We start from the raw sequence: 57671 nt of genomic DNA on the forward strand, positions 1-57671 counted from the left end.
TTCAGGAGCGCTGCTTGCAGCGGCCTCGCGAGGCGAGGCCCAAGGATGGGCTGAGTAACGAGCGCAGCCAACACACCTGTATCTTGAAAGATGACGGGTATACATATGTTACTAGTTTAGCGGGGATTTACCGGATAAAAATGGAGGAAATATGAAAATATTGTCAAGGTTTGGGGGGATTTGTGTTTTAGTTGATTAAGTATTTGATCATTGATTTGGTTGAGAGTCGATTTGGTGATTAGTGATCGGGTTCGGTTGTTAAAGCACCGAACTCACTTATCCCCCGATGAACCAACCGCCAAAGGGTGCGGGCGCGCACCCTTGTGGAATCCCGCGCTTCGCACGTATCGCCTGCCCACTCCGTGGGTTCCCTCATACATCATTTCGCTAACGGACCGGGCCGATTCGCATCCATGCTCAAGCGGCCCTCGCTCGGCATCCATGCCTCGCGTCCTACCTTCATTCTTCACTCGGCGGCTCAAATGTGCTTTTAACATCAAGGTCAAAACCATAGTTTTGATTTTGATGTTGAGCGCAATCAGGAATATTACCGACAAAGACGATGGCCCGAGTGAGCCGCCATGGACAAATCTGCCGGGAGCAGATTTGAACGCTGCGAGCAGCGGCCCCGAAGGGGTGAGTCCCAAGGACGGGACGAATTACCCCGGCGAAAAGCGCGCTGGAGCAGGACGCGACTCGCGCTGGCTCGATGAGGCCAATGGCTGCCGGAGGGGACTGCGAATAGCAGTAATGTTTCGCGCAAGCCGCAGGTGCAGGAGGGCCGGCTAGCCCTCCTGCTCGGTTGAGGCGACTGGGATTAAGTAATCACTGAATGACTATCAACCGAAACAATGCTCCGGTGCTCTAACAACCGAACCAGATCACTTAATCAACATCAACATCAACATCAATATAAAAATATCACCGATAAAGTGTCTGTGCCCAACGCGCCAACCCGGCGGTGACGGAGCCAAAATCATTGCCCCCCACCAGTGGGATACCCGGCAATTGCTGCTGTAAGGCGGCACGCAGTAATGGCGAGCGGGCACTGCCGCCAGTCAGGTAAATCACATCGGGCGTGATGTGGCTGGTGGCTAGCGCCAGGCTGACTTGCTCTTGAATGCGTTGCAGGGGTTGGGCGATAGCTTCAGCAAGCTGCTGCTGGCTGATAGTTTGCCCTAATTCCGGCTGAACAAAATCCAGTGCTGCGGCGACTTGTTGTTGCTCGGACAGCGCAATCTTGCTCTCTTCTGCGGCGCGTACCAGGCGGTAACTTAAACGTTGTTGATAGACTTTCAACAAGCGCTGAACTTGCTGTGGGTTAGCCGCATCACGGATTAAATCTCGCAAGAAACGGCCATTCACGGTGCTATAGAAATCACTCTGGGCGGGAACATCGTTGGTGGCAACCGCGTTCCAGTAGGGCAATGACGGCATCGCAATGCCTTTTTCGGTCTCGCCTCCCATACCAAACAGCGGCATCAGTTGCTTAAATGCCAACATGATATCAAGGTCATTCCCCCCGACACGGCAACCGCTGTGACCCAGCAGACTTTGCTGGCGGTCGGCCAAACCTTGCCATTTTGGCCCCATTAATAGCACCGAGCAGTCCGTGGTTCCCCCGCCGATATCCACCACTAAAACGGTTTTTTCACTGGTCAGTGTGGCTTCAAAATCCAGCCCCGCAGCCACCGGCTCAAACTGGAAGGCGATATCGCGAAAACCCGCGCGTTGCGCGGCACGCAGCAAAATCCCCTCGGCTTGTCGGTTGGCTTCTTCACCGCCGGAACCTTGGAAGTTAACTGGGCGGCCAATCACCGTCTGGCTAATTTCTGATGACAATACCGCTTCCGCCTGGCGTTTGATGTGGAACATCATGGCGCAGACTAAATCCTCAAACAGCGCCAACTGTTGCGGTTTCAACCCATTGGCACCCAAGAAAGATTTAGGCGATTTTACAAAGTAAACTTCTTCGGGATCTTCAATATAGTGAGCCAGTGCAGACAAGCCGAACATCAAGCTGTCGGCGGCCACCGGAATATCTTCTTCGCGATTGAACGCCATGGCCCGGCGTAATAGTTGCTGATTTTCGTCACTGCCTGTTGGCACCTGCCAATGGCGGTGCAGGCACTCACTTACGGCTTCCCGCGTCGGGGCGCACAGCATCGAGGGCAAATAAACGTCATTATTTTCCAGCACTAGCAATTCGGGCGCATCGTCCCGCATCACGGCAACCGAGCAGTTTGCTGTGCCGTAGTCAAATCCAATGAACATAATTGCCCCCAGGCCAAATAAAGGGCGCGACTTTACCCCAGAGTGAGCGGCGGGGCAATCGTCAAGTCAGGTTATCGCGCTATTTTATCGCGAAATATCCACTGTTAAGCACCTCTGACAAAGGTTGCGTGCGGCCAATCGTTTCGCCATCGACTAAATCAACACCGATATCAATTAACTTACTGAGGGTCGGCGGTAATTCTGCCGGGCCAGCCAGTGTGGCGATATTCGCCCGTTGTGCTGTGCCGTTAATGATGGATATCAGAACCTCATCCATTTGATTTGTATGAATATTGGAAATTAAATTGCTGTTAAATTTCAGATAATCAATGGTATGCGCCGCTAATAATTCAAAATCATTCAGGTTATGGCCAAACTCTTTCACAATAAGTTTACAGCCTAGTAGTTGCAGTTTGGCGAGGAAATTACCAATCGCAAACGGATATTGCAGCAATGTGGCTTCATCGACCATCCAATAGAGACTTTGTGGTGGCAAGGGGGTCTGTGGTAGCAATGTGAGCAGTGACTGGCGGAAATCTTCTTTGAGCAGAGCCACTTCCGACAGCGGGATAGCCAGTGCCAGCCCTTTACGCTGTAGTGCTGGGGCGTGCTCCACTAACAGTTGCTCGCAGACCCAATGGTCGATTTCCGGCTGCAAATTATACAATACCGCCGCTTCCTCAAAGGCAGACTGGCTAACGGCAATATCTTGTGGCCGATTAATCTCGAAACTGACCTGATAGAAGCAGACCGATAGCGGCGTTTTCGGTGGCGCTGTCGGGGTCATCTGTAGCGATAATTGATTTTCACGGAGAATACTTTCGACATCTTCTCGGCTGAGTAGCCCGTGCTGGCGGGCTAGCAGCTGTTTTTGTCGTGGCTGGTAGAGATAAACCTGACCGCGCCCACTGTGCTTGGCGGTATAACAGGCGATGTCAGCTTGCGCCATAATCTCACTGCGCTGACTGTTGTTGCTGCTGATTTGCGTGACGCCAGCACTGGCACCAATACGGTACAGTTTATCTTCCCAGTAGAAATGATAGTCATTGATCATGGATACCAGACTTTGGGTAATGGCTTTGGCGTGAGATAGGGTGCAATTAAGCATCAGTAAACCGAATTCATCGCCCCCCAGTCGTGCGACACAGTCACTATTGCGTAAATGTTGACGCATTAACTGACTAAGTTCTTTGAGCAGTGCATCTCCAGCTGGGTGCCCGGCGGTGTCGTTAACAGCTTTAAAATAATCCAGATCCAAGAAAGCCAGCGCGTGTTGTTGGTTAGAATCGACACTTTTCTGGATAGCCGCTTTTAATTTATTGTCGAAATTAGCGCGGTTTGGCAAGCCGGTGAGATTATCATGTGACGCGCTGTGGCTGAGTTTGCGTATCATTGCGCGCGATTCGCCGACATCCTGGAACACCAAAACTACCCCAACAATAGTGCCTTCCAGCGTTTTCAGTGGGGCGACAGACTCCTGAATGTCGTAATAATGTCCGTCGCGATGATGTAATACCATCGACTCATTCAGCGAGGAGTAAGGGCGATGGGTGAGACAATGTTCTATTGGATTATCAATTTCCGGCCCATCAACGCCGTCGGTTAGCTTAATAATATGATGCACGGGCTGACCCAGCGCGATGGTATTAGCCCAACCGGTCATTTTCTCCGCGACCGGGTTCATAAAGGTGATATTCATATCCTGATCAGTACAGACCACCGCCTCGCCGATGGAGTCCAGAGTGATATGCAGCCGCTCTTTTTCTTCATGCAGCGCTTCGGTCAGATTTCTGATTTCGGTCATATCCAGCGTGGTGCCCATCAGGCGCAGAATATCGCCATTTTTGTCGCAAATCATATTGGCCTGATTGCGTAAATGAACAATATCGCCATTCGGTAACAATAATCTGAATTCGAGCCGGTAGGGCTTGCGTTGATTGAGTGCAGCGCTGTATTCACGATTAACGCGGTTAATATCATCAGGGTGAATGTATTGCTGCCAAACATCATTATCAACTGGGGTGTTGAGCGGGACATGATAAAGCTCATACATTCGCTTATCCCAACTGATCTGCTGCTTTCTGATATCCAATTCCCAGATACCAATTCCGCCGGCCTCGTTCGCCAGCGTAATGCGCTCCATCAGGCGGCGGTTAACGATTTCGCTCTTTTTCAGGTCATTAATATCTTCGACCTGTGAAATGTAATAAAGCGGCTGTTGCTCATGGTCGCGTACCACGCTCACCACCAACAGCGCCCACACCACCTCGCCATCACTGCGGATATAGCGTTTTTCCATCGAATAACTGGGAATGCGACCATGGTATAGATCCTCGAGCAATTTCAAGTCGGCGGAGAGATCTTCCGGGTGAGTTATTTGCTGAAAATTCAGGGTGAGCAAGGTTTCTTGGCGGTAACCCAATAATTTGCACAGCGCTTGATTGACCTGCATCCATTTACCTTCCGGCGACACCAATGCCATGCCGATGGCCGAGTATTCCATGGCATTACGAAAGCGGTTTTCACTTTCAATAATATGTTTTTTTTCCATGCGAAAGGCGTGCATCACCATGGCCATGGCGTGCGGAGGAATCAGCACCATCAATAATGGAATAAAAGAAAATGCCTGAACGGATAGTTTGGCGTCCGCCTGAAGGGTAAATAGGTTGAAGTTGATCATCATTGCAATCAGCAATGTGGCCAGAAAACAGAGAGTAAAAGTCTCAAAACGGGGTAAGCGGATAGATGTCCAGATCAGCGCCATAATAACGAAAGTAAAAGGATAAGGCATATAAATCAGGCTGATATAACAAGCGGTCAGCGAGACTATCATTATCCACGTCATATCAAACAGCGCTTTGGTTTTGGTCGCGAGATTGAAATAACCCCGGCGATAAAGCAGGCCAACCGGGCCTAAAGCCAACATGCCGATAGCTTCGGACATAAACCACACTGTCAGCACTTGGGTAAAGCTGCCGTTTTGCGGCGCTAAATACCAAGCTGCTGCTAATCCGCTGATTAGAGGAACCAAAATCACAGCACAAAGGGCGAATTTGAGCCAACTAAAAAGGTTATTAAGGGGGTCTTTGGGTTGCAAAAGTTTACGCAGTAACCACGCGCCAGCAGCCGACTCCGCGAGGTTGATGAATGTCAGTGGCAGGGGGAACCCACTGATGCCATATAAAATAAAATTAGCGGCAACAATACATATTCCGGCGGCTAATAATTGCCACGACCAATAGCGTGTTGGGAGGTGGAATAACGCTACGACCAATACGGCGGTCGGGAACCATAACGGAGCCAGGTTTTCTGATTGCTCAGAAAGGCGGATACAAAAAAGTGCGAGCAAAAACACCACTATGCTGATGATAGTAATGTGAATAATCGCTTTATTGTCAGGAGCTGGTTTTTCGGCTGCACTGAGATCCATATAGCGCCTTATTTTGCTCGCAAGAATTTTGATTATGATAGGGGAAACCCATCACATAAAAATATACTGTATTTGAAACGCGGTCATATTCAATAGTTTAGTATAGCTGAGCATGGATAGATGTGATTTGTTTACTCCATGCTCAATTAATTATTTTTTTATTATCATAATCATTAAACTAAGAATAGGGTGGCAAGTCCCAGAAAAATGAAAAAGCCGCCAGTATCGGTGATGGCTGTGATCATGACACTGGAACCGATAGCCGGATCACGGCCTAAACGGGCCATAGTCATCGGGATAATGACCCCCATTAGCGCGGCCATTAACAAGTTAAGGATCATTGCCAACGTCATCACGCCACCCATGGCCGGATCGCCATAGAGCAGATAAGTGACAAACCCCATAATCCCGCCCCAGATCAAACCATTGATTAGCGCCACACCCAATTCTCTGAACATCAGGAAAGTCACATTACCCTGCTGAATATGGTGCAATGCCAAGGCGCGGACAATCATGGTGATGGTTTGGTTACCGGTGTTACCGCCAATACCTGCGACGATTGGCATTAATGCCGCCAATGCGACTAATTGCGAGATAGTATCTTCAAATAACCCGATGACCCTTGAGGCCACAAACGCGGTGCAGAGATTGATTGCCAGCCATGACCAACGGGTTCGAACCGCACGGCCTACCGGGGAGAACACGTCTTCTTCCGGACTCAAACCGCCCATGCGCCTTAACGTGGTGTCACTCTCTTCATTGACGACGTCGACTATCTCTTCGATGGTCAGCCGGCCCATTAGTTTGCCTTTGGCATCAATTACCGCGGCGCTGATTAAGTCATAACGTTCAAAGGCACCCGCAGCATCTTCCGCTTTTTGCTCCGGCTGGAAAGTGGTCGGGTTGCTCTCCATCACTTGGAATACTTTCGTATCCGGTGAGTTGAGGAGGATCGCGGTCAGAGGCAGTTCACCGAGTAAGGTATTCTTGCGATCAATAACGAAGATTTTATCCGTGGCATCGGGAATGTTTTTCCGATAGCGCAAATAGCGGTGTACCGTGCCGAGGGTGACATCAGCTCGCACCGTCACCAGTTCGAAATCCATCATTTGGCCGACAGTATCGCGACCATATTGGATAACTTCCCGCACTCTGGCCCGTTGGTCAGGGTCAAGTGAGGTGAGTAAGCGGCCCATTAAGTTACGCGGCAGATATTCGGCCAGATAAGCCTGTTCATCGACATGCAAGGTGCGCATCGCTTTTAACAGATCTTTATCGCTCATCTCTTTGATAAGCGTGTCCCACACTGTCTCAGAGACTTCGACCAGCGTTTGTCCGCGTTTCTCGTTTTTGACTAACCGCCACAATGCCAAACGCTCATCATTGGGTAAGGCTTCGAGTAAGTCGGCAAGGTCAGCTGCGTGTAAATCGTCGAGCAGCGTTTTGATTTCTAATGTTTTTTCAGCAAGTTTCTCATCACTGATCTTTTCGCGGTCTTCCTGACGGCCAAGAATACCATCGACCAAGTCTTTATTATTCAGTAATAGAGAAAGTATTCGATTGCGGATTTCTGCCAGTTTTTTCGCATTATTTTTAGTGCTTTTTTTTGCCGCGGCAGAAAACGAAACCGGAATGATTGGTACTGGCATAATGTGTGATGTCCGTGTATATGAAACGAGCGTATGAGTACGAAAGTTTAGGGACTGAGGTCAGTTTCATGGGGGCCAGGGAGTTCACCGTCCACGGACTGCTCGATCCGTTGTGCTTCACGCCGCTCTTGATGATGAGAAATAGAAGCGATCCCTGCAAACAATAAGCGACCAAATAGAATGAGAAAGCTCACCAGTAAGATAATTTTTGTTAGTGGTGTCGATGGCCTTCTTTTCATCATTTTTACCCTTCTTTCTTGAAATAGCAGCTTATTGGTATCAGCAAAAGTTAGCTGCCTTCACGCACCCGAATCACTGACTTGTTGTTGATTCTGTATAAATAAGCTCATCGGGATTCAATCTGATCATGCTTTGGGCGCTTCAGAATCGGCTTCTTCCGAGGGTTCTTCTTCAATGAAAAGCTTCCAGCCCACCACGTCATCCCAATAAGCCTGCTCACGTTCAAAATCTAGTTGTACCAGGTTATTTTGTGCCAGATAACCTGCAGGGAAACGCAATGTCCAGTGGCTGTCATCAGTTATCAGCCGCAGAGTTTCCGGGGTGGTGGTCGATTGACGCTGATTATTCAATAAAGTGCTTAACCGTAATAATTGAATTAGCGGCAAATAATATTTTTTCTTGAATAAATTCAAGCGCGGCAACTCATCAAGCTTAATCCCTTTTCGATGCATACGCACCAAAGTTGCCAATAGCAATTGCTGCTCCTGATTGAAGCCCGGCAAGTTGGTATTTTGCAAGATATAGGCAGAATGGCGATGCATCCCGCTGTGATTAATACTCAGCCCGACCTCATGTAGCATTGCCGCCCACTTTAGCAATGCTTCAAGTTGCGGTTGTACCAGCTTGGTGTTTTGCGCCAACCATTGGGTATAAAGCTGCTCAGTGGTTTCCAGCACCCGGCGCGCTTGTTCCCGGTCAATATTATAGTGTTCTGCTAAACTTTTAGCCGTGCGCTGACGGATATCTTGATGGCGGAAGCGGCCTTCCATCTCATACAGCACGCCTTCACGCAGCGCACCGTCGGATAAACGTAACTCTTTGACTGCCAATGCATCAAACACACCACACAAAATAGCTAAACCGGGCACAAATACCGACTGGCGATCTTCCGATAACCCCGGCAGGCTCAATGCTGAGAAGTGTTTGTATTGCAGCACTTGCTCAACCAGCATTTCGAGGCGCTCTGGGGTGATCAAACCGTCTTTCTCGCCCATTTCCACCAAGACTTCATAAGTGGCTTTTATGGTGCCGGATGCTCCCAGAGCATATTGCCAACCTTGAATTCGGTATTGCCAGGCGAGGTTTTCCAACTTTTGCGCGGCAGCCAGACGGGCACGTTTGAAGTTAGTCTTACTGATTTCGCCGTGTGGGAAAAACTGTTGAGCAAAACTGACACACCCCATACGGCGGCTTTCTACCAGCAGAGGTTCGAAATCTTCGCCAATAACCAACTCGGTTGAACCACCACCGATATCAATCACCAGTTTGCGGCCTTTTTCCGGCTGAGTATGTTCGACTCCCATGAAAATCAGACGCGCTTCTTCCTGACCCGAAATGATTTCGATCGGATAAGGAATAACCTCGGCGGCGCGTTTGAGGAAAGTCTCTGCATTCGCGGCTTGTCGCAGTGAATGCGTACCCACGATACAGACGTTGTCTGGCGAGAAACCTTGCAAACGTTCTGCAAACAGGGCCAGACAAGCCAGACCCCGTTCAATAGCTTCTTCGCTGAGCATATTATTGCTATCCAGACCATCAGCCAGATGCACGCGCTGCTTTAGGCGGCCTAAAACCTGCAATGCGCCGTTAACGACACGGGCAATAACCATATGAAAACTGTTAGAACCCAGATCGATAGCCGCAATTTCTTGCGGTTTTATGGTAGTTGAATTATTGGTTAGCGGCATAGTTTTAGCTCGATACGTCTGGTTGTTCCAGCGCTTTTAAATAATCATAGATGGCAATCTGTGCACGTACTTTGCGCCTATTTCCACGCGGTACATAACGATTACTCAGTTCTTTATCAATATAACGGGCTTTTACCGTGTCGTTGAATAACAGCTCTAAAATATCCAGCACCCGCTGTTTTAACCTCGGGTCCAGTAATGAAACTGCGACTTCAATACGATAATCAATGTTACGGGTCATCCAGTCAGCGGAAGAGAGATAGACCAGTTTGTCGCCTTTATTCTCAAAAACGTACACTCGGTCATGCTCTAAGAAGCGGTCAACAATACTGGTGACTTGAATATTATCGCTGATCCCCGGCATATTTGGGATTAAAGAACACATCCCACGTATTAATAAGCGGATCTTCACCCCCGCACTGGAGGCGCTATATAACCTATCTACCAAGCCTTTATCCACTAAATTATTTATCTTCAGGGTGATACCGGCGCTTTCGCCCGCCTGAGCATTAATAATTTCCTGGTCGATCAGTTGATACAGCATCAAGCGCGAGTTCTGTGGTGACACCATCAAATTATCGAATTTGACCGGGCGGTAAGGATTTTCAATAAAGTTAAATACCCGCCGCACTTCATTGGTAATCCGTGCATCGGCCGTCAGCAAGGAATAATCAGTATAAATTCGAGCTGTTTTCTCATTAAAGTTGCCGGTACCAATATGGGCATAACGCACGATTTCCTCGCCTTCAAGACGGGAGATTAGGAATAACTTGGCATGAATTTTTAGTCCCGGTGCGGAGAAAATAACGTGTACACCGGCGGCCGTTAAGCTTTTGGCCCAGTGAATATTGGCTTCTTCATCGAAACGCGCTTGTAATTCCACCACCACCGTCACTTTCTTGCCATTATGGGCCGCATGGATCATCGACTCAATAATGCGCGAATCTTTCGCGACGCGATAAATATTGATTTTAATGGCTAAAACGCTGGGGTCGAATGATGCCTGACGCAGCAATTCCAATACATGTTCGAAAGTATGATAAGGGTAATACAGCAGCACATCTTGTTCGCGAATAGCATCAAAACCATTGCGGAATTTATCAAACCAAATATGGCGCAGGCGCGGTAAGGGTTTATTCACCAGATTGCTTTTGCCCACATTCGGGAAGCTGATAAAGTCTTTGAAATTATGATAACGGCCACCGGCAATAACCGAGTCATCATTAGAAATACCCAGCTTATTGCGCAGTAATTCCACCATTTCATCCGGCATATCGCGTTGATAAACAAAGCGTACTGGCTCAGCCGTTAGGCGCTGTTTTAAGCTTGATGACATCAATTCCAACAAACTGGATTCCATTTCAGTGACCAAATCATATTCTGCATCGCGGGTCATTTTCATGGAATAGGCATTCAGTGCGTCGTAATCAAAGAAGCCTTTAAAAATCTCATCGAGACAATACCTAAGAATATTATCAAGCAATATCATTGGTTTGCGACGGCGTGGGGCTTCTGGTGGTAAGTTAACGAAGCGCGGCACTTTATCTGAGGGAATTTCTAACAGGGCATAAGCAATATCCTGACCGCGAATGATTTCTACCGCCAGATAGGTGTAATCGTCTTTTAAAAATTGCACCAGATTGGTGTCGTGGTTAATCAGAATCGGCGTGATGTGTTGGCGCAAATGCTGTTTAAAATATTGCTTTAACCAGACTTGCTGGTTTTCGGAAATTTGCCGCTCATTAATCAGGAAGATTTGATTACGTGCCATTTCCAGCAAGAGATCATTATAAAGCCCGTCAAATTCTTGATCCGCTTTCACTACTTTGCTTTGGATTTTTTTAAGCAAATGGCGGGAAGTCACGGCAGAGCCTTGCTCCTCGCTAATCAGAATGCGCCGCTTCAGATCGGCGAAACGGACTTTATAAAATTCATCGAGATTGTTGGAGTAAATGCCAAGAAAACGCATCCGCTCGATAAGTGGATTGCTCTTATCCGCCGCTTCCTGCAATACCCGCTCATTAAAAGATAACCAACTGAGTTCTTTTTCGGTGTAGAGCTTTTCCTGACCCATTGCAACTCCAGTAAGATTATTGTGGGAGTATCTAGTGTCCTTAATCATTATTGCGAAAGTTTGACAAGAAAGTCCAACAGATATCATTAGTTAACTTTGTTCGTTAATAACGCCAACATAGTCATGCAAACGCCACAAAACTGACATAAGATGCACGGTCATCCGGCGCTATATCTATTAAAGATGGGCGCTTGGATTGACAAAATAGACGAAAAACACTGAAAGGGCATGGGGCAACAGCAGATTATGCAGCAAGCGGGCGTGGTAACAACATCAGGGAGAGATAAGCGCCGGGCTGTCATTGAACGTCTGGTGCGGATGTTAGTGACGGGCAGTGGCCTGTTGGTTTTGCTGACATTAATGCTGATTTTTGTTTATTTATTGTACGCCGCGTTACCTCTGTTTAAGCCAGCTTCAATCAATTTAGATAATCAGTTTGCTGTGGTTCGCACAGCACCCACTCTTGCTCTGGGGGTAGATGCCCAAGGGAAGGTTGGGTATCGCATTGATGATAAAGGAAAAGGCTATTTCATCCGGCTAAATCCGCAGGGGGAATCTCCCGCCGGGAGCCTTATCAGTGAGCAACAGTTATCACCGCCGCCGGTGTCAATCAGTCGCGCTGTGGGTGGGCAACCTTTGTATGGCATTGGTCTGAGTAATGGCCGTTTTATGCTACTGCAACCCGATTTTTCAGCAACACCACCCCGTTGGCAATTCCCTCTGGGTGAACAGCCGCGTTTTCTGGATTTGAAAGGCCAAAATCTGCGGCATTTGGTGTTGGCTGAACCGCAACCTCAGCACTTTTCTCTGGCCGCCACCACGGATGATGGCCGTTTAATGGCTGGCATATTTACAGCTCAAGGGCAGCAACTCACTGAGCTGACGGATGTGACCAAGGCCATTGACCAGCTATTATTGACGCCCGACGGGCGTTTGCTCTATCTGCTATCCGGCCATCAGCTATATATTTATCAATTTGGCACTGAGCTTACCTTGCGTGAAATTGTCCCTTTGTTAGCGGATAAATCGGCGGATGATAAACACCCACCGCAAGGGCCATTGATACTTTCTCTACTGGCAGGGGGGAAGTCACTGCTGGTTCAAGCGCCGGACGGTGTTGTTACGCAGTGGTTTGATGTGCCCAAAGCGCCGAACAATCAATATCATTTGACCCGGATTCGCAGCTTTACTCCCGCAAGTAAGGGCTTACTGACGACTGAAAATGCGCGGCGGGTATTTGCTTCATTATCGCCACAAGGTGAGTTATCGCTCTTTTCCAGCATCCAGTCTGCACCGCTATTACAACATAAACTGGCTGCGGGTATTACCCATGCCGCGTTCTCCCCCTGGGGCGATAGTCTGCTGGTAGAGAATGCCGCCGGTTGGTCTACCTATCAATTAGACAATCGCTATCCTGATATCAATTGGCGTAGCCTATGGCAGCGGGTGTGGTATGAAAATTATCCCGAACCGGCTTATGTCTGGCAGTCAAGTTCGGCACAAGAGAACTATCAAGCCAAATTCAGTCTGATACCCATCATCTTCGGCACATTAAAAGCGGCGGGTTATGCCATGTTATTCGCCGTACCCTTGGCATTGGCCGGTGCTATTTATACTGCTTATTTTATGTCGGCGGGCTTACGGCGAATTGTTAAACCGACAATTGAGATGATGGGGGCATTCCCGACGGTGGTTATCGGTTTGATTGCCGGTATTTGGCTGGCACCGGTCATTGAGCATTATTTGACCGGCATCTTGTTGTTGCCGCCATTGCTGGCCCTGACAATTTTATTGTGTGGCTGGGGGAGCGCGCGATTGTCGGCAAAAACGCAACGCCAATTGCCCGCGGGCTGGGATATCATTATTTTGCTGCCGGTTATTCTGTTGACTGGCTGGCTGGCACTCTGGCTAGGGCCGAAACTGGCGATAGGGGTGCTGGGGGGGCCGTTACATGAATGGTTGGGCGATAATTATTCTCAGCGCAATGCTTTAGTGGTTGGGGTTGCCATGGGGTTCGCCCTGATTCCGGTTATTTTCTCACTGGCTGAAGATGCGCTATTTAGTGTTCCGCCATCACTGAGCCAAGGCTCACTGGCATTGGGGGCGACACCTTGGCAGACATTAATTCGTGTTATTTTACCATCGGCTTATGCGGGTATTTTCTCGGCGTTAATGATTGGTTTTGGCCGCGCGGTGGGGGAAACCATGATTGTGCTGATGGCGACCGGGAATTCGCCAATTATCGATGGCAGCATTTTCCAAGGGCTACGGGCAATGGCCGCCAATATTGCCATTGAAATGACGGAGGCCGTAATAGGAAGTGGCCATTATCGGGTACTATTCTTGACGGCGTTAGTGCTGTTTTGTTTCACATTTTTAGTTAATACACTCGCCGAATCCATTCGCCTGCGGTTACGTGAACGCTATCAAATGGAGCCAACTGCGTGATGACCCGATCGACTAAAAAGTGGTTTGCATCCGGTTCGCCGTGGATCTGGCTGACTGCCGGGGCGGTGAGTATCAGCTTGTTGGCCTTACTGGGTGTGGTCTTATTATTGGCGGGGCAGGGGATGCGTTATTTCTGGCCCAGCCCAGTTTACCTGTTTGAACTCAAGCAAACTGCCGCCGGCCCAGTTAGGGTCATTGGCGAAATTTATCAGCAACAGTCTCTCCCGCGCCAGCAGTTAGAGCAGGCGGGCATTATTTTACCGCCAGAGTCGGGCGCGACCCTGACCCGTTATCTGATTAAGACCGGCAACCGCGAGATACAAGGGCAAGATTTTCATCGGCTGCTGGACACGGATATTCAACAGCGCAGTCAGCCCAAAGATTTGTTGGTATTAGAAAGACAAAACAATGGCACCGCATATGGTTTTCTCGCAGGAATGCGGGATAACGGCCAGCCCGTCGTGGGGGATAATTTAGCGCTGGATCTGCAAAAGCGCATTCCGGTGATACAAGCGCTGGTTAGGCAGTCCCAGGATATTCAGTTCCGCCAAATGAACATGCTGAATCAGCAGTTTGAAGCACTGCGGTTACAGAAAAAACGCCTGCAAATGACGAATGATTTTGACAGCAAATCACAAGACAGAATTGAAGCTGAATGGGGCGAACTCCAGCGTAGCCATCAGGCGATGATGGAAAAATTGCGCGGCCTGCAAACGGACCAAAACCGCTACACCCTGCTGTTGCGGGATATGAATGGGCAAGTTCATCCACTGCCGCTGAGCCAAATCGACCGCGCCTGGTACCCTAATGATATGAGCCTCTGGCAGAAACTGCGCCATTTTACGGTGCAAATGAATAAGTTTCTGACCGATAATCCACGTAATACCAACACTGATGGCGGTGTGTTTCCCGCTATTTTTGGTACCGTGCTGATGGTGATATTAATGTCCATAGTGGTCATGCCACTGGGGGTGATTGCGGCGGTTTATTTACACGAATATGCAGGAAAAAATGCGCTGACCCGGATGATTCGTATTTCCGTGGTGAATTTAGCGGGCGTGCCGTCCATTGTTTATGGAGTATTTGGCCTCGGTTTCTTTGTCTATTTGATTGGCGGTTCACTGGATAAACTATTTTATCCCGAAGCTCTGCCCAGCCCGACATTCGGTACGCCGGGTGTGCTATGGGCGGCATTAACACTGGCTTTATTGACATTGCCGGTGGTGATTGTGGCGACCGAGGAGGGGTTATCTCGCATCCCGGCCAACTTGCGGCATGGCTCCTTGGCGTTGGGGGCGAGCAAAGCCGAGACATTGTGGCATATTGTGTTGCCAATGGCCGCTCCCGCCATGATTACCGGGCTGATTTTAGCGGTTGCGCGAGCCGCAGGGGAAACGGCCCCATTGATGCTGGTGGGGGTGGTGAAATCAGCACCGCTCTTGCCAGTGGATGGTGTTTTCCCTTTCCTGCATTTAGAACGTAAATTTATGCATTTAAGCTTCCAAATATACGATATGGCATTCCAAAGTCCCAATGTAGAAGCTGCCCGGCCATTAGTGTTTGCCACCGCGTTATTACTGGTGATTATTGTGGTTGGTCTTAATTTAGCGGCGATAGGTATTCGCCATCATTTACGCGAAAAATATCGTGGTTTAATGCTATGACTAAACTTTTTAACCCGCAGGATAATTTATGGGACTTTTGATGCCGGATTCGCTGCCGCTATTAGATGTGCAGCAATTAACTCATGAGCAAACTGCACTGGCGGTCAAAAAGCTCAATTTATTTTATGGCGACAAACAGGTGCTGCACGATATTTCTTTTAATGTGCCCCGGCACCGTGTTACTGCGCTGATTGGCCCCTCTGGTTGTGGCAAATCAACTTTGTTGCGCTGCTTTAATCGAATGAATGATTTGCTGGATAACTGCCGCCTCGAAGGTCAAATTTTTCTTGGTAATGAAGTGATTACTGAGAAAAACACTGATGTTGCTGCTTTGCGTCGGCGAGTCGGCATGGTCTTCCAGCGGCCTAATCCTTTCCCAAAATCTATTTATGAGAATGTGGTCTATGGCCTGCGCTTGCAGGGGATCCGCGACCGGCGGGTGCTTGATGAAGCTGTAGAGCGCTCATTGCGGGCCGCTGCACTGTGGCATGAAGTTAAAGACCGGTTGCGTGAAAATGCTTTTCGTCTCTCCAGTGGTCAACAGCAGCGCTTAGTGATAGCCAGAGCGATTGCGATTGAGCCGGAGGTACTCTTGTTGGATGAGCCGACATCGGCATTAGACCCTATTTCGACATTGACTATCGAAGAGCTTATTACTGAATTAAAACAGCAATATAGCGTGGTTTTAGTGACCCACAATATGCAACAGGCGGCCAGGGTTTCAGATTATACTGCATTTATCCACCAAGGGTGTTTAGTGGAATATAATGACACTGACGCGCTGTTTACTTCGCCACATCAGCGACGTACCGAAGATTATATTACCGGGCGCTACGGCTAATCAGTCCGATTATATAATCATAGCAGACCACTCCACCTTTCTAAGGTGTTCTCTTTATTTATCAATTGCGATTTAAGTTTATACTTTCATGTGCCGCTTGTTATTGAGGTGACTATTGAATGGAAGCATTAAGTGAAAGAGCTATTGATAACTCAGCCTGATTTTATGGAGACATTTAACTGTGTCGGTACAGCTTGTCGTGAACATTGCTGTAAAGGTCAAAATGTGACGCTGGATAGAAATCGTTATCAAAAATATATTAAAAGCCCTTACGCAGATATCAAACGTATTGCCATTAGCCATATTTCCGTTACCCAAGACAGCCTTGCCTCTTGGGCCAATATCCACCCCGACAGCCAAGGGTGTTGCCCCTTTCTTGATGAACAACAGTTATGTCAAATTCACAAACATGCAGGCGCTAATGCACTGAGTAACTGTTGTGCGACTTATCCCCGCATCGAGCATATTTATAAAAATCAGAAAATAAAAAGTATGTCACTTTCCTGCCCGGAAGTTACGCGGAAAGTCTTATTTTCTCCGGAAGCATTAACATTGCGATTTTCGACTATCCATCAATATGATTATTATAAAGCGCCGGATATTATTATTGACCAGCGGCTAGCCAATCGTGCTTGTGTCGCTATTATTGCTGCAAGTGAAGAGAGTAATGTTATTGAAGAAAGCCTATGGGCAATAAACCTTTTTTTGCAGATGGACCTAATGGGTTCAGATGTGAATAAAAATAAAATGGCCGAGATTGATAGTTTACGTGCCAAGTTAATATCCGCCGTCGCCTCGGGGAAAGCTGCTGATGCCTTAATGGCTATAGATTATTCTCCCGCAATTCGTTGCGAGCTATTAGATTACTTTCGTCATTTTATGGCACAAATGCCCGATATCCGTGGCAAAAATGTATTGGCGGCCTATGCAAATACTTTGCAGATAATTCTCAGCGATAAACTGACGAGTCCGAAGAGTATTGAACAGAAATTAAGTGATGCCTGGCATCAGTATGCATTGCCATTTTTCATGCAGCACAATTCAGTATTGCGTAATTATTTTCTTTATCGTATTCATCATGACCAATTAGCCATGGGGGATAAGTCGGCGGTTGCTGTATTTAATCTTCAAGTGATAGATTTCTTCTTTCTGAAAGCACTCATCTCAGCCCATGTTAGCCATCACGGAGAGATAACCGAAAGTCACGTGATTGATATCATATATTCTTACCATGCGTGTCGTGATTCCACTGATAACTCAAGCCAGAAGTTTAAACAAGATGTCATGGATTTAGCGCTAAAAGAGGATTTCCCCTTATTATCGCTGCTGACGTAAATGGATGTTGGGGCCAACTGAATTAGCCCCGAAAAATTAAGCACTCTTTATCGATGGGGTTTTATATTTAGCCAAATATTGCGGCTGGAAAATACACATGCGAATGGCAGTGCGATATTCACCATTGATAAAGAACTCTTGTTTTAACTCGCCTTCCAATTCAAAGCCCAATTTGCTGTAGATATGAATTGCTTTCTCATTTTCTTTATCCACAATCAAATACAGTTTATAGAGGTTCAGTACGGAAAAACCGTATTCCATTGCTAACTTTGCTGCTGAACCGGCATAACCTTTGCCTTGATGGGCTGGGTCGATAATAATCTGAAACTCAGCACGGCGATGAATGTGATTAATTTCAACTAACTCAACCAGACCGACTTTTGTCCCCTGGCTTTCAATAATAAAGCGGCGTTCGCTTTGATCATGAATATGTTTATCATACAGATCAGACAGCTCGACGAAAGCCTCATAAGGCTCTTCAAACCAATAGCGCATAACGCTGGCATTGTTATCTAACTGATGTACAAACGGCAGATCATCCCGTTCCAACGGACGTAACCGGACGCTGCTAGTGGTAGACATGCTGATTCCTCATATGACGACAGCGGCTGCTGCCCTAAAAATTATACTATTAGCACAAGGTATAAGCACAGGGGAATTAAAAAAGGCGCTCACCTTAAATGGCTGCGCCTTTAATCAATATCACTTAACCTGTCTTTACTCAGCCGCATAACCCTGTGGTGGCAAACGTTTATCATCTAACCACGCTGCATTCTCGCGCATTGCTAAACGGCCATCAGTAAACCAACCGACCACTAACGGGTAAATACTGTGTTCTTGAGTTTGGACTCTCTCGACCACATCCTCTTCAGTATCATCACTGAAAATCGGGACTTTGGCTTGCAGGATGACCGGGCCGCCATCCAGTTCTTCCGTCACAAAATGGACTGAAGTACCGTGCTCAAGATCGCCGTTTTCCAATGCTTGACGATGGGTATGCAAGCCGGGATATTTCGGTAACAGTGAGGGGTGAATATTCAACATCCGACCAGCATAATGCTGAACAAACTCTGGACTGAGAATGCGCATATAGCCCGCCAGTACCACTAAATCAGGCTGATATTCATCAATAGCTTGCGCTAATGCCAAATCGAAACTGGCACGCGAGGCATAAGATTTGGCATCTATTGCATGGTGTGCAATGCCCGCCAATTCAGCACGCTCTAATCCATAAGCTTGCAGATTATTACTGAAGACAGCACTAATCTCGCCTGAAATACGCCCTTGCTGTTGGGCGTCTATCAGTGCCTGCAAATTACTGCCTTGGCCCGAGACCAAAACCACTATTTTTTTCATAATACCCTTCGGACTTGAAGCTGCAGGGGTGTTGGCTGCACTCACTTACCCGAATCATTTACTGATGTAAACTCATCGGGTTCATTCATTTGCCGCCTACCTGCCACTTCAATGACTTTGGGTAATACCCTTCGGACTTGAAGCTGCAGGGGGGTTGGCGATGTTATGGATTGATAATAACTTGCTCTACACCATCTGCCGCCGCCGCAATGACACCAATTTTCCAAGCTTTTTCGCCAGAGGCTGTCAGCAACTCAACCGCAATATCAGCCAGTTCCGCAGGTAAGGCAACAACCATGCCGACGCCGCAGTTAAATGTGCGGTACATTTCGTGGCGGCTAACATTACCGGCCTCTTGCAACCAGCTAAATACTGCGGGCCACTGCCAGCTATTTTCATTAATAACCGCTTGAGTTCCTTGTGGTAATACGCGTGGGATATTTTCCCAGAAGCCGCCACCGGTCAAGTGAGCAATCGCATGGATATCAAGTTGCTCAATCAAGCTAAGAATGGATTTTACATAGATTTTGGTCGGTTCCAGCAAATGGTCGGCCAGAGATTTACCGTCTAATTGAGTCTGTTCTGGGTCAGTATTGCTGACTTCCAGAATTTTACGCACCAGTGAATAGCCATTAGAATGCGGGCCGCTGGCACCTAAAGCCACCAGAGCATCGCCCGGCGCGACTTTACTGCCGTCGATGATTTCAGATTTTTCGACCACGCCGACACAAAAGCCTGCTACGTCATAATCTTCGCCGTGGTACATCCCCGGCATTTCGGCGGTTTCGCCCCCAACCAGTGCACAACCTGACTGTTTGCACCCTTCGGCAATCCCGGTAATCACACTGGCGGCAGTATCCACATCCAGTTTACCAGTAGCAAAGTAGTCAAGGAAAAACAGTGGCTCAGCACCTTGGACCACCAAGTCGTTAACACACATGGCGACCAAATCGATACCGATGGTATCGTGGCGTTTCAGATCCATCGCCAGACGCAGCTTGGTGCCGACGCCGTCAGTGCCTGAAACCAGAATAGGTTCACGGTATTTTTGTGGCAAAGCGCACAGGGCACCGAACCCGCCCAATCCCCCCATCACTTCTGGGCGACGAGTTTGTTTAACCACACCTTTTATGCGATCAACAAGGTCATTGCCGGCATCAATATCTACACCTGCGTCTTTATAGCTGAGAGAGGTTTTGTTGGTCACTGCGAGGTCCCCGCGGTTGAGCTTTGGAAGAAAACGCGACAATTCTAACAGCGCAGGCAAACGTTTGCGAGTGGCTTGTGATATCACGCTGATTTTTAGCTTACTTGACTTAATAATGGTTTTCTATTGATCTGAATCAGGCTATTCATTGTGGTGTTCAAAAAAAAAGGCGGTATAATCTCGCGATTTTTTTGGCCGCCAGTCGCCTAACCAGGAGAAAAATAATGAAGATCGTTGAGGTGAAACACCCGCTAGTAAAACATAAACTTGGTTTGATGCGTGAGAATGATATCAGTACAAAGCGTTTTCGCGAGTTAGCGTCTGAAGTGGGAAGTTTACTGACTTATGTAGCAACCGCCGATTTAGAAACTGAAAAAGTCACCATCGAAGGGTGGAATGGGCCGGTTGAGATTGAACAGATTAAAGGTAAGAAAATCACGGTAGTGCCCATTTTACGTGCCGGTTTGGGCATGATGGAGGGGGTCTTGGAAAATGTCCCTAGTGCGCGAATTAGTGTGGTAGGGGTTTATCGTGATGAAGAAACGCTGAAGCCAGTACCTTACTTCCAGAAACTGGTGTCAAATATCGATGAGCGCATGGCGCTGGTGGTTGACCCGATGCTGGCAACCGGTGGTTCAATGATTGCGACCATTGATTTACTTAAGAATGCTGGCTGTAAGAGCATCAAAGTATTGGTGTTGGTTGCCGCACCTGAAGGTATTAAAGCATTGGAAGCCGCTCATCCAGATGTCGAGCTGTACACTGCTTCCATCGATCAAGGTCTAAATGAACACGGCTACATCATCCCAGGATTGGGTGATGCCGGTGATAAGATTTTCGGAACCAAATAACTTCTAGATAGCCGACTCGATAGTCGGCTTTTTTTTGAATAATTTTTAGCATTCAACACAACACCATATAACTTTCATTAGAGGATAGAGAAAATGAGCCGTCGCACCATTGGCGTCAGCGAGCGTCCACCGCTGCTCCAGACGATCCCCCTGAGTTTCCAACACTTGTTTGCGATGTTTGGTGCCACTGTTTTAGTTCCTATTCTGTTTAAAATTAATCCGGCAACAGTGCTGCTATTTAACGGTGTCGGAACCTTGCTTTACTTATTCATTTGTAAGGGAAAAATCCCAGCTTATCTGGGGTCCAGTTTTGCCTTTATTTCACCGGTATTACTGTTGTTGCCATTGGGATACGAAGTCGCCCTGGGCGGTTTTATCATGTGCGGCGTGCTGTTCTGCCTGGTGGCGCTGATTGTGAAAAAAGCCGGTACCGGTTGGTTGAATGTGCTATTCCCACCCGCGGCGATGGGGGCGATTGTTGCGGTTATCGGCCTTGAATTGGCTGGCGTAGCTGCGGGAATGGCTGGGCTACTACCTGCGGAGGGGGTAACCGTCGATTCAAGCACTATCATCATTTCAATGGTGACCTTGGGGGTGACCATCCTCGGCTCGGTGCTATTTCGCGGTTTCTTCGCCATTATCCCTATTCTGATTGGTGTGTTGGCGGGCTATGCCTTGTCATTTGTGATGGGCGTGGTTGATTTGGCCCCTATTCGCGATGCCCACTGGCTTGCTTTACCGACATTCTATACCCCGCGTTTTGAGTGGTTTGCCATTCTGACCATCTTGCCCGCCGCATTGGTGGTGATTGCCGAGCATATTGGGCATTTGGTTGTAACGGCGAATATTGTGAAAAAGGATTTAATTCGTGATCCCGGCCTGCACCGTTCAATGTTTGCCAATGGTCTTTCGACTGTGATTTCCGGCTTCTTCGGTTCCACACCGAATACCACTTATGGTGAAAATATCGGGGTTATGGCAATTACCCGCGTTTACAGCACTTGGGTGATTGGTGGTGCCGCGATTCTGGCGATAATGCTCTCTTGTGTTGGCAAATTGGCTGCGGCAATTCAGGCGGTTCCAGTGCCAGTCATGGGCGGTGTTTCACTGCTGCTATACGGTGTTATTGCGGCGTCAGGTATCCGTGTGTTGATTGAGTCCAAAGTGGACTACAACAAAGCACAAAACTTGATCTTAACCTCCGTCATCCTGATTATTGGGGTGAGTGGCGCGAAAGTGAACATTGGTGCAACTGAACTGAAAGGCATGGCGCTGGCAACAGTAGTAGGCATCGGCCTGAGTCTGTTGTTCAAGGTGATCAGTTTGATCCGCACTGAAGAAGAGATTATTGAGGCCACGGAAGAAGAGCTGACACTGAAATAAAGTGATTGCTGGTCGAGCTGCGTTTGTCGGTTCGGCCAGTTTTTCGCCTCAGATCAGGTTTTTATGCTGTTGCCCATTTTTGTGGTAAACTTGTCACGTTTTCCCGCCCGTTTTGTTGGTTGAGGTGCTTCTGAATACGCCGGCACAGCTTTCACTGCCACTTTATCTTCCCGATGATGAAACTTTTGCTAGTTTTTATCCGGGGGAGAACCCATCCCTATTAGCGGCGATCCAGTCTGCTGTTCACCAGTCTCATGGCAGTTATATCTATTTCTGGTCGCGCGAAGGCGGTGGCCGCAGCCATTTGTTGCATGCTGCTTGTGCTGAGTTATCGCAAAAAGGTGAGGCGGTGGGTTATGTCCCGCTGGATAAACGCGCTTATTTTGTGCCGGAAGTGTTGGATGGCATGGAGCAATTGGCTCTGATTTGTATTGATAATATTGAGTGCATTGCAGGTGATGAACAGTGGGAAATGGCGATATTTAATCTTTATAATCGCATTGTAGAAACAGGGCGTACCCGCTTACTGATTACCGGCGATCGCCCACCGCGGCAGTTGAATCTCGGTTTACCTGACCTGGCTTCCCGGCTTGATTGGGGGCAAATCTATAAATTGCAGCCCTTGTCTGATGATGAAAAATTGCAAGCTTTGCAATTACGCGCCAAATTGCGGGGTTTTGAATTACCGGAAGATGTCGGCCGTTTTCTGCTAAAGCGCCTGGACAGGGAAATGCGCACGCTGTTTATGACGCTGGATCAGCTTGATCGCGCCTCTATTACTGCGCAGCGCAAACTGACCATCCCCTTTGTGAAAGAGATCCTCGGATTATAGATATTGAACGAATAAGCGGCCTCGCACTCGTTCAATCATTATCTTTTAACGACTGATTAAATCACTTCAAAATTTCTAATACTTGTTCTGGTGGGCGGCCAATACGCGCTTTGCCATGATAAACCACAATTGGGCGCTCGATAAGCTTAGGGTTATCACTCATGGCTTGCAGCAATTGCTGTTGTGTCAGCGCGTTATCTGCCAGATTCAACTCCTTATAGAGTTCCTCCTTGGTGCGCATCAATTGGCGGGCGTCACTGAAGCCCAATTGTTGCAGTAATTCTTTTAACGTCGACACCGAGGGCGGGGTATCTAAATACAATACCACTTGCGGTTGAATGCCCTGTTGTTCAACTAATGCGAGTGTTTCCCGGCTTTTGGAGCAACGCGGATTGTGGTAAATCGTGACGTTTTTCATAGTAACTTTCCTTAGGACTTCTGGTATTTACGGAAGCGCTCATTCAATTGGCGTAATTGGTCAATACGGGCATCATAGCGAGCCTGTTCTAAACTCCCTAGCTTCACCCGCGCACTGGCATCACTGAGTAAACCGATGGCTTGAGTCAATTTGCCACCCAAGGCCAAGCTTTCTGCGCGCGCTGCTAGCTCTTGATCGCGCAGGCCCAGTGCCGCTGCCGCTTGTGCCAATAAATCCCAACCGTTAGGGTCATTCGGATTGCTGAAAGTATAACGGCGCAATATCTTGATGGCCTCTGCCGGTTTTCCGCCCTCAACATAAGCATTGGCCAGATTCAGTTGTAATACCGGCTGCTCGTCTTTCAGATTGGCCATTGCGGTTTGCAGGCGGCTAATGGCGCTGGCGGCTTTGTTTTGCCCCAAATCGATATCAGTCATTAAATCGAGAAACCAAATATTGCCCGGCTGTTGCGTTAACAGCGGTTGTAACTGATTACGGGCTTCATCATATTTTTTAGCTTGATACAGCAAAATGGCCTGGCCATATTTAGCAGCCAATTGTTCGCGCGTCGTCCCTTTACTCAGGGTTTCCAGCAGATCTGGCGTCAGGCTCTTTTCCGTCGAACCATACATGCCCAAAATGCGAACTTTGGCGAACAAATAATCTTGCGACGAGGCAATCGGGTGCGGTTTCATCTGATTAGCTCGGTTACGTGCATCAGATAATCGGCTGTCAGGTAATGGATGAGTCAGTAGCATTTCCGGTGGTTTAGAAGCATATCGCAACTGATCGGCTAATTTTTGCAGGAAATTCGGCATTGCCTGTGGGTCAAATCCTGAGCGTTGCAGCACTTGAATGCCAATTCGGTCGGCTTCCTGTTCATTGCCCTGAGTAAAGCTGATAATCCCTTGCTGAGCACCGGCTAATGTACCGCTCAAACCCGCCATACCCGCCTGTGGGCTGGCCATGGTTAGCAGAATAGATCCGAGCACGCCAACCCACGTCAGGGGGGCCATGCGCTGTTGTTCTTCCATCGCTCGCGCCAAGTGGCGCTGAGTCACATGCGATATTTCATGGGCTAATACTGATGCCAATTCACTTTCGTTATCGGTATAGCGGAACAGAGCCGAGTGCAGCACGACATTGCCGCCAAAGAATGCAAAGGCGTTTATTTGATCGTTATTCACCAAGTAGAAATGAAATGGTGTACGCACCGAATAAGCATTGGCGACTAAGCGGTTACCCAGCGAATTGATATATTGTGTCAATAATGGGTCATAAATCAGTGGGGCGCTGGCGCGCATCTGGCGGACATAAAAGTCCCCCATGGCATTTTCCTGATCAATACTTAATGTTGCACCCGCTGAAGTACCGATATCGGGCAGCAGGTCTTGGGTCTGTGTCTCAGCATTGACAGCGACAGGGCCGGTAAGCAGTAAGCTACTGAGCAGTGTAGCAATTACCGTCTTACTTACCCGGCCAGTTTTATTTAACTGACCTGTTTTGTTTAGCTGACTTGTTTGACTTAGCTTATCTGTCATAAACGAGGTTGCCCCTACTGATGTAATGACAATTAGACTCCGAGATGTGTAAGAGTTCTTCTTCCTTGCACTGCTCTCCAGTACAATCATCACGGAAGCGAACTAGATCACAAAAATAGTCTTAAATAGGTCAAAGGTTAAGCTCATCATCCCTAACTGAGACTCGCAACTATCTTAGTCAGCATATAGGTATAAAGAAATAGTTATATAAAGGAATGGCGGCTAAGGCAATGGCGATAAAGAAACGGCTGGCGCGTAAAACTGACCTTCGGGTTATGCCCCTGTATGATGGGGTTGTTTAAGGAATTCCCCAATCTGCGGATTCCTCATGGTACTTAAGGAGCAATTTCGGATGCTAGAGCTGTTGTTACAATGGTATCGCCGTCGTTTTACCGACCCGCAGGTTATCGCGTTACTGGTTATTCTGTTGGCTGGGTTCTGTATTCTCTACTTCTTTAGCGGTATTTTGGCCCCGCTATTGGCGGCGATTGTTCTGGCGTATCTGTTAGAGTGGCCGACGGCTCGGTTACAGCGTATTGGTTGTTCGCGCCCGTGGGCGGCCAGTATTGTGTTGGTGGTGTTCGGCGGTATTGCGTTGTTGGCGGTGTTTGTTGTTGCTCCCACCGTCTGGCAACAGGGCAATAATCTGATGTCAGATATGCCGAAAATGCTTAATAAATTCAATGCGTTTGCTCAAACTTTACCCTCGCGCTACCCCGCATTGGTGGATGCCGGTATTGTCGATATGATGGCGGAAAATCTGCGCAGCAAGCTCTCTGGTATGGGCGAGTCAGTGGTGAAAATTTCGCTAGCTTCATTAATCGGCTTACTGACATTGGCTATCTATTTGATTTTAGTGCCGCTGATGCTGTTTTTCCTGCTCAAAGATAAAGAACAAATGCTGAATGCTGTGCGCCGTATTTTACCGCGCAATCGGGGTTTGGCGGGGCAGGTTTGGCTGGAAATGAACCAACAGATTACCAACTATATTCGCGGAAAAGTGCTGGAAATGGTGGTGGTTGGTATCGCCACGTATTTGGTGTTCTTCGTGCTGGGGATGAATTACGCCCTGTTGCTGGCGGTGTTGGTCGGTTTTTCTGTTCTGATTCCGTATATTGGCGCGGTGATTGTGACCATTCCGGTGGTGTTAGTGGCGTTATTCCAATGGGGCATTGGCGCAGATTTCTGGACGCTTTTTGTCGCCTATTTGGTGGTGCAGGGGCTGGATGGCAACTTGTTGGTGCCAGTGTTGTTCTCGGAAGCCGTGAATTTGCATCCGCTGGTAATTATCTTGTCAGTGATTATTTTTGGTGGGATGTGGGGCTTTTGGGGGGTGTTTTTTGCCATCCCGTTGGCGACTTTGGTCAAAGCCGTTATTCATGCCTGGCCGGAGGAGTTTATCCCGGATGCGGATTAACTATCCCCTGTGCCCTTGATGCCGCAGCGGTGTTAGCTGCACTCACTCACCCGAATCACTGACCGGAGTCAGCTCATCGGGATGAGTTCGCTGGCTGCCTTGCTGCAACAGCAATGGCTTTGGGGATCATTCGATTTATTGCCAATAAAAAAGAGCGTTTGAGCGCTCTTTTTTGCAATTTATCGGTCAGGGCCGGTGTGTTATGACTCAAGCACTTTGGCGTAAATAGTCCAAAACGATATCGTGGTGATTAGTGGTTTTGAAATTATCAAACACATGCTCCACCTTGCCATCAGTACCTATTAAGAAGCTGATGCGATGGATGCCGTCGTAGGTTTTCCCCATAAAGCTTTTCTCGCCCCAGACGCCAAATTGCTCTGCAACTTCATGATTTTCATCAGACAGCAAAGTGAAATTCAGCAGCTCTTTTTCGGCAAAACGTGACAGCTTTTCAGGTTTATCGGTGCTAATACCCAGCACTTCAACACCTGCATTTTTCAATTCATCCATATTGTCGCGCAGACCGCAGGCCTGAACAGTACAGCCAGGTGTCATGGCTTTCGGATAAAAATAGACCAAGACACGTTGTCCCTGGAAGTCGGCCAAACTAATTTGCTCGCCGTCTTGGTCGGGCAAACTAAACTTCGGCGCAATATCACCGGCTTTCAATGGGCTCATTACTAACTCTCCATTCGTGAGTCATGCTGTGGATAGTTCACAACGCTAATACTGCCTTGTGCGTTGAGTTCTGTACATAGCTGATAAAAAGCGTCTTCGATTATCGAACTGTTTTGGCTGGCTGGGCTGTGGGCACTTATCTGGATATGCAATCGCGCAGGAAGGTCACCTTCAGCCGGTTGAGTCTTGGAAACCAGCTCCGCAATATTCATATTGTGGCAATGAAACAGATTGGTAAACCGTTCAATAATATGGGGGGAATCATTAACTTCAACTTTGACCCATACGGTGTCAGGCATGGCTTTCTGATTTTGCGCATTGGTCCGTTTCATTACAATCAGCAAATCAAGCTCTGCACCTTTTGGCGGCAAGGTGGATTCCAGTTGGGTGATGGCGTTCCAACTGCCCGAAAGCAACATAATAAAGGTGAATTCCTCACCGAACATGGCCAGCCGGCTATCTTCAATATTACAACCGCAGCTACTGACATGGCGGGTGATGGTGTTCACTATTCCAGGGCGGTCAGCACCGAGTGCGGTAATGACCAGATAATGTTCAAGCTGCGGCAAAATCGCTCTTCCTGTCATGCTCTTTGGGGTTACCATGGTAAACATAAAAAAAACCTGCTGCCAAGCGCTTACAACACAGTTGTTTACTTGCTTTTGGGTAGAGGTCAAAAGTACCATGAGGAACTTGTTTAAGGAGTGGGTGGGCAATGTTTATGGGAAGTCCAGAATTTACAGAAAATCGAATGTTTACCGGAAGCATAGTTGCACTGATAACGCCGATGGACAACAAGGGTGCTGTCGATCGCGCGAGCCTTAAAAAACTTATCGATTATCATGTGGCCAGTGGCACTGCGGCGATTGTTTCCGTCGGCACGACCGGCGAATCAGCAACACTGAATCATGATGAGCATGTCGATGTGGTCTTGCAAACCCTCGAATTGGCCGATGGCCGCATTCCAATCATTGCCGGAACAGGCGCGAATGCCACCTCCGAAGCGATTTCTCTCACACAGCGGTTCAATAATACCGGTGTGGTGGGTTGCTTGACGGTAACACCGTATTATAACCGCCCGATGCAGGAAGGGTTATATCAGCACTTCAAAGCGATTGCTGAAAGTACCGATTTGCCACAAATTCTCTATAATGTGCCATCGCGTACCGGTTGCGATATGTTACCGCCGACCATTGCCCGTTTAGCTAAGATTAAAAATATTGTTGCTGTGAAAGAAGCAACAGGGAACTTAAGTCGTGTAAGTCAGATCCAAGTGCTGGTTGATGATGAAGATTTCATCCTGCTCAGTGGTGACGATGCGAGCGGTTTAGACTTTATGCAATTGGGTGGCAAAGGGGTTATTTCGGTGACAGCAAACATTGCTGCGCGCGAAATGGTTGAACTTTGCGCATTGGCTGCACAGGGTAACTTTGCAGAGGCACGCCGTTTGAATCAGCGCTTGATGCCGTTGCATCAGCATTTATTTGTAGAAGCAAACCCAATTCCGGTGAAATGGGCCGCGAAGAAGCTGGGGTTAATGGCGAATGACACAATGCGTCTGCCAATGACCCCACTGACTGACCCGGCTCAACGGGTTGTGGAAGACGCGCTGAAAAGCGCAGGTTTGCTGTAACTCTTAGGGAAATTTGATGGCAATAACATTGCAAAAGTCGACGGTGGTAACGGTTGTGGGAATTTCGCTGGCGATGTTGCTGGCAGGTTGTACCACTGACCAACGCTACAAACGCCAGGTTAGCGGTGACGAGTCTTATCTTGAAGCTCCGGCGCTGAAGCCGCTGAACTCACCAGCCGGGATGATTCTGCCTGTGCAAAATGGTGATTTTGATGTCCGTTCCGTTAACACTCAAGGCGCGGTGGGCAAACAGTTGGACATCCGTCCTCCGGTACAATCATTGGCATTGTTAAGCGGCTCTCGCGCTGAAAATGCTAACGATACCAGCAAGCTATTGTTAGAGAATAGCCCGCAAAATCGTAATCTGTGGGCGCAGGTTACCCGCGTTCTACAGGATAAAAACTGGGCGATTGCCAGCCGTCAGGATGCCAGCCAAACGTTGACAACTGATTGGGTTAAATGGAATCGCGCAGATGAAGACGTCCAGTTTGAAGGCCGTTATCAGATAAGTGTGCAGGAGCAAGGTTATCAGTTAGCTCTGGTGGTGAAATCCCTTGAATTACAACAAGGTGGTAAACCAATTACCAGCTATACCGAAATCCAGCGCTACAATGGCGCAATGCTGAATGCCATTATTGAAGGTTTGGATAAGGTGCGTTCTGATAGCGAAAGCAGCCAGGCGGCACGTAAAGTCGGTACTTTGGATGTTCAAAGTGGTAGCGATGATACTGGCTTACCGCAACTGATTGTTCGCGCACCTTATGCTGTGCTGTGGGAACGTCTGCCAGCCGCGCTTGAGAAAGTCGGCATGAAGGTGACTGACCGTAGCCGTCCACTGGGCACAATTAACGTGACCAGTAAATCCATGAGTAGCAGTAGCTGGGATGCGTTGGGTGCCAAAGACCCAGAATTGCCAACAGGCGATTATAAGCTGCAAGTCGGCGACCTCGATAACCGCAGTAGCTTACAATTCATCGGCCCTAAAGGGCAGCCTCTGACTCAGTCGCAGAATGATGCGCTGGTCGCAGTGTTCCAGGCGGCGCTTAGCCAGACGAGTGCTACAAGCACCCAATAATACCTAAAAGGGGCTTCGGCCCCTTTATTCATTTTATGGCGAGTTACACTTTCACATTACTGGAGTAATAAGATGCAAAAGCTAGCTGAGTTGTATCGTGGCAAGGCGAAGACCGTCTATACCACCGAAAATCCTGACCTGTTGGTATTGGAGTTCCGTAATGATACGTCAGCACTAGATGGTCAGCGCATTGAGCAGTTCGATCGTAAAGGCATGGTAAACAACAAATTTAACCATTTCATTATGGCTAAATTGGAAGAAGCCGGTATTCCAACCCAGATGGAAAGCTTGCTGTCAGACACTGAAGTGCTGGTGAAAAAGCTGGAAATGATCCCGGTTGAGTGTGTTATCCGTAACCGTGCCGCAGGTTCTTTGGTAAAGCGTTTGGGTATCGAAGAAGGTCTGGAACTGAATCCACCGCTGTTTGACTTGTTCTTGAAAAATGACGCCATGCATGACCCGATGGTCAATGAGTCTTACTGCAAAACATTTGGTTGGGCGACAGAAGCACAATTAGCGCGGATGAAAGAACTGAGCTATTTGGCCAATGACGTGTTGAGCAAGTTGTTTGATGATGCTGGTTTAATCTTGGTGGACTTCAAGTTGGAATTCGGCCTGTTCAATGGCGAAGTGGTGTTGGGTGATGAGTTTTCTCCTGATGGTAGCCGTTTGTGGGATAAGAAAACCCTGAACAAAATGGATAAAGACCGCTATCGCCAAAGCTTGGGCGGCTTGATTGAAGCCTACGAAGAAGTTGCGCACCGTATCGGCGTAAAATTAGACTAACTGCGCAATCGATTACGTTTTCTCTGACATAACTGTTTTATACCTTAAATAATTCGGGTTGCAGGAAGGCGGCAATTGAGAAATCCCGATGAGTTGACACCAGTCAATGATTCGGGTGAGCGAGAGCAGTCAACGCACATGCAGCTTGAAGTATGACGGGTATAAGGGGAGATAACCTCTATCTCCCCCTATTCTTCTTATTCCCCCTGCGGCATTAATCATTTGTTCTTTTAATGGTATTCGCCTTACGGATTTCCTACGATAATACATAAGGAATATATCTGGAGGCAAAGCTATGCGTTGGCAAGGTCGTCGCGAAAGTGACAATGTAGAAGACAGGCGGGGTGATTCCTCTGGCGGCGGTGGCGGTTTTCGGCCACCCATTGGCGGCAAAGGCGGCCTAGTCATCCTCATCGTCGTGCTGGTGGCGGGTTATTATGGGGTTGACTTGACGCCATTGCTAAATGGCAGTGACCCTATGTCTCAAACCCAGACTCAACCTCGATCACAAAGCGCTGTCAGCGCCAAAGATGATCAATATGCCAAATTTACCTCCGTGGTACTGGCTGACACTGAAGATACCTGGAAACCTATTTTTCAAGAAATGGGCCGCAGTTACCAAGAGCCAAAATTGGTGATGTACCGTGGTGCAACTCGCACCGGGTGTGGCACCGGTCAGTCGGTGATGGGGCCATTTTATTGCCCGGCGGACAGCACGGTTTATATCGATTTATCTTTCTATGAAGATATGAAAAACAAACTGGGTGCGGACGGTGACTTTGCTCAAGCCTATGTGATTGCTCATGAAGTTGGGCATCATGTGCAACATTTGTTGGGCATTGACACCAAAGTGCGGCAACAGCAGCAGGGTGTTTCTGAAGCAGAAGCTAATCGCCTATCAGTCAAAATGGAATTGCAGGCAGATTGCTTTGCTGGTGTATGGGGCAAAGCGATGGAAAAGCAAAATGTGTTGGAAATCGGCGACTTACAAGAAGCGTTGAATGCCGCACAGGCCATTGGTGATGATAGATTACAGCAACAACGCCAAGGGCGGGTGGTGCCAGATAGCTTCACTCATGGTACTTCAGCACAACGCTATACGTGGTTTAAACGGGGTTTCGACAGTGGCGATCCTAATAACTGCAACACCTTTGCCACCCGCTAATAGCGCTAGAACCTCACGTAAGCAGAGACTATTATAAGAAAACTTTTTGCCGGCGCACTCGTCGCCGGTACTTCATTGCAAGGCAGGGATAGGCATGACCGCTCTTGATCCAACTTTATTAATTCTCTTGGGGCTGGCTGCACTCGGCATTATCAGCCACAACATGACTGTCACACTCGCTATTCTGACATTAATCGCGGTGCGTATTACTCCGCTGAATCAGTTTTTCCCGTGGATAGAGAAATACGGTTTAACCATCGGCATATTGATTCTAACTATTGGCGTGATGACGCCAATTGCCAGTGGGAAAATCAGTGCCAGTGAAGTGCTGCACTCCTTTGTTCAGTGGAAATCTATTTTAGCCATTGTGGTCGGGGTAGCTGTTTCCTGGCTCGGTGGGCGGGGTGTCTCGCTAATGACCCATCAACCCTCTGTAGTGGCGGGATTATTGGTCGGAACGGTGTTGGGCGTGGCCCTGTTCCGCGGTGTACCGGTCGGGCCATTGATTGCCGCCGGATTGCTCTCATTGGTTATCGGTAAATCCTGAGGTGACCAACGGCATTATCGCCAGCCAAGCGCTGATGGCGCAGCAGGGACATCGGCGTTTACTGGTGCTCAGTGGCAGTGCTGATTGGGCGCGGCAGCAGGCGATAAATCTGTCCGAGCAATTGCCCGGAGATTGGTGGTGGATTGGGGAATCTTTGCCGCCAAATATTAATGGAATCCGGCCTACTGCGGCCAAAACCTTGTTGGGGCAGGAGGGGCTACACGGTGTGTTTGATGCCAGCAATGGCCTGAATACAGAAGCGCTGGCGGTGTTGGCGGGGACATTGCGGGCTGGCAGTTGGTTGGTGATGTTGGTGCCAGAGTGGGGCAGTTGGCCACTTTTACCCGATGCCGACAGTTTGCGTTGGAGTGAGCAGAATGCCCCAATCACGACGCCAAATTTTATCCGCCATCTACAGCGCCAACTTCTGGCCTCTCCCGATGTCGTTTTGTGGCAGCAGGGGCTGTTGCCGCCAGAACTGCAGTTTGATATTCGCCCACATTGGCAGCAACCCGACGGCACGCCCACCGCAGAACAGCAAAATATTCTTCAGCGCTTGATGCAGGCCAAACAAGGTGTTTGGGTGCTGACGGCGGCTCGTGGGCGCGGTAAGTCGACACTGGCGGGTATGTTGGTGGCGCAGTGGCCGGGCAAATGCTGGGTCACCGGGCCGGGCAAGGCAGCAACTCAAGTATTAAGCCAGCGAGCCGGAGAGCGCGCGCGTTTTTGGGCACCAGATGCGCTGCTAGATTTCTGTCAACGCCATGATGTCAGTGATGTTGACTGGCTATTGATTGATGAGGCCGCCGCCATCCCAACCGCGCTACTGTCGGCGCTTTTGGCCTACTTCCCACGAGCATTGTTAACCACCACGGTGCAAGGCTATGAAGGCACCGGGCGCGGATTTTTATTAAAGTTTTGCGCGACCTTGAGTGATTGGCATCATTTAACATTGACCAACCCGATCCGCTGGGCCAGCCATGACCCACTGGAACAGATTATCGACGACATCATGTTATTTAATGATGACCGGCTTAATGATGATTGGGTGAATGATATATTGTCGCCGACAGCATCCGCCATTGCACAGATCGAAATCTCCACTTGTGAACAGCCTGATTGGCTGAATAATCCCGAATTATTGCGCCGCTTTTACGGCTTGCTTTCCAGTGCCCATTACCGCACCACTCCGCTGGATTTACGGCGTTTGATGGATGCACCGGGCATGCATTTTTCTGCCGCCAAGATGGCGAATTCAGTGATAGGCGCTTTGTGGCTGGTGGATGAGGGCGGGCTGGATAGCCGATTAGCGCTCGAGATTTGGGCGGGCAGGCGGCGGCCAAAGGGCAGTTTAGTGGCGCAATCGCTAGCCGCTCACAGCGGTCAATGGCAAACACCGACCTTATTATCCAGACGAATCAGTCGCGTTGCGGTAGCGCCATCCTGGCGAAAACAAGGGATTGCCCGGCAGATGATTGTTGCCGAACAAGCTCGTGCGCAACGGGAAGGGCTAGATTTTCTTTCGGTCAGTTTTGGCTATACCGCAGAATTAGCGTGTTTTTGGTGTGCCTGCGGTTTTCAACTGGTGCGCATGGGCAGTCACAAAGAGGCCAGTAGCGGCTGTTACGCGGCAATGGCCATGCTGCCCCTCAGTCCGGCAGGGGAAATGCTCTGTGAGACCGCGCGGCAGCAATTAGTGCGTGATTGGTATTGGTTGCAGCAATGGATTGGTCTGGAAACGCCAGTATCCTTACTGCCGCCAGAGCAACCTGATATCACCTTAAATGATGATGATTGGCGTGAGTTGGCCGGTTTTGCTTTTGCTTTCCGCCCGTTAGAGGCGAGTTTGCCCGCGTTACAGCGGTTACTATTACAAAATAAATTATTACAAACAGAATTACCGCTTCCCGCCTTGCGGCAATATTTGCAGCAGGGGCATACGGCAGCGGAAATTGTTCATCAATTGGGCCTTTCCGGGCGCAAAGCATTGGTGACTAAGTGGCGGCAGGAGGCCGCCGAGGGGATGGCGGCGATTGATGTTGATAAAACACACATTCCGGCCCCGCTTTGACTGCATGAATTCCCAAGAGTGGGATGAACAATGCCACTCTTTCAATTCTCTGCACCAACTTCATCAATAAAACCCAATATCCTTTTCAAACCAGCCGCCTATAGTTAACCGTATAATTATTTTGATACTAAAGGCTGCGAGATGAGTAAAAAATACATTGTGGTGCAACAACCGGCACAACCCGAACAATTAATTTTGTTATTTCATGGTGTTGGCGACAGTGCTGCCGGGATGGCACCGGTCGGTAGCCATTTTGCTCAAGTTTTTCCTCAGGCGCTGGTGGTCAGTATTGATGGGCCGTTTGCCAGCGGAATGGGCAGTGGGCGGCAGTGGTTTTCCGTACAGGGGATAACCGAGCAGGGGCGGCAAGGGCGTATTGATGAAGTGATGCCCGAATTTATTGCCACTGTGCGCCATTGGCAGCAACAAAGTGGGCTTGGCGCACGGCAAACTGCATTGGTGGGGTTCTCGCAGGGCACCATAATGTCATTGGAAGGGGTGAAAGTTCAGCCACAATTAGCCGGGCAGGTCATCGGGTTCAGTGGGCGTTTTGCCACTTTGCCGCAGCAACCTATCACTGACGTGGCCGTCCATCTGATTCATGGCGAACAGGATGGTGTTATTCCGGTTGGACAGGCCACCGCCGCAGCGCGGTGCTTAACGGCATTGGGGGCTTCTGTGACATTGGATCTGGATGCCAATACTGGGCATGGCATTAATCAGCCGATGCTGGCGCGGGCTATTGCCCATTTGCGCCAGGATTTTGCGGGGAATTAACTCAGGTAAACCGTGCTCCGGCCATTTACTTTTTCTTGTCTTTGTCCGGCCAGTCGTCGTCATCCCACTGCGCATTATTGTCGCGGTGGGGAGGGATCTCCGGCTTATTACTCAAAAATTTCTTATGATCAAGACGACGTAACTCTTTGATGCCATTTAAGATCATGCCGACAAGTATGATAAGAATGACCCACCAGTAATCAGCTAGCCAATGCATGTTAAATTCCTTTACCCGTCATATTTCAAGCAATTGTGTCTTGAAACCCATTGGGTATAGTTATAAATCGTGAAAAAATCATGGGTAAATGGCTGACAAGCCACTCACTACCCGCTACATCCTGTGCTTGCCAAGCTTCCAGTAGGATTGCTGGTGTCAGTAAATGCTGCGCCGTTGCCGCCAGAGGGTGGTAACTCAGGTGCCAAGGCTCTGCGGCAACACCGCCGGTGTCTTTGCTAAAGGGCCGGTAAAAACCAAATTCAGTCATGTGCGCATCAAGCCATTGAGTTAGCGGATAAAAATAACCCTCCGCTTGATACTCCCACGGCTCCAGTTGCAGTTTTTCCCCCATGGGTAACAGTGATGGATCGTAAATATCTAAATCACTGCCCCAATGGTGGCGGCTGGCCCCCGGGAGAGCAGACCAGTGCAAAATAGCTTCGCAACGGGCGGCGGCATCAAACCGAGAAATGTCTATCGGCTGGCTGTCTTTATCTAATACTGGCCGCTCGCCGCGAAATTTACCATTCCAGATAGCCAATTGGCGGTCAAAATCGCGAAAAGTGCTGGCTGGCTGTAAATCCAAACCCGCCACTTTAGCCGCCTGTTGCATGGCCCGAAAGGCATCAACAGCCGCTGGCTGCAAGCGGTGGTTACCGGTTAACACCACTAAATGCGCCGTTGAGCGCCCGGTAAGCATCTGTGGTGTCAATGTATTAGCTGTCATGCGATGAGTTGCTCCATGATTCTCTGATACATTCGGCTGAGCAGTTGTAAATCAGCGGCGTGAACGCATTCATTCACTTTATGGATCGTGGCATTGACCGGCCCCAGCTCAACCACCTGCGCGCCCATTAAGGCAATAAAGCGGCCATCGGAGGTGCCACCGGTGGTCAATAATTGTGGCGTAATTTCAGCATAATGTTCGACGGCGTTGACCACGGCATCCACCAATGCGCCACGGGCGGTCAGGAATGGCTGGCCAGATAATACCCATTCGAGGGTGTAATTGAGTTGATAGCTGTCTAGCAAAGCTTCAACTCGCTGCTTAATCATGCTGTCAGTCAGTTCAGTGCTAAAGCGGAAGTTAAACTGCACATAGAACTCACCGGGGATCACGTTATTACTGCCCGTTCCGGCATGCAAATTGGCGATTTGCATACTGGTAGCGGGGAAAAACTCATTGCCTTCATCCCATTGCGTGGCAACCAGCTCATTCAGGGCGGGCATCGCGCGGTGAACCGGGTTGTCAGCCAAATGAGGATAAGCCACGTGCCCTTGAACACCATGGATATGCAAGTTGGCGGTGATTGAACCGCGGCGGCCATTTTTCACCACATCACCGACGCGGTCGGTGCTGGATGGCTCACCCACCAGACAATAATCCAGCCGCTCATGACGCGCCATCAGGGCGTTAACCACTTTAACGGTGCCATTAATGGCTTTGGCTTCCTCATCGGAGGTAATCATAAATGCCAACCGGCCTTGATGATTAGGGTGTGCGGCAACAAAGCGCTCTGCCGCAACTACCATGGCTGCCAGCGAACCTTTCATATCGGCGGCACCCCGACCATACAGCATGCCATCGCGGATGGTCGGTTCAAATGGCGGGCTGTTCCAGTGGCTTTCATCGCCGGTAGGAACCACGTCGGTATGGCCGGCAAACGCCAGTGTTTTACCTTCGCCACGCCATGCCCAGAAATTAAGGGTATCACCAAAATTCATCGGCTCGACAGTAAAGCCGATAGCCTCTAAGCGCTGAATCATGATCTCCTGGCAGCCCGCATCATTTGGGCTGAGCGACGGGCGTTTAATCAATTGTTGGGCCAGGTCGATTACCGGACAGATCATGTTATTGCACCTCAATAGCGTTTTGGTTATGGGTCATGTTTTGTTGCGCCAGATGTTGCTGAATAAATAGTTGGTAACTTTCTATTTTGAAGCCCAATAGCATCTCGCCATTGGCGGCTTCCAGCAGCGGGCGTTTGATGATAGCGGGCTGCTCCAGCATCAGTAATTTGGCCGATTGCGCATCAGTGATGGTATCGCGCTGGGTCTGCGGCAGTTTGCGCCAGGTGGTACCACGGGTGTTCAGCAACGGCTCCCAACCCAGTTTATCGATAAAACCTTGCAACTGCTCGTCACTCAATCCATCCACGCGATAATCGTGAAACTGATAGGTAATACCTTGCTCTTCCAGCCAGCGACGGGCCTTTTTTATGGTGTCACAATTTTTAATGCCATAAAGTCGCAATAATGGGGCTGCTGGGTTATCTGACATGGGAAAATAATACCTATATGTGCGTGTTAGTTCCGAACAACAATTATCTGGCGATGATTTAGATCGCCAAGAATCAATGTTGACTAGATACTTCGATGATAACGCAAGTTGCTACGACTTTGATCCCAAATATGAACTAATCGTGGATCGGGGGGGAAGTGCTGAATTGGGTGGGGAGAGGATCGAGGAAGGTTAGAGTCATATACCAAGAAAATTAAATCTTCCCTTAACCCAAATATTATTACACTCATCAACACGAAAGGACTAAAATCGCCCAATGGATATGTTATATAAAACAAGGAATAAGTTTGATGTCAACCGGATATTGGATAGTTAAAGGCGATAAAACCAGTTGTGGCGGGATAGTACATGAGGGGATGGCAGAGAGGACATTTGCTAATAACCCGGTCGCTGTGAATGGCAGTAAAGTCTCGTGCGGGAAACACCCCGGCAGCTACAGCGTGGGTGGAGGGCATCCGGGCGAGATAGTACATGGGCATTATGTCGCCAGTACGCTATATAGCCGTTCAACTTGCCCGTGCAAAGCTTTTTTTATTCCGTCACAGACGTGGGCATCTCATGGCCCTTATCAGGGAGGGCTACAGGCCGCCGCTTCCCGTTCAGTGGTAGATTCGTCAGTGGCCGAGCCACAGCAGTTCGCCCAGTCAGCCAAAAAAACCAATCTACCGCCGTATCTTACTGGCGATAAAGCTCCCTCCGAATTTGTACCTGATTATCCAGTACTGCGTAATACAAGGGATTTGCCCGATTTAAAAGTCCGTGATTTATTACGCAACAATAATCATGACATTATGTTCCTGACGGCAGAAGAAGCCTATGAAGTACTAGCCGATTGGGGAACATATCAAAAAGGTTGGGTTGATATTACCCAAAGCCCATTAGGTGAGGTTGTCGTAAACTACGGAACAAATATCAAGGATGTGGTCACGACATCAAAACTTATTGTTGATCTCGGTGGTTTGGGTATTCAGGCGACAATGTATATCAATCATAAAGGCACTGAGTTAATTAAATTAACCGGATATCCAGGAATCCGTAAAGTACTTAATGCTCCAGTATTTGCGGCTAAAAATCCCAAGGTTGTTGATTTAGGTATTGGTAAATATGGTTTGAATAATTCAATTGTACAGGGAGCCCGATTAACATTCTATGTGGCTGCGGCTTTCAGAACGCTTGATTATATTCTTAATGACGAAGTCTCCTTAGCTAAATTTATCGGCAGTTTAGCAACTGATATTGTTAAGATAGGATTATCCTCTGGTGCAGCATGGCTTGGGGGAACTATAGCCACAGTATTCTTTGCATCAGCCCTTGCTCCAGTAGTTGTTGCTGTGACTGTTGGTTTTTTTGCTGCAATAGGTCTAAACGCTCTTGATGAAAAATTTGGCATAACAGATAAACTTATTGAGTTAATTGAAAAGTCACAACAAGATATTGCACAGAAAGCTAATGATTTAAAACAAGGGATTGTTGACATTGTTGCTCTTGAAATGGATGCAATGCTTGATAAGGGAATTGAATTTACTCAATATGAAATGAGAAAATACATTAAAAATGTAATGTCTGAGTTAATTAGAGGGCATTTTTGATGGAAAAGATACCACTAAAAATGAGATGCATTGCATTTTCTTTTATCGTCTTTCTTCTTACACCACTATGTATTTTCATAATGTATATACTGGTTGATGAGTTAAGAGATTGGTCAGAATCCCCAGACATTCTGGTTTTTTCTTCACTTAGTATAGCCGCCGGAGTAATAGCCCCACTATTTTTAATAATATTAGTCATTATTTCTATTGAACCAATTTTTAAAGGCCGTAGAGCATCGATTATGTTACAAACGGCATGCTCCAAGTTGCTGTATTTATTGATGATTATTGGTTTTGTGGTGAATTTAGGTTTTAATTATTATTATACAGGGAAGTTAGTTGAACAAGGTTATACTAAATGCAGAGGCATACCGTCCGGTTCGATGCCCGGAATGGCGACAAAATATGCAAAATCAGAAAGTTTGTGCTATTTGAAATAATCGTCACAATGAGTAAGTATACTGCAATTCGGTACGCGGGAGGGCCACAATCACGTGGCCTTTTTGTTTTCTGGTACTGCTTATATTTGCCCATAATACGAAAAATGGGGTTTTAATTCAGATGGCTATAAGGGCGAAAATGCAGCCAAGAGTTTTTAGCCAATCCGGTCAAGATCAGCAGCATATTGGCGAATGGCTTTCTGGTAGAGGCTGATATCCTGATGATTTGAAGTTTCAGCCAGCAATATCAATAAGGTGGCGACCGCTTCTTTGGTTTCACCCAGATTGTACAGGGTCATCGCCCGGAACAAGGTTATTTCTTTGGCCTGTGGGAAACTCACCAGCGCGCGATCAAAAGTATCCAATGATTCTTGATATAACCCCAAAGCTCGATAAGTGCTACCCAGCCCCAGATAAGCCTCCTGTAACTCTTGACCCGCCAGATTATGCTCGATAGCAGCACGATAGAAGGGGATCGCTTGCAACTCTAACCCTTGCACATCATACAACGAGGCAATCTTATACAGCAGGCTGGCGTTATGGGGATCACCGCGCAGTAAGTTTTGCGCCATTGCCACTGCATCATCATAACGGCCCAACTCTTTCAGCGAATCAATAGAATGCTTCATGGTTTTACTCTGTATTTTACCAATATATGTCCAAAGAACTTGCTATATCCCAAGAACTTGGCGTTGCAGGTAGGCAGCAAGCGAACACCCCTGCAGCTTCAAGTGCGAAGGGGATATATGTGCACGCTACTCCGGAATTACCTAACAGGCAAGCAAAGTGGCGGTTTACTCACTAATCGGCCCCTTTTGTATTCCACTCTAATCTTTGTGGATAATTTTATTGAGTGATAATTACACTAAGTTAAGGTTAAAAAACGAGCACTATCACAAAATAGGAAGACAAAGAATTAACTTCATTGCTAATTAATGGATATTGAATATATGTTCGTAATTGGTTTCATAAATGTAAATTGGAGTTAATTCTATGTTATGGAAGATTAAGGTGTTTATGATCAGCGCAGTGGCACTGGCGGCTTTCTCTATGTCCGCTCAATCCGCAGCGCAACCCCCAGTTTATTACCCCGCTGATTATCAAAAAATTGTAGAAGGTGCCCAAAAGGAGGGCAAAGTGGTGGTGTATGCCTCCACGGATATCAAAGCTGCCGCCCCACTGATTAAGGGTTTTGAAGCCGCCTATCCGAGGATTAAAGTTGAATATAACGACATGAATAGCACCGAGTTATACAACCGTTATATCAGTGAACAAGCATCGGGCAGTGGTAGTGGTGACGTGGTGTGGAGTTCCTCTATGGATACTGCCCTGAAATTGGCGATTGATTATGCGCAGGAATATCTCTCGCCAGAACAGCAAGAATTGCCCACATGGGCGGTATGGAAAAATAAAGCCTATGGCACCACTTACGAGCCGGTGGTGTTTATTTATAACAAGCGGCTGATACCGCCAGCCGACTTCCCAACCACCCACGCCGCCCTGGCCAAATTTATCGCCAGCCAGCCGGATAAATTCAAAAAGAAAGTCACCACCTATGATATTGAAAAGTCAGGTTTAGGATTCATGCTGTCAGTACAGGATTTCAAAGCTGATCCTAACTATTTCGCGACCTTGGCGGATATGGCCAAAGGGGGGCTGACAGTGCAGTCTTCCACCGGCACGATGATGGAAAGAGTGTCATCCGGCGAAAATCTGATTGGTTTCAATCTCCTCGGTTCTTACGCGGAAGCTCGAGCCAAAACCGACCCTTCTCTTGGGATTGCCTACCCGCAGGACTACACCTTGGTGCTGTCGCGCGTCATTTTCATCAGTAAAAATGCAGGCAATAATAATGCGGCCAAACTGTGGCTTAATTATGTGCTATCGGAAAAAGGCCAAAATATTTTGGCTAATCAGTCCGATATTCCTTCTATCCGCAATGATATCGACGGCAGTAATGACATCGACGGGATGACCAAAAAACTGGGGGCGGCACTCAAGCCTATCCCGGTTGATGAAAGTCTCTTGGAATATATGGGGCAGGCTAAGCGTCTGGACTATATCAAGCAATGGCGTCTTGCTGCGGCGAAATAAAGGCCTCCTCTGGTGCGTATTGCCGATGGCGGTGCGCACCCCTGATTTACCCTTTGTTATTCATGGATATCTAACCCACAGGACTCATTATGAAAGCATTGCGCAGAAAGTGGCAGGGCTTGCCGCGCGGCTTGGTAGTGTTGATAACAACATTGGTTATTTACATACCGCTGTCATTTATTGTTATTCAAAGTTTCCTTTCAGCCCCTTTCTTCTCACCCGCCAAAGTGCTCAGCTTCGAAGCATTCCGCTTTATTTTTGCTGATCCTGATTTTTATAAGGCACTGAAAAGCGGATTTATTCTGGCCTTCGGGCTGGTGGTTATTGCTATTCCGCTCGGGGGGATCCTGGCCTTTCTGATGGTCAGGACGGACTTACCGGGGCGGCGGATAATAGAACCCTTAATTTTGGTGCCTATTTTTGTTTCCCCGATGGTGCTGGCGTTTGGTTACGTGGTGGCGGTCGGGCCGGTGGGCTTTATGTCCTTGTGGGCGGAAACCTTACTGGGCGTGGTGCCGTGGAATATTTATGCCATGTCCAGCATTGTGGTGATTGCCGGCTTAACGCATGTTCCCCATGCTTATTTGTATATCTCATCGGCATTACGCAGTGTGGGTTCTGATGTTGAAGAAGCCGCGCGCACGGCGGGGGCCTCTCCTCTACAGGTCATGAGTTCGGTGAGTTTGCCGATGGTGCGCCCGTCAATCCTCTATGCCACGGTATTACTGTTCTTCCTCGGGCTGGAAGTGTTTGGGCTGATGTTGGTATTGGGTGATCCTGAGGGCAACCTGGTGCTGGCAACTTATCTCTACCAGTTGACCAATAAACTGGGTACTCCGTCCTACCATCTAATGGCCGCGGTTGCCGTGGTGCTTATCTGCATCACTATTCCGTTAGTGATGTTACAGCGCGTATTGATGCGCACCGCTAATCGTTTCGTGACAGTCAAAGGCAAAGCTGCTCAGGCGCGACTCTTACCATTGGGCAAATGGCGTTGGGTGGCGGGGGGCGTGGTGGCCTTTTGGCTAACCGTCACTATTGGCGTCCCGCTGCTGGGGGTGGTGCTGCGCGCTTTTGTGTCCAACTGGGGGGTGGGGATATCTATCTGGGATGAGTTATCTATCGAGACTTTCCGCACTATTTGGCAGCAACCTAATCTGTTGCGCGCTATCGTCAACTCAATGGCCATCGGGGTGTTCGGCGGTGCGCTGGCGGTTATCTGTTATCTGTTTATCGGCATTGCCATGCACCGCAAGCCGGATGGCGTCACGCGCTTTCTCGACTACAGCGTGCTGGTGCCGCGTGCGGTTCCGGGCTTGCTGGCGGGGCTGGCATTCCTCTGGGTCTTCCTGTTTTTGCCAATGTGGCTGGATAACTCATTGAAAGAGGGCTGGTTATCTGTCTTGCCGATGGCTGAATGGTTGCGGGAACATCTGGTGGTGTGGCTCCGTTCTTTGCGCAGCACCATCTTCAGCGTTTGGTTGGCCTACACCGTGGTGTGGATGGCCTATGGTCTACGGCTGATTTCCTCGACATTGCTACAAGTGGGGCCAGAGTTGGAAGAAGCGGCGCGCAGCAATGGGGCCAGCCGGGGCCAGGTCACTCGCCATGTCACCATTCCGTTAGCCCGCTATGGTCTGATTGGCTCGTGGTTGCTGATGTTCTTGATTTTTGAGCGCGAATATTCCACCGGGGTTTATCTGCTTTCTCCGGGGACGGAAACGATCGGCTCAATGTTGGTCTCGCTGTGGGCGGCTGGTGCGATTGATATCGTCGCCGCACTCTCTTTTATTAATATCCTGCTGGTGGTGTTGGGGCTGGGTGTTGCATTGCGCTTTGGAGTTAAATTAAATGATTGAACTTTCAGTAGATAACTTGCATTTAACTTATGGCGATAACCCCGTATTAAAAGGGGTATCGATGCAATTAAAGCGCGGTGAGGTCGTCTCACTGCTGGGGCCATCGGGGAGTGGCAAAACGACGTTATTGCGGGCAGTTGCCGGGCTGGAAAAGCCGGTGCAAGGGTGCATTATCATTGGTGAAAATACAGTTTATGACGGTATGTCGCGCCATGAAATCCCTGCTGAAGAACGCAATCTGGGCTTGGTGTTCCAGTCTTATGCTTTGTGGCCACATAAAACGGTGTTTGAGAATATTGCTTACCCGTTGAAATTACGCAAAATCTCGGCGGTAGAAATCACCCGACGGGTACAAAATGTACTGGATCAATTGGGACTGGGGGAATTGGGCCATCGTCATCCTCACCAACTTTCCGGTGGTCAGCAGCAACGTGTAGCCATTGGTCGAGCACTGATTTACAACCCGCCGGTGATTTTGCTGGATGAGCCGCTGTCGAATCTGGACGCCAAACTGCGCGAAGAAGCGCGGGTATTCTTGCGCGAATTGATCATTAAACTCGGCTTGTCCGCACTTATGGTCACCCATGACCAAAACGAGGCCATGGCAATATCGGATCGTATCTTATTGCTTAATAATGGGAAAATTGAGCAGCAAGGTACGCCACAGGAAATGTACGGCTCGCCATCGACGTTATTCACGGCTGAATTTATGGGCAGCAATAACCGCTTACACGGCAAGGTTACGCAGGTACATGAGGGTAAGGCGCGAATCGAGGGTAAAGATTGGGCCTTATGGGGACGGGCTGCTGAGGGGGTTATTGCTGGTCAGGAGGGGACGGCGGTGATCCGTGTGGAGCGCGTCTGTCTAGGGGATGACCCGAATGGCAACCAACTGACTTTACCTCTGCTAACCAGCATGTATCTGGGAGACCGCTGGGAATACCTGTTCCGCACGGCGGCTGAGGATTTTGTCATCCGTGCTTATGGCGCGAAAGTGGGGCAGGAAGAACTCTGCCAGCTCTCTTTGCCTGTGGAGCATTTATGGGTCTTCCCTAAAGTGTAAATCTGCCTTGCAGCATTAATAAACTGGGTGACCCCGGCCAGCTTCCCCCAAAGTAGGCCGGGTTTGTCGCCCATTCGCTGGCTTTCTCATTCGGCGGTTTTCAATTTTGACTGTTCAAAAAATAGGCGTATAATGAGTCGCGATAATTGAAGAGGAAGTTATGGTCGATTTTGAATTAAGTACGTGGAAAGAGTTTATCGAGGCTATGCTGCGCAAGGCATAAGCGAATAAACCAGCAGTAAGAATTGATATCTTTTGTTGTTTTATCGATACACACCAAGGGGCGAGGCTTCGCTCGCAGAAAGGCAGAAACTTTATAGCTTCTGCCTTTTTTATGCCCGTCATCTTTCAAGCCGCCGGTTTTCAAGCCGCCAGTGTTGGCCTATTGTTGTTTCACGCGCGGCGGTCTGCCAGGGAAGCGGCGGCGAACCAAGACAAAGAACAGTGGCACGAAGAAAATAGCCAGCACAGTTGCAGAAATCATCCCGCCCATCACGCCGGTACCCACCGCATGTTGGCTACCTGAGCCAACGCCTTGACTGATAGCCATCGGCAATACACCAAAGATAAATGCCAGTGATGTCATCAGAATTGGCCGCAACCGCAGGCGGGAAGCTTCAAGCGTCGCCTCCACCAAATCCTTGCCTTTATGGTTCAACTCACTGGCAAATTCGACAATCAATATGGCATTTTTGGCGGATAGCCCAATAATGGTCAGCAATCCGACTTGGAAATAGACATCATTTTCCAAGCCCCGCATCCAGGTGGCAGCGACCGCCCCAATCACTCCGAGCGGCACCACTAACATCACCGAGAAGGGTATCGACCAACTTTCATATAACGCCGCCAGACATAAAAACACCACTAATAGCGAGATAGCATACAACGCCGGCGCTTGTGAGCCAGATAGCCGCTCCTGATAGGACATTCCCGTCCATTCCAGGCCGAATCCATTGGGCAGTTGTTTAACCAACCCTTCCATCACATTCATGGCGGTACCGGTACTGACGCCCGGAGCGGCTTCGCCGACAATTTCTAATGCCGAATAGCCGTTGTAGCGCTCCAGCCGCGGCGACCCATATTCCCAGCGGGTGGTAGAAAATGCCGAGAAAGGCACCATGCTGCCACTTTTATTGCGCACAAACCATTTGTTGACGTCTTCCGGCAGCATCCGCGCCGTGGCTTCGGATTGGACATACACTTTCTTCACTCGGCCGCGGTCAACAAAGTCATTAACGTAAGTCGAACCCCACGCGGTTTTTAGCGTGTTGTTAATATCATCCAATGACACGCCCAGTGCTTGTGCTTTGCGCTGATCAATATCTATCTGCAATTGCGGGCTATCATCTAACCCGTTATGGCGCACGCGAGTCAGCGCGGGGTCTTGGGCAGCCATTTGCAGTAATTGGTCACGGGCGGCCATCAGTTTATCGTGGCCTAAGCCGCCGTGATCTTGTAATTCCATATCAAAACCTGATGAGCCACCTAAACCTGAAATGGCCGGTGGGCTGCTGACCGAGACTCGGGCCTCGACAATTTTATTAAACACTTTGGTGGCGCGTTCAATAATGGCAAAAGATGAGTCATTGCTGTCTTTTCGCTGTTCCCAATCTGCCAGCCGAATGAACAAGCGCGCGACGTTTTGGCCATTACCGCCGGGGCCGGACCCCACGGTAGCGAATACCGACAGCACATTATTTTTCTCTGCTGTCAGGAAGTAATTCTCGACTTTCTGCACCACTTTGAGTGTTTGTTGCTGAGTGGAGCCGACAGGAAGTTGCACTTGCGCCATAAACACGCCACGGTCTTCCAGCGGCAAAAATGAAGTCGGTAACTTGATAAACAGCAGTGCCAGCCCACCTAACAGCAATACATACAGCAGCATATAACGCGCACTATGGTGCAATACGCGCGCTACGCCCCGCTCGTAGCGGTGCGCATTGCGGTCAAACATGCGGTTAAACCAGCCAAAAAAACCGCGTTTGGCATGATGATGCCCCGGTTTGATGGGTTTGAGCATGGTGGCGCAAAGTGCCGGGGTCAGAATCAAAGCCACCAGTACGGAAAGCACCATGGCGGAGACGATAGTAATGGAGAACTGGCGGTAAATGGCCCCGGTGGTGCCACCGAAGAAAGCCATCGGGATAAACACCGCCGACAGCACCAGCGCAATGCCCACCAGTGCGCCCTGAATTTGCCCCATAGATTTACGGGTGGCTTCGCGCGGATCAAGCCCTTCTTCGCTCATCACGCGCTCCACGTTTTCCACCACCACGATAGCATCATCGACTAACAGGCCGATGGCTAACACAATGGCAAACATGGTTAAGGTATTGATACTGAAACCGAATGCCGACAGTATCGCGAAAGTGCCCAATAACACCACCGGCACGGCGATAGTCGGAATGAGTGTGGCGCGGAAGTTTTGTAAGAACAAATACATCACCAGGAAAACCAGCAAAATGGCTTCCAGCAATGTTTTCACCACATCCTTAATGGAAGCTTTCACAAAGGGGGTGGTTTCGTAAGCGACTTTTGCCTCAAGGCCATGGGGGAAGAAAGGCGTCAGTTCGGCAATACGCGCTTTCACCAGAGCATCGGTTTGCAATTCGTTGGCACCGGAAGCCAACTGAATACTCATCCCCGATGCGGCCTGGCCATTGTAGCGGCTAAGGTAATTGTAATTCTCTGCACCCAATTCGACTTTTGCGACATCACCCAAGGTGACCAACGAACCGTCCTGATTGACTCGCAGCGTGATAGCTCTGAATTGCTCGGGTGTTTGCAATTGGGATTGTGCATTAATCGTGGCATTCAAAGATTGGCTGTCTACCGCGGGCGTCCCCCCAAGCTGGCCCACCGCAATTTGGCTATTTTGTGATTGGATGGCGGTGACAATATCTTGTGTCGTCAGTTGATAATTATTGAGCTTATTGGGGTCGAGCCAAATCCGCATTGCATATTGCGAGCCAAAAGCATTGATACTGCCAACCCCTTCGATTCGGCTCAGTGGATCTTGCAGATTACTGGCGACATAGTCGGCAATATCTTGTTTATCCATGCTGTCATCGGTGGACACAAAGGCCAGCATCATCAAGGTGCTATCACCGGATTTGGAGACTGAAATACCTTGCTGCTGGACATCCTGCGGCAGTTTTTTGGTCGCCGATTGCAGCTGGTTTTGCACTTGCTGCATAGCTTCATTGGGGTTAGTGCCCGCCTGGAAAGTCAACGTGACGGTGGCCGTACCTGCGCTGCTGCTTTGTGACGACATATACAGCAAGTTATCCAGCCCGGTCATACTTTGTTCTATGACCTGCGTGACAGTATTTTCCAGTGTTTGCGCCGAAGCTCCGGGATAGGAGGCACTAATGCGCACATTTGGCGGTGCAAGGTTGGGATATTGCTCAACCGGGAGGGTGGAGATTGCCAATGCGCCAGTAAGACACAAAATTATCGCCAATACCCAAGCAAAGATTGGGCGGTCGATGAAAAAATTTGCCATGCAGTGCCAGCCTCTCAAGTTAAATGCAGCAGAATCTACCGTGCACTTTACGCGGGAATCCGGCATAAAACGTGAAGAAAATAAGGAGAAGCTGTAAATAACATCGTTAAAATTTGAGTTAATTCATCTTGATGGTGATAAGAATGATAAACAGGCGTTTTTTCGGCTATCAAGTAGACTATTGAGTAGCTATCCAACCTAGGAAGGTATTATGGAACTTAATCCGGTATTTGCTCGTCGTCTCTACCTTTGCTGGCTTATCAGCCGAGGGGAGTCATTGAATGTGCCGCGCTTAATGGAATTGACGGGGTGGCCGCGGCGCACATTGCAGGATGTCTTGAAAGCGCTGCCAGGATTGGGCATTACAATGACATTTGTGCAGGATGGGGTGCGCAATAATGCTGGATATTACCGGTTAGATAGCTGGGGGCCACTGAATAAAAAATGGATAGACGATAACCATGTTTTTATTTTAGCAGCCATTGAATAACCTAATAGCTTGGCTGCTATTATACCCGTCATACTTCAAGCTGCATGTGCGTTGGCGACGTTCAATAACCCGTATCACTTACTACAGTAAGCTCATCGGGATTTTCTCTCTTTCCGCCTTCCTGCAACTCGAATTACTTAGGGTATAGATAATAGGGTAGTTATTAGTATTTTTTATTTTCTAAAAATAGGATGGTTGCCGCAACACGCGAGCGAACATTCAGTTTCCGTAATAAATTACGAATATGCACTTTTACCGTCTCTTCAGAAATGTGTAACTCAAACGCGACCTGTTTATTGGACATTCCGCGTGCGACCTCTTGCAAAACATCTAATTCCCGCTCGGTTAATTCAGAGAATGGATTAACCTGTTCGTGTCGGGAAGATAAATATTGTGTGACCTCATCACTGAATACTTTCTCACCCTTTGCAGCAAGGCGGATATTTTCTAGCAATATTTCAGGTTCGCTGTCTTTGAGCAGGTAGCCATCTGCACCAGCATCTATCATTGCATACACATCACTGCGCGCATCAGAGACAGTCAAAACAATAATTCGCGCATCTATGCCTTCATTGCGTAATGCTTTCAAGGTATCCAGCCCAGACATTCCTTTCATGTTCAGATCAAGCAGAATGACATCCGGCTGACACGCGGCCGCTTTGGTAATAGCATCGCTGCCGCAGTTGGCTTCAGCAATCACATTAAAATTGCTATCCAGTTCAAGTAACTGTTTTATCCCACGGCGCATGAGAGGATGATCATCAACGATCATAATGGTGTGATTTTGGGTCATGATAAGTAAGGTCCCTGTAACCAATAACATTAAATGATTGGCTGTTGATCGTGGATTATTTGGGGTCGTTAATTTGGCCGACCATGTTATCCATCATAGTTAGTTTAACCACGCTTTGAGTGTACCTTAAAACGCCGGCCAAATTCATTTAACAGCGGCAATTTATCTGAAGAATAATGACTAAATTGCATTTCTTTTTGATAGCGATTCTCATCAAATGAATCGTTATATAAAAAATGTAATAACGCAAATAGATTTAACAGTGAGAAACCACGCAAATAACCACTAAATTAATTGATCTTGCTCAATATCTACCGACGATTAACTCTAAAGAGTAATTATTTTATTACTCATTATTCTGTATCTAATACCTCAACACTGGGGAATCTTCTTTAATACAAATAAGAATTATTATCATTATATTGGTGTAACTCACCAAGCTTTAAATGAACACTTAGCTCACGTATACGCACGCGCGCCAGTAGATGTTAAGGATATCAGCATGACTGATTTATCACGGCGTAAATTGTTGACTGGCTTTTGGCAAGCCGGTAAGCAGCAGCCCTCAGTGATTCGGCCACCGTGGTCAGTCATCGAAAGCGATTTTATTGCTGGCTGTACGCGTTGCCATGACTGTGTTGCCACTTGTGAAACTGGCGTGTTGATTGCTGGTAGTGGTGGGTTCCCCGAAATAGATTTTCAGCGTGCCGAGTGCAATTTCTGTCAAGCCTGTGTACAGGCCTGTGAAGCGGATGTTTTCACCGCGACCGCACTGCCCGCCTGGTCGCTAAAAATCAACATATCAGACTGCTGTTTACCTTTTCACAATATTGAATGTCGCAGTTGTCAGGACAGTTGTGAAACGCGGGCGATTAAATTCCGCCCACGGCTAAATGGTATTGCTCAACCCGAATTAGACCTTCCTGCTTGTACCGGCTGTGGTGCCTGTGTACCCAGTTGCCCAGTCCAGGCAGTAACCCTCACCCGGAGTGAAGATGGACGATAAAGAATGGCATGTCTGTGGATTGGTAATACAAGCCAAACCTGCGCGAATAGCGCCGCTAATCGACAGCCTATTGGCGATTCCGGGAACAGAAATACCCACCAGTGATACCGCTCTGGGTAAATTGGTGGTGGTTATGCAGGCAGCGCGCTCAGACGTGCTCCTGAATTATATTGAGTCAGCACGCAATCTGGATGGTGTGTTGGCTGTATCGCTGGTTTATCACCAGCAGGATCAGCAAGGTGAGGAAATGCCATGAAACTCAGTCGCCGGGATTTTATGAAGGCCAATGCCGCAGTTGCGGCGGCGTGCGCTGCCGGATTGACCATACCCACTGTCGCCAAGGCTGCTGTGGGCGAGACAACAAATGCAATAAAATGGGATAAAGCGCCTTGCCGATTCTGTGGTACTGGCTGCGGTGTTTTGGTCGGCACGCAAAATGGCCGAATCGTGGCATCTCAAGGTGACCCGGATTCACCGGTCAACCGTGGGTTGAACTGCATAAAAGGCTATTTCCTGCCTAAAATCATGTACGGCAAAGACCGCCTGACTCAGCCGCTGTTGCGCATGAAAGACGGTCAATATGATAAAGAGGGCGATTTCACCCCAGTAAGCTGGGAAAAAGCCTTTGATATCATGGAACTGAAATTTAAAAATGCGCTGAAAGAAAAAGGCCCGACGGCGGTAGGCATGTTCGGCTCCGGCCAGTGGACGGTGTGGGAAGGGTACGCAGCATCCAAATTACTGAAAGCCGGTTTCCGCTCCAACAACCTTGATCCCAATGCACGCCACTGTATGGCTTCTTCCGTGGTGGGCTTTATGCGCACCTTTGGTATGGATGAGCCGATGGGGTGCTTTGATGATATTGAAGAAGCAGATGCCTTTGTGCTCTGGGGCTCCAATATGGCGGAGATGCACCCTATCTTATGGTCGCGTATGACCAGCCGTCGCCTGACTGATGACAATGTCAGAATCGCTGTACTGTCTACTTTTGAGCATCGCAGCTTTGAACTGGCCGATAACCCGATGGTCTTTACCCCGCAGACCGATTTGGCGATTATGAATTATATCGCCAATTACATTATTCAAAATAATGCAGTTGATCAGGGCTTCCTTGACCGCCATGTGAATTTCCGCCGGGGTGCGACGGACATCGGTTATGGTTTACGGCCAACACATCCACTGGAAAAAGCGGCTAAAAATCCCGGTAGCGATGCCTCTGAGCCAATGAGCTTTGATGATTTTAAAGCTTTTGTGGCAGAGTACACACTGGAAAAAACCGCCAAAATGAGCGGCGTGCCGGAAGACCAATTGGAGTCACTGGCGCAGCTATATGCAGACCCTAAAGTGAAGCTGGTGTCCTACTGGACCATGGGCTTTAACCAGCATACCCGTGGTGTGTGGGCCAATAACATGTGCTACAACCTGCACCTGTTAACCGGCAAAATTTCTAAACCGGGTTCTGGGCCTTTCTCTCTGACCGGCCAGCCTTCTGCTTGCGGTACAGCCCGTGAAGTGGGGACTTTCTCCCACCGCCTGCCCGCCGACATGGTGGTCACCAATGAAAAACATCGCCAAATTGCCGAAACCAAATGGCAGCTACCGCCGGGCACTATTCCAGAAAAAGTCGGTTTACATGCAGTGGCACAAGACCGCGCGCTGAAAGATGGCACTCTCAACGCCTACTGGGTGATGTGCAATAACAACATGCAGGCCGGGCCAAATATCAATGAAGACCGCATGCCGGGTTGGCGCGATCCGCGTAACTTTATTGTGGTTTCAGACCCTTATCCCACCATCAGTGCACTGGCCGCGGACCTTATCTTGCCGACCGCCATGTGGGTCGAGAAAGAGGGCGCTTACGGTAATGCCGAGCGCCGTACCCAATTCTGGCGGCAACAAGTGCCGGCACCGGGTGAGGCAAAATCTGATTTATGGCAGATGGTTGAGTTTGCCAAACGCTTCAAAGTTGAAGAAGTGTGGCCAGCCGAGCTTATTGACAAAAAACCGGAATATCGCGGTAAGACACTGTATGACGTGCTGTTTGCCAACAATGTGGTGAATAAATATCCGTTGAGTGAGATTCCTGCTGACCAATTAAATGATGAAGCGCGCGACTTCGGTTTCTACCTGCAAAAAGGGTTGTTTGAAGAGTATGCCGAATTTGGCCGTGGCCATGGTCATGATTTAGCGCCGTTCGACCGCTACCACCAAGAGCGCGGTCTGCGCTGGCCAGTGGTAAATGGTAAAGAAACTCTCTGGCGTTATCGCGAAGGTTTTGACCCCTTTGTACCGAAAGGCGAGGATGTCCGTTTTTATGGCAAACCGGATGGTAAAGCGGTGATATTCGCGCTGCCTTATGAACCCGCCGCCGAAAGCCCGGATCAGGAATATGACCTGTGGCTCTCCACTGGCCGCGTGCTGGAGCATTGGCACACCGGTTCCATGACCCGCCGTGTGCCGGAGTTACATCGTGCTTTCCCAGAAGCCGTGCTATTCATTCACCCATTGGATGCTAAAGCCCGTGATTTACGGCGCGGTGACAAAGTGAAAGTGATTTCACGCCGTGGCGAAGTGATTTCGCTGGTCGAAACTCGTGGCCGTAACCGCCCGCCACAAGGGCTGGTGTATATGCCGTTCTTTGATGCCGCGCAGCTGGTGAATAACCTGACGCTGGATGCCACTGATCCCTTATCCAAAGAAACTGACTTCAAGAAATGCGCAGTGAAATTGGCGCGGGTTGTTGCGTGATTGTGCAAAAGACGCGGTCTTTCAGGAGAAAATAATGAATAACACGATGTTTCATGCATTCAGCCGCCGGGTAATCTCTGTGATATCACTACTGGCGGTGTTGGTAGTGGCCGGTGTTGTTAATGCTGCCAGCAATGTCGAGATGGATTTAAGCCAATCGCCCGAGGTCTCCGGCACGGCGGAGGGGACGGTGAAAATGCCCAAACAGCAACAGCGGATGGCACTGAACTATGTTAACCAACCGCCGATGGTGCCACACAGTGTGGATGGTTATCAGGTCAGCAAAAACACCAACCGCTGTCTACAATGCCACGGTGTTGAACATTACCGGGCTACGGGCGCGCCGCGTGTGAGCCCAACCCACTTTATTGACCGCGATGGCAAGGTATCGAGTGAAGTTTCGCCGCGTCGCTACTTCTGCTTGCAATGCCATGTGCCGCAAACTGATGCAGCACCAATTGTCGGTAATAGCTTCCAGCCAGCACCTGGTTTTGGTCAATAAGTAAGATGGTTATTGTGAGAATAAACAATGAATGAGACTAAAAAGCCCGGTATTATCAAACGATTATGGCATTGGTGGCGCAGGCCTAGCCGGCTGGCACTCGGGACGTTACTGCTGATTGGCTTTGTTAGTGGCATCATTTTCTGGGGCGGTTTTAATACCGGCATGGAAATGGCGAATACTGAGAAATTCTGTATTAGCTGCCATGAAATGAAAGACAACGTTTATCAGGAATACATGGGAACCATCCACTACAGCAACCGCAGTGGTGTGAAGGCGACCTGTCCGGATTGCCATGTTCCCCATGAGTGGGGGCCGAAAATGGTGCGTAAAATCAAGGCCAGCAAGGAATTGTATGCCAAAACTTTTGGTTTGATTGACACGCAGCAGAAGTTTGAGGCTCATCGCCTGACCATGGCTGAAAATGAGTGGGCGCGAATGAAAGCCAATGGTTCGCAAGAATGCCGCAACTGCCATAATTTCGACAATATGGACTTCACGGCACAGAAAACGGTGGCGGCGAAAATGCACAGTAAAGCCATTGAAGCAGGTAAAACCTGTATCGATTGCCATAAAGGTATTGCCCATAAGTTGCCGGATATGAAGGATGTGCCGACCGGTTTCTAATCCCCTGCGAACTTGAAACCGGGTTGGCTGCGCTCGTTAACCCGAATCAAATGCTCTGTGGACTGCGTGTCGACAGAGCATTTTTTATTGCTATATTAGGTATCCTTTTGCATAATAAGACCTGTTAACTGGTCTTTTGGGGGTGCTTATGCCAAGTGTAATTTTGTCAGATACTAGCGCGAGTGTGAGTGAACTGAAGAAAAATCCCATGGCGACAGTGAATGCCGGAGCTGGTTTCCCTGTTGCTATCCTGAACCGTAATCAACCTGCGTTTTATTGTGTGCCTGCTGAACTTTATGAACAAATAATGGAAGCGCTTGACGATAATGAATTGGCTAAGTTGGTTAACGAACGTCGTAACCAACCACTTCATGATATTGATTTGGAAAGCTATTTATGATCTATACCGTTAAGTTCAGAGAAGAGGCGCTAAAGGAATGGCACAAACTGGATAAGACGATACAACAGCAGTTCGCCAAAAAATTAAAAAAGTGCAGCGATAATCCACATATTGAGAGTGCTAAACTACGTGGGATGAAAGACTGTTACAAAATTAAATTACGGTCCTCAGGTTTCCGACTAGTGTATGAAGTTATTGATGATATTTTGATAGTTGCTGTGGTTGCAGTAGGAAAAAGAGAACGTAGCGAGGTTTATAAACTTGCCAGTGAAAGATTACGCTAATTATTGTTAGCCCGCTAAAGAAGGTGCTATGTCAGTCAAAATTGAGAATATCCAAAAAGAACTGTTATCAAAAAACTGGTTCAAACTACATAAATATACCTTTGATTTAATAACCGATAATGGAACCCCGGTACAACAAACTCGTGAAGTGTATGACCGGGGGAATGGCGCGACTATTCTGTTATATAACCGCCCCAATGGCACTGTGGTGCTGACTAACCAATTTCGCATGCCAACCTATGTAAACGGTAATTCCGACGGTATGTTGCTGGAAACCTGTGCCGGCTTGCTGGATAACGATTCACCGGAAGAATGTATTCGCCGTGAAGCGGTTGAAGAGACTGGTTATCAGGTCGATAAAGTACAAAAACTGTTTGAGGCTTATATGTCACCGGGCGGAGTGACTGAAATTGTCCATTTCTTTGCCGCTGAATATCATCCGGATCAGAAAGTCACCGATGATGTCGGTGTGGAGGACGAAGTTATTGAAGTGGTGGAGTTGCCGTTCACTGAAGCCATTGCCATGATGGCAGATGGCCGAATTAAAGATGGTAAAACCATTATGCTGTTGCAGTATGCGCAAATTCACGGCTTATTAAATTAATAATCTTCTTATGTGGATTACAGCGCTATGTTGTTGCCGTGATTTCGCGGCACTTAATTCTCCCATTGTTGATAACTCCCCCTGATTGATAAGTAAATTCTTCTGTTGATGCAAAAATGTTATGCAGAGTATGGCCTGCTTCATAGATTGTGATAATTCACTCACTATACTGGTTCTGTTATTGGTCATACCACCTCAAAGCATAAAAGCAAAGGGAACCTACAATGGACGAACAATTGAAACAGAGTGCGCTTGATTTTCACCAATATCCTACTCCAGGGAAAATTCAGGTGTCGCCAACCAAACCGCTAGCGACCCAACGGGATTTGGCGCTAGCTTATTCTCCTGGTGTTGCTGCACCCTGTCTGGAAATTGCTGCCGATCCACTGGCCGCCTATAAATATACTGCGCGCGGGAACTTGGTCGCGGTTATTTCGAACGGTACTGCGGTACTGGGGCTGGGCAACATTGGCGCATTAGCGGGTAAGCCGGTCATGGAGGGGAAAGGGGTTCTGTTCAAGAAATTCTCCGGTATTGATGTGTTTGATATTGAGATAGATGAACTCGATCCTGACAAACTGATCGACATTATTGCTTCGCTGGAACCCACTTTCGGCGGTATCAATCTGGAAGATATCAAAGCACCGGAATGTTTTTATATTGAGAAGAAACTGCGCGAGCGCATGAAAATCCCGGTGTTCCATGATGACCAACACGGCACGGCGATTATCTGTACCGCCGCGGTGCTCAACGGCTTGCGGGTGGTGAAGAAAGATATTAGTGATGTGAAATTGGTGGTCTCTGGGGCTGGGGCGGCATCCATTGCCTGCTTGAACTTGCTAGTCGCACTGGGATTAAAGCCACACAATATCACTGCATGTGATTCCAAGGGCGTGATTTATAAAGGCCGTGAAGCCAATATGGCGGAAACTAAAGCGGCTTACGCAATTGAAGATAATGGTCAGCGCACACTGGGCGATGCTATGCCGGGTGCGGATATCTTCCTCGGCTGCTCCGGCCCCGGTGTGCTTACGCAAGACATGGTCAAAACCATGGCACCTAGCCCGCTGATTCTGGCGTTGGCGAACCCGGAACCTGAAATTTTACCGCCATTAGCCAAAGCGGTGCGCCCAGATGCGATTATCTGCACTGGCCGCTCGGATTATCCTAATCAGGTCAACAACGTACTCTGCTTCCCGTTTATCTTCCGTGGTGCATTGGATGTAGGCGCGACCACCATTAACGAAGAAATGAAACTGGCTTGTGTGCATGCTATTGCCGATCTGGCACTGGCTGAGCAGAGTGATGTGGTGGCATCCGCTTATGGTGAACAAGACCTTTCCTTTGGCCCTGAATACATCATTCCTAAACCATTCGACCCGCGTTTGATTGTGAAAATTGCACCGGCGGTGGCGAAAGCGGCGATGGAGTCCGGTGTGGCCACGCGCCCAATCACAGATTTTAGTGCTTACGTCGAGAAACTGTCGGAATTTGTCTATAAAACCAACCTGTTTATGAAGCCGATTTTCTCGCAGGCGAAAAAAGAGATGAAGCGGGTGGTGTTGGCTGAAGGTGAAGAAGAGCGCGTATTACATGCTACTCAAGAGCTGATTTCTCAAGGGTTGGCGTATCCAATCTTGATTGGTCGCCCGAGTGTGATTGAGACTCGACTGAAGAAATTGGGCCTGCAAATTACTGCCGGGAAAGACTTCGAAGTGGTTAATAATGAATCTGACCCGCGTTTTAAAGATTATTGGCATGAATACTA

General features: G+C 48.5%; 50 protein-coding genes (1 of these 50 running past the window's edge). 30 read left to right on the top strand and 20 right to left on the bottom strand.

All coding sequences use genetic code 11. The annotated features are described in order from the left end of the window. Nucleotides 1–921 precede the first annotated feature (921 nt). From yegD to ppk1, 6 genes are all read right to left on the bottom strand, one after another. Nucleotides 922–2274 carry a molecular chaperone gene (gene yegD, locus DXZ79_RS05625; RefSeq protein WP_038635214.1) on the bottom strand — a complete coding sequence of 451 codons (1353 nt, stop codon included), beginning with the start codon at nucleotides 2272–2274 and terminating at the stop codon, nucleotides 922–924. Between the two features lie 79 nt (nucleotides 2275–2353). Then, entirely contained in the window at nucleotides 2354–5704 is a 3351-nt protein-coding gene (locus tag DXZ79_RS05630) for a diguanylate cyclase (protein ID WP_038635211.1), read from the bottom strand. A 173-nt stretch (nucleotides 5705–5877) separates the two neighbouring features. Next, nucleotides 5878–7353, bottom strand: coding sequence for a magnesium transporter (mgtE, locus tag DXZ79_RS05635; protein WP_042562350.1), 1476 nt, complete (start codon nucleotides 7351–7353; stop codon nucleotides 5878–5880). A gap of 47 nt (nucleotides 7354–7400) precedes the next feature. Then, nucleotides 7401–7592, bottom strand: a complete 192-nt coding sequence (locus DXZ79_RS20915; protein ID WP_038639690.1) for a YfgG family protein — start codon at nucleotides 7590–7592, stop codon at nucleotides 7401–7403. Nucleotides 7593–7718: 126 nt separating this feature from the next. After that, nucleotides 7719–9281, bottom strand: a complete 1563-nt coding sequence (ppx, locus tag DXZ79_RS05645; protein WP_038635207.1) for an exopolyphosphatase — start codon at nucleotides 9279–9281, stop codon at nucleotides 7719–7721. A 4-nt stretch (nucleotides 9282–9285) separates the two neighbouring features. Next, nucleotides 9286–11355: a polyphosphate kinase 1 gene (gene ppk1 / locus DXZ79_RS05650; protein ID WP_038635197.1), complete on the bottom strand. Its 2070-nt coding sequence runs from the start codon at nucleotides 11353–11355 to the stop codon at nucleotides 9286–9288. 246 nt (nucleotides 11356–11601) lie between these two features. Here ppk1 and DXZ79_RS05655 point away from each other — a divergent pair, with 246 nt between their 5' ends. The 4 genes from DXZ79_RS05655 to fliB all read left to right on the top strand — a co-directional run bounded on the left by DXZ79_RS05655 (nucleotide 11602) and on the right by fliB (nucleotide 17643). Continuing rightward, nucleotides 11602–13803 carry an ABC transporter permease subunit gene (locus DXZ79_RS05655; protein ID WP_162928771.1) on the top strand — a complete coding sequence of 734 codons (2202 nt, stop codon included), beginning with the start codon at nucleotides 11602–11604 and terminating at the stop codon, nucleotides 13801–13803. Further along, a complete protein-coding gene (pstA, locus tag DXZ79_RS05660) occupies nucleotides 13803–15467 on the top strand; it encodes a phosphate ABC transporter permease PstA (RefSeq protein WP_120011149.1) in 1665 nt (554 codons plus the stop codon). The genes DXZ79_RS05655 and pstA overlap by 1 nt, the downstream gene beginning before the upstream one ends. A 28-nt stretch (nucleotides 15468–15495) precedes the next feature. Further along, on the top strand, nucleotides 15496–16308 hold the full coding sequence (gene pstB / locus DXZ79_RS05665) for a phosphate ABC transporter ATP-binding protein PstB (RefSeq protein WP_038635193.1): 813 nt from the start codon (nucleotides 15496–15498) through the stop codon (nucleotides 16306–16308). Nucleotides 16309–16440: 132 nt separating this feature from the next. After that, on the top strand, nucleotides 16441–17643 hold the full coding sequence (fliB, locus tag DXZ79_RS05670; protein ID WP_072089032.1) for a flagellin lysine-N-methylase: 1203 nt from the start codon (nucleotides 16441–16443) through the stop codon (nucleotides 17641–17643). 36 nt (nucleotides 17644–17679) lie between these two features. On the opposite strand, the gene speG is transcribed toward fliB, so the two are convergent. From speG to purM, 3 genes are all read right to left on the bottom strand, one after another. Then, nucleotides 17680–18225, bottom strand: coding sequence for a spermidine N1-acetyltransferase (speG, locus tag DXZ79_RS05675; protein ID WP_038635191.1), 546 nt, complete (start codon nucleotides 18223–18225; stop codon nucleotides 17680–17682). A 135-nt stretch (nucleotides 18226–18360) separates the two neighbouring features. Beyond that, nucleotides 18361–18999 carry a phosphoribosylglycinamide formyltransferase gene (purN, locus tag DXZ79_RS05680; protein ID WP_038635189.1) on the bottom strand — a complete coding sequence of 213 codons (639 nt, stop codon included), beginning with the start codon at nucleotides 18997–18999 and terminating at the stop codon, nucleotides 18361–18363. 163 nt (nucleotides 19000–19162) lie between these two features. Then, on the bottom strand, nucleotides 19163–20206 hold the full coding sequence (purM, locus tag DXZ79_RS05685) for a phosphoribosylformylglycinamidine cyclo-ligase (protein ID WP_038639682.1): 1044 nt from the start codon (nucleotides 20204–20206) through the stop codon (nucleotides 19163–19165). A 224-nt stretch (nucleotides 20207–20430) separates the two neighbouring features. Here purM and upp point away from each other — a divergent pair, with 224 nt between their 5' ends. The 3 genes from upp to hda all read left to right on the top strand — a co-directional run bounded on the left by upp (nucleotide 20431) and on the right by hda (nucleotide 23272). After that, nucleotides 20431–21057 (top strand): uracil phosphoribosyltransferase, encoded by a 627-nt coding sequence (gene upp, locus DXZ79_RS05690; RefSeq protein WP_038635186.1) that lies wholly within the window; start codon nucleotides 20431–20433, stop codon nucleotides 21055–21057. Between the two features lie 93 nt (nucleotides 21058–21150). After that, nucleotides 21151–22440, top strand: coding sequence for a uracil permease (gene uraA / locus DXZ79_RS05695; RefSeq protein ID WP_038635184.1), 1290 nt, complete (start codon nucleotides 21151–21153; stop codon nucleotides 22438–22440). Nucleotides 22441–22564: 124 nt separating this feature from the next. Then, a complete protein-coding gene (gene hda, locus DXZ79_RS05700) occupies nucleotides 22565–23272 on the top strand; it encodes a DnaA inactivator Hda (RefSeq protein ID WP_032820160.1) in 708 nt (235 codons plus the stop codon). Between the two features lie 61 nt (nucleotides 23273–23333). On the opposite strand, the gene arsC is transcribed toward hda, so the two are convergent. Then, nucleotides 23334–23690: an arsenate reductase (glutaredoxin) gene (gene arsC, locus DXZ79_RS05705; RefSeq protein ID WP_038635182.1), complete on the bottom strand. Its 357-nt coding sequence runs from the start codon at nucleotides 23688–23690 to the stop codon at nucleotides 23334–23336. Nucleotides 23691–23701: 11 nt separating this feature from the next. Next, a complete protein-coding gene (bepA, locus tag DXZ79_RS05710) occupies nucleotides 23702–25231 on the bottom strand; it encodes a beta-barrel assembly-enhancing protease (RefSeq protein WP_038635180.1) in 1530 nt (509 codons plus the stop codon). Nucleotides 25232–25583: 352 nt separating this feature from the next. Between bepA and DXZ79_RS05715 the strand changes: the two genes are divergently transcribed. Further along, nucleotides 25584–26648 carry an AI-2E family transporter gene (locus DXZ79_RS05715; RefSeq protein WP_038635173.1) on the top strand — a complete coding sequence of 355 codons (1065 nt, stop codon included), beginning with the start codon at nucleotides 25584–25586 and terminating at the stop codon, nucleotides 26646–26648. Nucleotides 26649–26855: 207 nt separating this feature from the next. Here DXZ79_RS05715 and bcp read toward each other — a convergent pair whose 3' ends face one another. Both bcp and DXZ79_RS05725 read right to left on the bottom strand, forming a co-directional pair. Further along, a complete protein-coding gene (gene bcp / locus DXZ79_RS05720; protein ID WP_038635170.1) occupies nucleotides 26856–27326 on the bottom strand; it encodes a thioredoxin-dependent thiol peroxidase in 471 nt (156 codons plus the stop codon). A 2-nt stretch (nucleotides 27327–27328) separates the two neighbouring features. Then, nucleotides 27329–27895: a glycine cleavage system transcriptional repressor gene (locus DXZ79_RS05725; protein ID WP_038635167.1), complete on the bottom strand. Its 567-nt coding sequence runs from the start codon at nucleotides 27893–27895 to the stop codon at nucleotides 27329–27331. Nucleotides 27896–28077: 182 nt separating this feature from the next. Between DXZ79_RS05725 and dapA the strand changes: the two genes are divergently transcribed. The 7 genes from dapA to ypfH all read left to right on the top strand — a co-directional run bounded on the left by dapA (nucleotide 28078) and on the right by ypfH (nucleotide 35380). Beyond that, nucleotides 28078–28959, top strand: coding sequence for a 4-hydroxy-tetrahydrodipicolinate synthase (dapA, locus tag DXZ79_RS05730; protein WP_038639679.1), 882 nt, complete (start codon nucleotides 28078–28080; stop codon nucleotides 28957–28959). Between the two features lie 16 nt (nucleotides 28960–28975). Continuing rightward, complete coding sequence (gene bamC / locus DXZ79_RS05735; RefSeq protein ID WP_038635164.1) at nucleotides 28976–30034, top strand: outer membrane protein assembly factor BamC; 1059 nt, start codon at nucleotides 28976–28978, stop codon at nucleotides 30032–30034. 72 nt (nucleotides 30035–30106) lie between these two features. Beyond that, nucleotides 30107–30820 (top strand): phosphoribosylaminoimidazolesuccinocarboxamide synthase, encoded by a 714-nt coding sequence (gene purC / locus DXZ79_RS05740; protein WP_005162080.1) that lies wholly within the window; start codon nucleotides 30107–30109, stop codon nucleotides 30818–30820. Nucleotides 30821–31115: 295 nt separating this feature from the next. Then, nucleotides 31116–31985, top strand: a complete 870-nt coding sequence (ypfJ, locus tag DXZ79_RS05745) for a KPN_02809 family neutral zinc metallopeptidase (protein WP_050291477.1) — start codon at nucleotides 31116–31118, stop codon at nucleotides 31983–31985. 94 nt (nucleotides 31986–32079) lie between these two features. Next, entirely contained in the window at nucleotides 32080–32532 is a 453-nt protein-coding gene (locus tag DXZ79_RS05750) for a DUF441 domain-containing protein (RefSeq protein ID WP_038635159.1), read from the top strand. A gap of 1 nt (nucleotide 32533) precedes the next feature. Next, a complete protein-coding gene (locus DXZ79_RS05755; RefSeq protein ID WP_162928729.1) occupies nucleotides 32534–34603 on the top strand; it encodes a tRNA(Met) cytidine acetyltransferase TmcA in 2070 nt (689 codons plus the stop codon). A 141-nt stretch (nucleotides 34604–34744) separates the two neighbouring features. Next, a complete protein-coding gene (gene ypfH / locus DXZ79_RS05760; protein ID WP_038635155.1) occupies nucleotides 34745–35380 on the top strand; it encodes an esterase in 636 nt (211 codons plus the stop codon). Between the two features lie 25 nt (nucleotides 35381–35405). On the opposite strand, the gene DXZ79_RS05765 is transcribed toward ypfH, so the two are convergent. The 4 genes from DXZ79_RS05765 to DXZ79_RS05780 are packed head-to-tail and all read right to left on the bottom strand — an operon-like array spanning nucleotide 35406 to nucleotide 37878. Continuing rightward, on the bottom strand, nucleotides 35406–35597 hold the full coding sequence (locus DXZ79_RS05765) for a YpfN family protein (protein ID WP_038635152.1): 192 nt from the start codon (nucleotides 35595–35597) through the stop codon (nucleotides 35406–35408). Between the two features lie 25 nt (nucleotides 35598–35622). Then, nucleotides 35623–36324 carry a M15 family metallopeptidase gene (locus DXZ79_RS05770; RefSeq protein ID WP_038635126.1) on the bottom strand — a complete coding sequence of 234 codons (702 nt, stop codon included), beginning with the start codon at nucleotides 36322–36324 and terminating at the stop codon, nucleotides 35623–35625. Next, the gene (gene dapE / locus DXZ79_RS05775) at nucleotides 36321–37448 is read right to left on the bottom strand and encodes a succinyl-diaminopimelate desuccinylase (RefSeq protein WP_038635102.1); all 1128 of its coding nucleotides are present in this window, start codon (nucleotides 37446–37448) and stop codon (nucleotides 36321–36323) included. The genes DXZ79_RS05770 and dapE overlap by 4 nt, the downstream gene beginning before the upstream one ends. Nucleotide 37449: 1 nt before the next feature. Further along, nucleotides 37450–37878, bottom strand: a complete 429-nt coding sequence (locus DXZ79_RS05780; protein WP_038635080.1) for an ArsC family reductase — start codon at nucleotides 37876–37878, stop codon at nucleotides 37450–37452. 311 nt (nucleotides 37879–38189) lie between these two features. Here DXZ79_RS05780 and DXZ79_RS05785 point away from each other — a divergent pair, with 311 nt between their 5' ends. Next, nucleotides 38190–39488: a PAAR domain-containing protein gene (locus DXZ79_RS05785; RefSeq protein ID WP_120011150.1), complete on the top strand. Its 1299-nt coding sequence runs from the start codon at nucleotides 38190–38192 to the stop codon at nucleotides 39486–39488. Further along, nucleotides 39488–39928 carry a DUF1240 domain-containing protein gene (locus tag DXZ79_RS05790; RefSeq protein ID WP_050291473.1) on the top strand — a complete coding sequence of 147 codons (441 nt, stop codon included), beginning with the start codon at nucleotides 39488–39490 and terminating at the stop codon, nucleotides 39926–39928. Before DXZ79_RS05785 ends, DXZ79_RS05790 begins: the two co-directional genes overlap by 1 nt. A 155-nt stretch (nucleotides 39929–40083) precedes the next feature. Here the strand turns inward: DXZ79_RS05790 and DXZ79_RS05795 are convergent, their stop codons facing one another. Then, entirely contained in the window at nucleotides 40084–40557 is a 474-nt protein-coding gene (locus DXZ79_RS05795; RefSeq protein WP_038635072.1) for a tetratricopeptide repeat protein, read from the bottom strand. Nucleotides 40558–40921: 364 nt separating this feature from the next. Between DXZ79_RS05795 and DXZ79_RS05800 the strand changes: the two genes are divergently transcribed. The 3 genes from DXZ79_RS05800 (at nucleotide 40922) to DXZ79_RS05810 (ending at nucleotide 44944) form a co-directional block, all read left to right on the top strand. Beyond that, nucleotides 40922–42022 carry an ABC transporter substrate-binding protein gene (locus DXZ79_RS05800; protein WP_120011151.1) on the top strand — a complete coding sequence of 367 codons (1101 nt, stop codon included), beginning with the start codon at nucleotides 40922–40924 and terminating at the stop codon, nucleotides 42020–42022. Between the two features lie 89 nt (nucleotides 42023–42111). After that, nucleotides 42112–43881 carry an ABC transporter permease gene (locus tag DXZ79_RS05805; protein ID WP_038635065.1) on the top strand — a complete coding sequence of 590 codons (1770 nt, stop codon included), beginning with the start codon at nucleotides 42112–42114 and terminating at the stop codon, nucleotides 43879–43881. Beyond that, nucleotides 43874–44944: an ABC transporter ATP-binding protein gene (locus DXZ79_RS05810; RefSeq protein WP_038635062.1), complete on the top strand. Its 1071-nt coding sequence runs from the start codon at nucleotides 43874–43876 to the stop codon at nucleotides 44942–44944. The genes DXZ79_RS05805 and DXZ79_RS05810 overlap by 8 nt, the downstream gene beginning before the upstream one ends. A 382-nt stretch (nucleotides 44945–45326) precedes the next feature. Here the strand turns inward: DXZ79_RS05810 and acrD are convergent, their stop codons facing one another. After that, the gene (acrD, locus tag DXZ79_RS05815; protein WP_120011152.1) at nucleotides 45327–48449 is read right to left on the bottom strand and encodes a multidrug efflux RND transporter permease AcrD; all 3123 of its coding nucleotides are present in this window, start codon (nucleotides 48447–48449) and stop codon (nucleotides 45327–45329) included. A gap of 211 nt (nucleotides 48450–48660) precedes the next feature. On the opposite strand from acrD, the gene DXZ79_RS05820 reads away from it, so the two are divergent. Continuing rightward, on the top strand, nucleotides 48661–48939 hold the full coding sequence (locus tag DXZ79_RS05820) for a winged helix-turn-helix domain-containing protein (protein ID WP_038635056.1): 279 nt from the start codon (nucleotides 48661–48663) through the stop codon (nucleotides 48937–48939). A 163-nt stretch (nucleotides 48940–49102) separates the two neighbouring features. On the opposite strand, the gene narP is transcribed toward DXZ79_RS05820, so the two are convergent. Next, complete coding sequence (gene narP, locus DXZ79_RS05825) at nucleotides 49103–49732, bottom strand: nitrate/nitrite response regulator protein NarP (protein ID WP_038635054.1); 630 nt, start codon at nucleotides 49730–49732, stop codon at nucleotides 49103–49105. Nucleotides 49733–50234: 502 nt separating this feature from the next. On the opposite strand from narP, the gene napF reads away from it, so the two are divergent. The 9 genes from napF to maeB form a co-directional block, all read left to right on the top strand. Continuing rightward, nucleotides 50235–50738, top strand: coding sequence for a ferredoxin-type protein NapF (gene napF, locus DXZ79_RS05830; RefSeq protein WP_038635051.1), 504 nt, complete (start codon nucleotides 50235–50237; stop codon nucleotides 50736–50738). Further along, nucleotides 50728–50994, top strand: a complete 267-nt coding sequence (napD, locus tag DXZ79_RS05835; protein WP_019081761.1) for a chaperone NapD — start codon at nucleotides 50728–50730, stop codon at nucleotides 50992–50994. Before napF ends, napD begins: the two co-directional genes overlap by 11 nt. Next, complete coding sequence (gene napA / locus DXZ79_RS05840) at nucleotides 50991–53486, top strand: nitrate reductase catalytic subunit NapA (protein WP_038635047.1); 2496 nt, start codon at nucleotides 50991–50993, stop codon at nucleotides 53484–53486. The genes napD and napA overlap by 4 nt, the downstream gene beginning before the upstream one ends. 46 nt (nucleotides 53487–53532) lie before the next feature. Further along, nucleotides 53533–53988 carry a nitrate reductase cytochrome c-type subunit gene (gene napB, locus DXZ79_RS05845; RefSeq protein WP_072089045.1) on the top strand — a complete coding sequence of 152 codons (456 nt, stop codon included), beginning with the start codon at nucleotides 53533–53535 and terminating at the stop codon, nucleotides 53986–53988. Nucleotides 53989–54015: 27 nt separating this feature from the next. Continuing rightward, nucleotides 54016–54615, top strand: a complete 600-nt coding sequence (gene napC / locus DXZ79_RS05850) for a cytochrome c-type protein NapC (RefSeq protein ID WP_050291471.1) — start codon at nucleotides 54016–54018, stop codon at nucleotides 54613–54615. Nucleotides 54616–54763: 148 nt separating this feature from the next. Beyond that, nucleotides 54764–55015, top strand: a complete 252-nt coding sequence (locus DXZ79_RS05855; RefSeq protein ID WP_038635039.1) for a type II toxin-antitoxin system Phd/YefM family antitoxin — start codon at nucleotides 54764–54766, stop codon at nucleotides 55013–55015. After that, nucleotides 55012–55299: a type II toxin-antitoxin system RelE family toxin gene (locus DXZ79_RS05860; protein WP_038635036.1), complete on the top strand. Its 288-nt coding sequence runs from the start codon at nucleotides 55012–55014 to the stop codon at nucleotides 55297–55299. The genes DXZ79_RS05855 and DXZ79_RS05860 overlap by 4 nt, the downstream gene beginning before the upstream one ends. Nucleotides 55300–55327: 28 nt before the next feature. Continuing rightward, complete coding sequence (gene nudK / locus DXZ79_RS05865) at nucleotides 55328–55903, top strand: GDP-mannose pyrophosphatase NudK (protein ID WP_038635033.1); 576 nt, start codon at nucleotides 55328–55330, stop codon at nucleotides 55901–55903. A gap of 224 nt (nucleotides 55904–56127) precedes the next feature. Further along, nucleotides 56128–57671, top strand: the 5' portion of a protein-coding gene (gene maeB / locus DXZ79_RS05870; protein WP_038635031.1) for an NADP-dependent oxaloacetate-decarboxylating malate dehydrogenase. 736 nt of this gene lie beyond the right edge of the window; 1544 of the gene's 2280 nt are visible here — the first part of the coding sequence; the start codon lies at nucleotides 56128–56130; its stop codon lies beyond the right edge, outside the window.

It is taken from the genome of Yersinia rochesterensis (genome assembly GCF_003600645.1).
GTDB lineage: Bacteria > Pseudomonadota > Gammaproteobacteria > Enterobacterales > Enterobacteriaceae > Yersinia > Yersinia rochesterensis.

Excerpts from the sequence above, each read along its gene's own strand:
- yegD (WP_038635214.1), bottom strand. The coding sequence starts at position 2,274 with ATGTTCATTGGATTTGACTACGGCACAGCAAACTGCTCGGTTGCCGTG.
- DXZ79_RS05630 (WP_038635211.1), bottom strand. The coding sequence starts at position 5,704 with ATGGATCTCAGTGCAGCCGAAAAACCAGCTCCTGACAATAAAGCGATT.
- mgtE (WP_042562350.1), bottom strand. The coding sequence starts at position 7,353 with ATGCCAGTACCAATCATTCCGGTTTCGTTTTCTGCCGCGGCAAAAAAA.
- DXZ79_RS20915 (WP_038639690.1), bottom strand. The coding sequence starts at position 7,592 with ATGAAAAGAAGGCCATCGACACCACTAACAAAAATTATCTTACTGGTG.
- ppx (WP_038635207.1), bottom strand. The coding sequence starts at position 9,281 with ATGCCGCTAACCAATAATTCAACTACCATAAAACCGCAAGAAATTGCG.
- ppk1 (WP_038635197.1), bottom strand. The coding sequence starts at position 11,355 with ATGGGTCAGGAAAAGCTCTACACCGAAAAAGAACTCAGTTGGTTATCT.
- DXZ79_RS05655 (WP_162928771.1), top strand. The coding sequence starts at position 11,602 with ATGCAGCAAGCGGGCGTGGTAACAACATCAGGGAGAGATAAGCGCCGG.
- pstA (WP_120011149.1), top strand. The coding sequence starts at position 13,803 with ATGACCCGATCGACTAAAAAGTGGTTTGCATCCGGTTCGCCGTGGATC.
- pstB (WP_038635193.1), top strand. The coding sequence starts at position 15,496 with ATGGGACTTTTGATGCCGGATTCGCTGCCGCTATTAGATGTGCAGCAA.
- speG (WP_038635191.1), bottom strand. The coding sequence starts at position 18,225 with ATGTCTACCACTAGCAGCGTCCGGTTACGTCCGTTGGAACGGGATGAT.
- purN (WP_038635189.1), bottom strand. The coding sequence starts at position 18,999 with ATGAAAAAAATAGTGGTTTTGGTCTCGGGCCAAGGCAGTAATTTGCAG.
- upp (WP_038635186.1), top strand. The coding sequence starts at position 20,431 with ATGAAGATCGTTGAGGTGAAACACCCGCTAGTAAAACATAAACTTGGT.
- uraA (WP_038635184.1), top strand. The coding sequence starts at position 21,151 with ATGAGCCGTCGCACCATTGGCGTCAGCGAGCGTCCACCGCTGCTCCAG.
- arsC (WP_038635182.1), bottom strand. The coding sequence starts at position 23,690 with ATGAAAAACGTCACGATTTACCACAATCCGCGTTGCTCCAAAAGCCGG.
- bepA (WP_038635180.1), bottom strand. The coding sequence starts at position 25,231 with ATGACAGATAAGCTAAGTCAAACAAGTCAGCTAAACAAAACAGGTCAG.
- DXZ79_RS05715 (WP_038635173.1), top strand. The coding sequence starts at position 25,584 with ATGCTAGAGCTGTTGTTACAATGGTATCGCCGTCGTTTTACCGACCCG.
- bcp (WP_038635170.1), bottom strand. The coding sequence starts at position 27,326 with ATGAGCCCATTGAAAGCCGGTGATATTGCGCCGAAGTTTAGTTTGCCC.
- dapA (WP_038639679.1), top strand. The coding sequence starts at position 28,078 with ATGTTTACCGGAAGCATAGTTGCACTGATAACGCCGATGGACAACAAG.
- bamC (WP_038635164.1), top strand. The coding sequence starts at position 28,976 with ATGGCAATAACATTGCAAAAGTCGACGGTGGTAACGGTTGTGGGAATT.
- purC (WP_005162080.1), top strand. The coding sequence starts at position 30,107 with ATGCAAAAGCTAGCTGAGTTGTATCGTGGCAAGGCGAAGACCGTCTAT.
- ypfJ (WP_050291477.1), top strand. The coding sequence starts at position 31,116 with ATGCGTTGGCAAGGTCGTCGCGAAAGTGACAATGTAGAAGACAGGCGG.
- DXZ79_RS05750 (WP_038635159.1), top strand. The coding sequence starts at position 32,080 with ATGACCGCTCTTGATCCAACTTTATTAATTCTCTTGGGGCTGGCTGCA.
- ypfH (WP_038635155.1), top strand. The coding sequence starts at position 34,745 with ATGAGTAAAAAATACATTGTGGTGCAACAACCGGCACAACCCGAACAA.
- DXZ79_RS05765 (WP_038635152.1), bottom strand. The coding sequence starts at position 35,597 with ATGCATTGGCTAGCTGATTACTGGTGGGTCATTCTTATCATACTTGTC.
- DXZ79_RS05770 (WP_038635126.1), bottom strand. The coding sequence starts at position 36,324 with ATGACAGCTAATACATTGACACCACAGATGCTTACCGGGCGCTCAACG.
- dapE (WP_038635102.1), bottom strand. The coding sequence starts at position 37,448 with ATGATCTGTCCGGTAATCGACCTGGCCCAACAATTGATTAAACGCCCG.
- DXZ79_RS05780 (WP_038635080.1), bottom strand. The coding sequence starts at position 37,878 with ATGTCAGATAACCCAGCAGCCCCATTATTGCGACTTTATGGCATTAAA.
- DXZ79_RS05785 (WP_120011150.1), top strand. The coding sequence starts at position 38,190 with ATGTCAACCGGATATTGGATAGTTAAAGGCGATAAAACCAGTTGTGGC.
- DXZ79_RS05790 (WP_050291473.1), top strand. The coding sequence starts at position 39,488 with ATGGAAAAGATACCACTAAAAATGAGATGCATTGCATTTTCTTTTATC.
- DXZ79_RS05795 (WP_038635072.1), bottom strand. The coding sequence starts at position 40,557 with ATGAAGCATTCTATTGATTCGCTGAAAGAGTTGGGCCGTTATGATGAT.
- DXZ79_RS05800 (WP_120011151.1), top strand. The coding sequence starts at position 40,922 with ATGTTATGGAAGATTAAGGTGTTTATGATCAGCGCAGTGGCACTGGCG.
- DXZ79_RS05805 (WP_038635065.1), top strand. The coding sequence starts at position 42,112 with ATGAAAGCATTGCGCAGAAAGTGGCAGGGCTTGCCGCGCGGCTTGGTA.
- DXZ79_RS05810 (WP_038635062.1), top strand. The coding sequence starts at position 43,874 with ATGATTGAACTTTCAGTAGATAACTTGCATTTAACTTATGGCGATAAC.
- acrD (WP_120011152.1), bottom strand. The coding sequence starts at position 48,449 with ATGGCAAATTTTTTCATCGACCGCCCAATCTTTGCTTGGGTATTGGCG.
- DXZ79_RS05820 (WP_038635056.1), top strand. The coding sequence starts at position 48,661 with ATGGAACTTAATCCGGTATTTGCTCGTCGTCTCTACCTTTGCTGGCTT.
- narP (WP_038635054.1), bottom strand. The coding sequence starts at position 49,732 with ATGACCCAAAATCACACCATTATGATCGTTGATGATCATCCTCTCATG.
- napF (WP_038635051.1), top strand. The coding sequence starts at position 50,235 with ATGACTGATTTATCACGGCGTAAATTGTTGACTGGCTTTTGGCAAGCC.
- napD (WP_019081761.1), top strand. The coding sequence starts at position 50,728 with ATGGACGATAAAGAATGGCATGTCTGTGGATTGGTAATACAAGCCAAA.
- napA (WP_038635047.1), top strand. The coding sequence starts at position 50,991 with ATGAAACTCAGTCGCCGGGATTTTATGAAGGCCAATGCCGCAGTTGCG.
- napB (WP_072089045.1), top strand. The coding sequence starts at position 53,533 with ATGTTTCATGCATTCAGCCGCCGGGTAATCTCTGTGATATCACTACTG.
- napC (WP_050291471.1), top strand. The coding sequence starts at position 54,016 with ATGAATGAGACTAAAAAGCCCGGTATTATCAAACGATTATGGCATTGG.
- DXZ79_RS05855 (WP_038635039.1), top strand. The coding sequence starts at position 54,764 with ATGCCAAGTGTAATTTTGTCAGATACTAGCGCGAGTGTGAGTGAACTG.
- DXZ79_RS05860 (WP_038635036.1), top strand. The coding sequence starts at position 55,012 with ATGATCTATACCGTTAAGTTCAGAGAAGAGGCGCTAAAGGAATGGCAC.
- nudK (WP_038635033.1), top strand. The coding sequence starts at position 55,328 with ATGTCAGTCAAAATTGAGAATATCCAAAAAGAACTGTTATCAAAAAAC.